58 protein-coding genes (1 of these 58 only partly in view) are annotated in these 57,671 nt (G+C 36.4%); 39 read left to right on the top strand and 19 right to left on the bottom strand.

Annotation, left to right across the window (positions count from 1 at the left end; genetic code table 11):
- Window positions 1-36: 36 nt before the first annotated feature.
- From O7776_RS03445 to O7776_RS03460, 4 genes are all read right to left on the bottom strand, one after another.
- Window positions 37-843 carry a DsbA family protein gene (locus O7776_RS03445; protein WP_241367726.1) on the bottom strand — a complete coding sequence of 269 codons (807 nt, stop codon included), beginning with the start codon at window positions 841-843 and terminating at the stop codon, window positions 37-39.
- Window positions 840-1,238 (bottom strand): globin domain-containing protein, encoded by a 399-nt coding sequence (locus tag O7776_RS03450; RefSeq protein ID WP_274309256.1) that lies wholly within the window; start codon window positions 1,236-1,238, stop codon window positions 840-842. Before O7776_RS03450 ends, O7776_RS03445 begins: the two co-directional genes overlap by 4 nt.
- 154 nt (window positions 1,239-1,392) lie before the next feature.
- Window positions 1,393-2,160, bottom strand: a complete 768-nt coding sequence (locus O7776_RS03455) for a lytic transglycosylase domain-containing protein (protein ID WP_274309257.1) — start codon at window positions 2,158-2,160, stop codon at window positions 1,393-1,395.
- A gap of 23 nt (window positions 2,161-2,183) precedes the next feature.
- Window positions 2,184-2,771, bottom strand: a complete 588-nt coding sequence (locus O7776_RS03460; RefSeq protein WP_274309258.1) for a CYTH domain-containing protein — start codon at window positions 2,769-2,771, stop codon at window positions 2,184-2,186.
- A 749-nt stretch (window positions 2,772-3,520) separates the two neighbouring features.
- Between O7776_RS03460 and O7776_RS03465 the strand changes: the two genes are divergently transcribed.
- The 6 genes from O7776_RS03465 to O7776_RS03490 all read left to right on the top strand — a co-directional run bounded on the left by O7776_RS03465 (window position 3,521) and on the right by O7776_RS03490 (window position 8,327).
- Window positions 3,521-3,907 (top strand): UPF0738 family protein, encoded by a 387-nt coding sequence (locus tag O7776_RS03465; RefSeq protein WP_274309259.1) that lies wholly within the window; start codon window positions 3,521-3,523, stop codon window positions 3,905-3,907.
- 75 nt (window positions 3,908-3,982) lie between these two features.
- Window positions 3,983-4,663, top strand: coding sequence for a GTP pyrophosphokinase (locus tag O7776_RS03470; RefSeq protein WP_274309260.1), 681 nt, complete (start codon window positions 3,983-3,985; stop codon window positions 4,661-4,663).
- Window positions 4,660-5,454: an NAD kinase gene (locus O7776_RS03475; protein WP_274309261.1), complete on the top strand. Its 795-nt coding sequence runs from the start codon at window positions 4,660-4,662 to the stop codon at window positions 5,452-5,454. The genes O7776_RS03470 and O7776_RS03475 overlap by 4 nt, the downstream gene beginning before the upstream one ends.
- A 10-nt stretch (window positions 5,455-5,464) precedes the next feature.
- Window positions 5,465-6,349 carry an RluA family pseudouridine synthase gene (locus tag O7776_RS03480; protein ID WP_337999462.1) on the top strand — a complete coding sequence of 295 codons (885 nt, stop codon included), beginning with the start codon at window positions 5,465-5,467 and terminating at the stop codon, window positions 6,347-6,349.
- 232 nt (window positions 6,350-6,581) lie between these two features.
- A complete protein-coding gene (gene mgtE, locus O7776_RS03485; protein WP_274309263.1) occupies window positions 6,582-7,952 on the top strand; it encodes a magnesium transporter in 1,371 nt (456 codons plus the stop codon).
- 45 nt (window positions 7,953-7,997) lie between these two features.
- The gene (locus O7776_RS03490) at window positions 7,998-8,327 is read left to right on the top strand and encodes a 4-diphosphocytidyl-2C-methyl-D-erythritol kinase (protein WP_420802146.1); all 330 of its coding nucleotides are present in this window, start codon (window positions 7,998-8,000) and stop codon (window positions 8,325-8,327) included.
- A gap of 148 nt (window positions 8,328-8,475) precedes the next feature.
- Here O7776_RS03490 and O7776_RS03495 read toward each other — a convergent pair whose 3' ends face one another.
- A complete protein-coding gene (locus O7776_RS03495; RefSeq protein ID WP_274309265.1) occupies window positions 8,476-8,997 on the bottom strand; it encodes a CotY/CotZ family spore coat protein in 522 nt (173 codons plus the stop codon).
- A gap of 160 nt (window positions 8,998-9,157) precedes the next feature.
- Between O7776_RS03495 and O7776_RS03500 the strand changes: the two genes are divergently transcribed.
- The 6 genes from O7776_RS03500 to O7776_RS03525 all read left to right on the top strand — a co-directional run bounded on the left by O7776_RS03500 (window position 9,158) and on the right by O7776_RS03525 (window position 11,838).
- On the top strand, window positions 9,158-9,559 hold the full coding sequence (locus O7776_RS03500) for a YhcN/YlaJ family sporulation lipoprotein (RefSeq protein ID WP_274309266.1): 402 nt from the start codon (window positions 9,158-9,160) through the stop codon (window positions 9,557-9,559).
- Window position 9,560: 1 nt separating this feature from the next.
- Window positions 9,561-10,016, top strand: a complete 456-nt coding sequence (spoVAC, locus tag O7776_RS03505; RefSeq protein WP_274309267.1) for a stage V sporulation protein AC — start codon at window positions 9,561-9,563, stop codon at window positions 10,014-10,016.
- Window positions 10,010-11,005: a stage V sporulation protein AD gene (locus tag O7776_RS03510; RefSeq protein ID WP_274309268.1), complete on the top strand. Its 996-nt coding sequence runs from the start codon at window positions 10,010-10,012 to the stop codon at window positions 11,003-11,005. The genes spoVAC and O7776_RS03510 overlap by 7 nt, the downstream gene beginning before the upstream one ends.
- Before the next feature lie 5 nt (window positions 11,006-11,010).
- A complete protein-coding gene (gene spoVAE, locus O7776_RS03515; RefSeq protein WP_241367740.1) occupies window positions 11,011-11,376 on the top strand; it encodes a stage V sporulation protein AE in 366 nt (121 codons plus the stop codon).
- Between the two features lie 63 nt (window positions 11,377-11,439).
- Window positions 11,440-11,577, top strand: coding sequence for a YjcZ family sporulation protein (locus O7776_RS03520; RefSeq protein WP_274309269.1), 138 nt, complete (start codon window positions 11,440-11,442; stop codon window positions 11,575-11,577).
- 12 nt (window positions 11,578-11,589) lie between these two features.
- Window positions 11,590-11,838 carry a stage VI sporulation protein F gene (locus O7776_RS03525; protein ID WP_274309270.1) on the top strand — a complete coding sequence of 83 codons (249 nt, stop codon included), beginning with the start codon at window positions 11,590-11,592 and terminating at the stop codon, window positions 11,836-11,838.
- 57 nt (window positions 11,839-11,895) lie between these two features.
- Here O7776_RS03525 and O7776_RS03530 read toward each other — a convergent pair whose 3' ends face one another.
- The 3 genes from O7776_RS03530 to O7776_RS03540 all read right to left on the bottom strand — a co-directional run bounded on the left by O7776_RS03530 (window position 11,896) and on the right by O7776_RS03540 (window position 13,644).
- The gene (locus tag O7776_RS03530; protein WP_274309271.1) at window positions 11,896-12,324 is read right to left on the bottom strand and encodes a GNAT family N-acetyltransferase; all 429 of its coding nucleotides are present in this window, start codon (window positions 12,322-12,324) and stop codon (window positions 11,896-11,898) included.
- A gap of 3 nt (window positions 12,325-12,327) precedes the next feature.
- Window positions 12,328-12,843, bottom strand: coding sequence for a YjcG family protein (locus O7776_RS03535; RefSeq protein WP_274309272.1), 516 nt, complete (start codon window positions 12,841-12,843; stop codon window positions 12,328-12,330).
- 81 nt (window positions 12,844-12,924) lie between these two features.
- Window positions 12,925-13,644: an alpha/beta hydrolase gene (locus O7776_RS03540; RefSeq protein WP_274309273.1), complete on the bottom strand. Its 720-nt coding sequence runs from the start codon at window positions 13,642-13,644 to the stop codon at window positions 12,925-12,927.
- A gap of 119 nt (window positions 13,645-13,763) precedes the next feature.
- Between O7776_RS03540 and O7776_RS03545 the strand changes: the two genes are divergently transcribed.
- The 5 genes from O7776_RS03545 (at window position 13,764) to O7776_RS03565 (ending at window position 20,447) form a co-directional block, all read left to right on the top strand.
- Window positions 13,764-14,345: a phosphatidylglycerophosphatase A family protein gene (locus tag O7776_RS03545; protein ID WP_274309274.1), complete on the top strand. Its 582-nt coding sequence runs from the start codon at window positions 13,764-13,766 to the stop codon at window positions 14,343-14,345.
- A 465-nt stretch (window positions 14,346-14,810) separates the two neighbouring features.
- A complete protein-coding gene (locus tag O7776_RS03550; protein WP_274309275.1) occupies window positions 14,811-15,626 on the top strand; it encodes a thermonuclease family protein in 816 nt (271 codons plus the stop codon).
- A gap of 635 nt (window positions 15,627-16,261) precedes the next feature.
- Window positions 16,262-17,899 (top strand): ABC-F family ATP-binding cassette domain-containing protein, encoded by a 1,638-nt coding sequence (locus O7776_RS03555; protein WP_337999455.1) that lies wholly within the window; start codon window positions 16,262-16,264, stop codon window positions 17,897-17,899.
- Window positions 17,900-18,015: 116 nt separating this feature from the next.
- A complete protein-coding gene (locus O7776_RS03560; protein ID WP_274309276.1) occupies window positions 18,016-18,774 on the top strand; it encodes an SDR family NAD(P)-dependent oxidoreductase in 759 nt (252 codons plus the stop codon).
- 614 nt (window positions 18,775-19,388) lie between these two features.
- Window positions 19,389-20,447 (top strand): Cfr family 23S rRNA (adenine(2503)-C(8))-methyltransferase, encoded by a 1,059-nt coding sequence (locus tag O7776_RS03565; RefSeq protein WP_274310438.1) that lies wholly within the window; start codon window positions 19,389-19,391, stop codon window positions 20,445-20,447.
- 388 nt (window positions 20,448-20,835) lie between these two features.
- Here O7776_RS03565 and O7776_RS03570 read toward each other — a convergent pair whose 3' ends face one another.
- Together O7776_RS03570 and O7776_RS03575 are read right to left on the bottom strand one after the other, a co-directional pair.
- Window positions 20,836-20,955 carry a DUF418 domain-containing protein gene (locus O7776_RS03570; protein ID WP_337999463.1) on the bottom strand — a complete coding sequence of 40 codons (120 nt, stop codon included), beginning with the start codon at window positions 20,953-20,955 and terminating at the stop codon, window positions 20,836-20,838.
- Between the two features lie 327 nt (window positions 20,956-21,282).
- Entirely contained in the window at window positions 21,283-21,936 is a 654-nt protein-coding gene (locus O7776_RS03575) for a TetR/AcrR family transcriptional regulator (RefSeq protein WP_274309277.1), read from the bottom strand.
- A gap of 194 nt (window positions 21,937-22,130) precedes the next feature.
- Between O7776_RS03575 and O7776_RS03580 the strand changes: the two genes are divergently transcribed.
- Complete coding sequence (locus O7776_RS03580) at window positions 22,131-22,886, top strand: SDR family NAD(P)-dependent oxidoreductase (RefSeq protein WP_274309278.1); 756 nt, start codon at window positions 22,131-22,133, stop codon at window positions 22,884-22,886.
- Window positions 22,887-22,984: 98 nt separating this feature from the next.
- Here O7776_RS03580 and O7776_RS03585 read toward each other — a convergent pair whose 3' ends face one another.
- A complete protein-coding gene (locus O7776_RS03585; protein ID WP_274309279.1) occupies window positions 22,985-23,329 on the bottom strand; it encodes a transposase in 345 nt (114 codons plus the stop codon).
- Window positions 23,330-23,963: 634 nt separating this feature from the next.
- Here O7776_RS03585 and O7776_RS03590 point away from each other — a divergent pair.
- The 8 genes from O7776_RS03590 to O7776_RS03625 all read left to right on the top strand — a co-directional run bounded on the left by O7776_RS03590 (window position 23,964) and on the right by O7776_RS03625 (window position 33,380).
- Window positions 23,964-25,037, top strand: a complete 1,074-nt coding sequence (locus O7776_RS03590; protein WP_274309280.1) for a Fe(3+) ABC transporter substrate-binding protein — start codon at window positions 23,964-23,966, stop codon at window positions 25,035-25,037.
- Between the two features lie 92 nt (window positions 25,038-25,129).
- A complete protein-coding gene (locus tag O7776_RS03595) occupies window positions 25,130-26,734 on the top strand; it encodes an ABC transporter permease (protein WP_420802147.1) in 1,605 nt (534 codons plus the stop codon).
- Window positions 26,735-26,741: 7 nt separating this feature from the next.
- The gene (locus tag O7776_RS03600) at window positions 26,742-27,446 is read left to right on the top strand and encodes an ABC transporter ATP-binding protein (RefSeq protein WP_274309282.1); all 705 of its coding nucleotides are present in this window, start codon (window positions 26,742-26,744) and stop codon (window positions 27,444-27,446) included.
- A 612-nt stretch (window positions 27,447-28,058) separates the two neighbouring features.
- On the top strand, window positions 28,059-28,307 hold the full coding sequence (locus O7776_RS03605; protein ID WP_241367757.1) for an acyl carrier protein: 249 nt from the start codon (window positions 28,059-28,061) through the stop codon (window positions 28,305-28,307).
- Window positions 28,300-29,694, top strand: a complete 1,395-nt coding sequence (locus O7776_RS03610; protein WP_274309283.1) for an AMP-binding protein — start codon at window positions 28,300-28,302, stop codon at window positions 29,692-29,694. Before O7776_RS03605 ends, O7776_RS03610 begins: the two co-directional genes overlap by 8 nt.
- 252 nt (window positions 29,695-29,946) lie before the next feature.
- On the top strand, window positions 29,947-31,398 hold the full coding sequence (locus tag O7776_RS03615) for an MBOAT family O-acyltransferase (RefSeq protein ID WP_274309284.1): 1,452 nt from the start codon (window positions 29,947-29,949) through the stop codon (window positions 31,396-31,398).
- Window positions 31,399-31,493: 95 nt separating this feature from the next.
- Window positions 31,494-32,399 carry a hypothetical protein gene (locus tag O7776_RS03620; protein WP_274309285.1) on the top strand — a complete coding sequence of 302 codons (906 nt, stop codon included), beginning with the start codon at window positions 31,494-31,496 and terminating at the stop codon, window positions 32,397-32,399.
- 456 nt (window positions 32,400-32,855) lie between these two features.
- On the top strand, window positions 32,856-33,380 hold the full coding sequence (locus tag O7776_RS03625; protein WP_274309286.1) for a YceI family protein: 525 nt from the start codon (window positions 32,856-32,858) through the stop codon (window positions 33,378-33,380).
- 245 nt (window positions 33,381-33,625) lie between these two features.
- Here the strand turns inward: O7776_RS03625 and O7776_RS03630 are convergent, their stop codons facing one another.
- Both O7776_RS03630 and O7776_RS03635 read right to left on the bottom strand, forming a co-directional pair.
- A complete protein-coding gene (locus O7776_RS03630) occupies window positions 33,626-34,132 on the bottom strand; it encodes a hypothetical protein (protein ID WP_274309287.1) in 507 nt (168 codons plus the stop codon).
- Between the two features lie 223 nt (window positions 34,133-34,355).
- Entirely contained in the window at window positions 34,356-34,508 is a 153-nt protein-coding gene (locus O7776_RS03635) for a hypothetical protein (RefSeq protein WP_241367771.1), read from the bottom strand.
- Between the two features lie 231 nt (window positions 34,509-34,739).
- Between O7776_RS03635 and O7776_RS03640 the strand changes: the two genes are divergently transcribed.
- Window positions 34,740-36,128 carry an aldehyde dehydrogenase gene (locus O7776_RS03640; RefSeq protein WP_274309288.1) on the top strand — a complete coding sequence of 463 codons (1,389 nt, stop codon included), beginning with the start codon at window positions 34,740-34,742 and terminating at the stop codon, window positions 36,126-36,128.
- 244 nt (window positions 36,129-36,372) lie between these two features.
- On the opposite strand, the gene O7776_RS03645 is transcribed toward O7776_RS03640, so the two are convergent.
- Window positions 36,373-37,455 (bottom strand): two-component system sensor histidine kinase NtrB, encoded by a 1,083-nt coding sequence (locus tag O7776_RS03645; protein WP_274309289.1) that lies wholly within the window; start codon window positions 37,453-37,455, stop codon window positions 36,373-36,375.
- Window positions 37,456-38,201: 746 nt separating this feature from the next.
- Between O7776_RS03645 and O7776_RS03650 the strand changes: the two genes are divergently transcribed.
- The 3 genes from O7776_RS03650 to O7776_RS03660 all read left to right on the top strand — a co-directional run bounded on the left by O7776_RS03650 (window position 38,202) and on the right by O7776_RS03660 (window position 42,130).
- Window positions 38,202-39,671, top strand: a complete 1,470-nt coding sequence (locus tag O7776_RS03650) for a UDP-N-acetylmuramoyl-L-alanyl-D-glutamate--2,6-diaminopimelate ligase (protein ID WP_274309290.1) — start codon at window positions 38,202-38,204, stop codon at window positions 39,669-39,671.
- A 260-nt stretch (window positions 39,672-39,931) separates the two neighbouring features.
- Window positions 39,932-40,492 carry a VanZ family protein gene (locus tag O7776_RS03655; protein WP_274309291.1) on the top strand — a complete coding sequence of 187 codons (561 nt, stop codon included), beginning with the start codon at window positions 39,932-39,934 and terminating at the stop codon, window positions 40,490-40,492.
- Window positions 40,493-40,558: 66 nt separating this feature from the next.
- Window positions 40,559-42,130: a peptide chain release factor 3 gene (locus O7776_RS03660; RefSeq protein WP_274309292.1), complete on the top strand. Its 1,572-nt coding sequence runs from the start codon at window positions 40,559-40,561 to the stop codon at window positions 42,128-42,130.
- Between the two features lie 703 nt (window positions 42,131-42,833).
- On the opposite strand, the gene O7776_RS03665 is transcribed toward O7776_RS03660, so the two are convergent.
- Window positions 42,834-43,592 carry an NRDE family protein gene (locus tag O7776_RS03665; RefSeq protein WP_274309293.1) on the bottom strand — a complete coding sequence of 253 codons (759 nt, stop codon included), beginning with the start codon at window positions 43,590-43,592 and terminating at the stop codon, window positions 42,834-42,836.
- Window positions 43,593-43,733: 141 nt separating this feature from the next.
- Here O7776_RS03665 and O7776_RS03670 point away from each other — a divergent pair, with 141 nt between their 5' ends.
- The 4 genes from O7776_RS03670 to O7776_RS03685 all read left to right on the top strand — a co-directional run bounded on the left by O7776_RS03670 (window position 43,734) and on the right by O7776_RS03685 (window position 50,440).
- Window positions 43,734-46,772: an efflux RND transporter permease subunit gene (locus O7776_RS03670; RefSeq protein WP_274309294.1), complete on the top strand. Its 3,039-nt coding sequence runs from the start codon at window positions 43,734-43,736 to the stop codon at window positions 46,770-46,772.
- Between the two features lie 28 nt (window positions 46,773-46,800).
- Window positions 46,801-47,883, top strand: a complete 1,083-nt coding sequence (locus tag O7776_RS03675) for an SDR family oxidoreductase (protein ID WP_274309295.1) — start codon at window positions 46,801-46,803, stop codon at window positions 47,881-47,883.
- Window positions 47,884-48,224: 341 nt separating this feature from the next.
- The gene (locus O7776_RS03680; RefSeq protein ID WP_274309296.1) at window positions 48,225-48,977 is read left to right on the top strand and encodes a TerC family protein; all 753 of its coding nucleotides are present in this window, start codon (window positions 48,225-48,227) and stop codon (window positions 48,975-48,977) included.
- A 98-nt stretch (window positions 48,978-49,075) separates the two neighbouring features.
- Complete coding sequence (locus O7776_RS03685; RefSeq protein WP_420802148.1) at window positions 49,076-50,440, top strand: TrkH family potassium uptake protein; 1,365 nt, start codon at window positions 49,076-49,078, stop codon at window positions 50,438-50,440.
- Between the two features lie 49 nt (window positions 50,441-50,489).
- Here O7776_RS03685 and O7776_RS03690 read toward each other — a convergent pair whose 3' ends face one another.
- Window positions 50,490-52,226 carry a B12-binding domain-containing radical SAM protein gene (locus O7776_RS03690; RefSeq protein WP_274309298.1) on the bottom strand — a complete coding sequence of 579 codons (1,737 nt, stop codon included), beginning with the start codon at window positions 52,224-52,226 and terminating at the stop codon, window positions 50,490-50,492.
- 162 nt (window positions 52,227-52,388) lie between these two features.
- On the opposite strand from O7776_RS03690, the gene O7776_RS03695 reads away from it, so the two are divergent.
- Window positions 52,389-53,837 (top strand): ATP-binding protein, encoded by a 1,449-nt coding sequence (locus O7776_RS03695; RefSeq protein WP_274309299.1) that lies wholly within the window; start codon window positions 52,389-52,391, stop codon window positions 53,835-53,837.
- 126 nt (window positions 53,838-53,963) lie between these two features.
- Window positions 53,964-54,410: a MarR family winged helix-turn-helix transcriptional regulator gene (locus tag O7776_RS03700; protein ID WP_241367789.1), complete on the top strand. Its 447-nt coding sequence runs from the start codon at window positions 53,964-53,966 to the stop codon at window positions 54,408-54,410.
- A gap of 69 nt (window positions 54,411-54,479) precedes the next feature.
- Here O7776_RS03700 and O7776_RS03705 read toward each other — a convergent pair whose 3' ends face one another.
- From O7776_RS03705 to O7776_RS03715, 3 genes are all read right to left on the bottom strand, one after another.
- On the bottom strand, window positions 54,480-55,190 hold the full coding sequence (locus O7776_RS03705; protein WP_274309300.1) for a chemotaxis protein: 711 nt from the start codon (window positions 55,188-55,190) through the stop codon (window positions 54,480-54,482).
- Window positions 55,191-55,252: 62 nt separating this feature from the next.
- Window positions 55,253-55,864, bottom strand: coding sequence for a CPBP family intramembrane glutamic endopeptidase (locus tag O7776_RS03710; protein ID WP_274309301.1), 612 nt, complete (start codon window positions 55,862-55,864; stop codon window positions 55,253-55,255).
- 314 nt (window positions 55,865-56,178) lie between these two features.
- On the bottom strand, window positions 56,179-56,364 hold the full coding sequence (locus O7776_RS03715; protein WP_241367792.1) for a YkvS family protein: 186 nt from the start codon (window positions 56,362-56,364) through the stop codon (window positions 56,179-56,181).
- Between the two features lie 169 nt (window positions 56,365-56,533).
- Here O7776_RS03715 and O7776_RS03720 point away from each other — a divergent pair, with 169 nt between their 5' ends.
- The 3 genes from O7776_RS03720 to O7776_RS03730 form a co-directional block, all read left to right on the top strand.
- Entirely contained in the window at window positions 56,534-56,722 is a 189-nt protein-coding gene (locus O7776_RS03720; protein WP_241367793.1) for a hypothetical protein, read from the top strand.
- Window positions 56,723-56,813: 91 nt separating this feature from the next.
- Window positions 56,814-57,005 (top strand): aspartyl-phosphate phosphatase Spo0E family protein, encoded by a 192-nt coding sequence (locus O7776_RS03725; protein WP_274309302.1) that lies wholly within the window; start codon window positions 56,814-56,816, stop codon window positions 57,003-57,005.
- A gap of 335 nt (window positions 57,006-57,340) precedes the next feature.
- Window positions 57,341-57,671, top strand: partial view of an NAD(P)-dependent oxidoreductase gene (locus O7776_RS03730; RefSeq protein ID WP_274309303.1) — the start only. It continues 536 nt past the right edge of the window; the window shows 331 of its 867 coding nt (coding positions 1-331); it begins with the start codon at window positions 57,341-57,343; its stop codon lies beyond the right edge, outside the window.

Below are 57,671 nucleotides of genomic sequence, written 5' to 3' on the forward strand. Positions count from 1 at the left end.
CAGGTTGGTAAGAAATATGATGTTATAAGTGCTAGATTATTTTGCGCGCCATAACGTGATATCGTCGGTCATTAGGCGCTCGACTTTTTGCTGTAGCATACGTTTTTTTAGTTCGCGTTCTGCTGCTTGCTCATTAATAGAATAAATTTCAGCTACTTCAGCAGTTGTTAATGTTGTAAAGCGAGTGAATAATTCATCTAATGCGGGTGCTTGTTGGCGAATTAACTCCTCACCAAGTAGTTCAGCTAAAATGTGTTCGTATACCTCGTAGTTATAAGAACCACAAACTTTTAAACCTTCATCCTCGATGCATTCGTTGAAAAAGACAATGCTTGGGATTTCTTCTACTTCCATTTCGCGTGTTAAGTATAAGTCACATTGGAAGGCACGCGCTGCTTCTTTTGAGCCGAAATCCGCCATAAACTCATTCATGTCTAAATCGACGTGCTGTGCAATTTCGATTAACGTTGCATGTGAATTAATATTGCGTGTTTTTAGCGCTGTCACTTCTTGTACTTTATTCAAATAGCGGAACCCGGCACGTTTCCCTTGGAGCTCAGCAGCTTTAATTGCAATGGAAGGAAGTGCTGGATGGGTAATATCCAGTTCTGCTCCGGTAACACAGCCTTTCATACGGTTTGTCATAGAGTTCAGTGATGATAGCTCCGTACTAAGGACGTAACGACATGTAAAGTAGTGACCATATTCGACTTGTAGCTTGCGCAGTGTTAACTGCATCGCAAGAGAACGGTCATCTAATGGGTCAATGAAAATGTAAAGTTCAATTGGCTTATTACATGTAGAAGGTGTTATTGGTTGCTGTAAAACTTGGACATTATTCACTCAAATCCCTCCTCATCATTCGGGGCATTTACCATATGGTGAGCAGTCATAACAAGGCGTTTAAAATATACTTCGCGGAATTTTCCGTCTAAACCAACCTCGTCCATTGCCTCTGCCATACACTCTAGCCAGGCTTGCGCACGATCAGGTGTTATTTTAAAATGCATATGTCGCGCACGCATCATTGGGTGTCCATGTTCTTCTGTGTAGAGGTCAGGACCGCCAAGATACTGCGTTTGGAATTGAATTTGTTTACGAATCGTTTCTGTTAAATCTTCAGGGAAAATAGGAATTAGTAAAGGGTGCTTCGCCACTCGAGAGTAGAACGCATTCATTAATTCAGAAAGCTTATCAGCGCCAATATCCTCATAAGGAACCGTATATTTTCGATTCATTTGTTGTACTCCTTTGTGTCTTACTTCGTCCCTATTGTAAATGGTACCCCCATTTTTGTAATGAAATTTCATTAGGGCGATACAATTATTCTAGCAACGTAAACCGTTTTTAACAAATAAAGTGCCCTGAAAAATATTATGAAGGGCATTTTGATTACGTGTTATAGTAGTTCAAAACTTTCTTTACGTAGTTTTGTGTCTCGTTAAATGGTGGGATTCCATCGTATTTTTTCACGTTTCCAGGGCCAGCATTATAAGCGGCTAATGCTGTTTCAATATTGTTGTCAAATTGGTCTAACATTTGGCGTAAATATTTTGCGCCACCCATAATATTTTGTTCTGGGTCGGAACTATTTGTTACCCCTAAATAACGAGCTGTTGAAGGCATTAACTGCATTAAACCAGATGCTCCAGCTGAGCTAACTGCCGAGGCATTGAAGTTAGATTCTTGTTTCATGACAGCGGCAATTAACTTTTCGGGTAAATTATAAGTTTCCGAAGCTTTTGCAATTTCTGAGCTATATTTTTCTGCCCCAGCAAGTAGGTTTTCGAATGATGATTTGCCCGTATAGTCTTTGACATAATGTTCAATCGAAGTGCCTGTTGTTTGTTCATTTGCCTGATTGATTAGGTTTTGCAATGAACTCCCGCCTGCACCGTTATTTAATAAAAACGAAGAAATGTAATTATTTGCACTAGCCGATGTTGTTGAATCGCCTTGTAAAGAATTTAATACTTGCTGCAATGAACTTACATCACCAAGCTCATCTAATGAACTTGATGTGCCAAGTCCTTGGCCATTTAATAAATCACTCAGTAATTCAGAGAATAATGTAGTGTTTGATGATGACAAAGTGCTTGAATTTGAACTATCTGTTGTGTTTAAATTTTGCAACGCCTGTAACTCTAATAATGTTTTCATTGATGAAATATCCATGAAGGCACCTAGCTTTTCTGATTATTTAATGCCGTCATAAAGCGCACGATTTTTTTCGGTGCGGTTTGCGGCTCGATATTGTATTGTTGTAAAAATTGAAGAAACACAGTTTTTCCATAAGTTTCATCATTTGTTTCATATTCTACCTCATAATCATCACAGTGCAAATAAAAAGAATGGTCAAAAACGAGTAAACCTCCTTCGTATGGAAGCTCTACACGGTCTGTTGTCAAAGTTCCGTAGTGTTGTAAGTCGTTCAATGGAATGTCAAAAAGTACAAGTCTGCCCATTACATCTGGTGCTTCGATGCCGTTACCTGCAAGCATTCGATCGGCTTGTTCACGTGTAAGCATATCGGTCGTTTCTAAATGCTGATGCTCGGAAGCTTTTTCTTTTAATGTGCATTCGATGTGTTTGCCAAACTCACGAATACGTAACGCACTTTTAATTTTTTTTAAATGCTGCGTTGGTGTATCGATATAATGGTTTACCTGACGAATAATTTGCTCTGGTAGTACGTTAAAATCTGCAAGCATTTTCTCGTACTGCGCCTTTGTTAACATGTTTTTAAATTCAATTTCGATATGTTGAGACATAAGTTGACTCCTTTAGTTTCATATTTTGATACGGTTCATATACTATTCGTAAAATTTTACTTGCAATGAGTAATTTTTTATACAATATTTCGAATAAAGTGCATGCAAATAATATATTTCGTTCTGCTACGCTACGGGGCATGCTTTCCTGGGGGCGTGGCTACAACTAACTATATGCTTGCCACTACGGCGGCAAGCATATAGTGGATTTTCCGCGCACGCTTAATCCCCAAGGAGTCCGCCCCTTCACTTCGCGTCACTCTACTATAAAACTAAGTTAGTTTTTATTACAAAGCTTTTAAATGGAGTGTAAGAATGGAACATTGTAATTGAAAATAAAGTCTACTTTTGCCTAAAGATGATTTTATTTTTGAGACACTTCAAATAGCTAATTTTTCTTTACAGAGCTAAACTTTAATCAAAGATATAATATTGTAAACAGCGACATATTTTATTCATCCCTGCCGCCTCGCGAATGTGCAAGCGGCAGCATTGGACTCTTTTAACTAAATTAAGACGCAACATTTTAGTTTGGCGGGCCTTGCATGCGGCATTAAAGACAGTAGTATGGACACGTACCACGTGGCCATAATGCTGTCATGCCGGAGCCCGCAAAAATAAGTAACACTGAATTCGTTAGATTTTAATCAAAGATACATAACACCTTTTACTCAAAACCACTCTGCACCAATTGATTGTCATATGATAAAATAGAAAGTAACAGTTTTTCATAAAGGAGTTCTAATCACTTGCGAAATGTATATTTAATTAATCAATTTGACGTAGTACATAATGAAATCTATTTTATTTTAAATGAAAAAAAACAACTTAGCCAATTTCAGCCAACCGGGCAAGTATTGGCAGATTCAGATAATGGGGCATTTCTTTATTTAATCGACGAAAATGATTCATATAGTTATTTGCGCTTTGATCAATCAATTTGGCCGCAATTAGTGCATATGATTTTATCGGAACAAAAAGCTTTTTTAACAGTAGATGACGGTGCATTTGAGTTAAATGACTTTTCAAATGAACTAAAATCACTGCTTTATAATATTGAGGGCAATGGCAATTACGGAGAAACATTTGTACAAGCAGTTGAAGAGGCTTTTGCTGATTTTTTTGCGCAAAATTAAGTATAATGAATGCAGTGTTGTGTTGTGAAATAGTAGGGAACGAGAGCTACTATTTTCAGTTGGGAGGTTTTGTAAATGGGGCAATGGGAAATATTTTTAAGTCCATATAAACAAGCGGTGGACGAGTTGAAAATTAAGTTAAAAGGGATGCGTTCACAATTTGGCATAATGAGTGCAAACTCGCCAATCGAATTCGTGACAGGTCGTGTGAAGCCACTTGCTAGTATTTATGATAAATCGCTTGCGAAAGGCATCCCATTTGAACCCACTGCGAATTTAGGTAATGAACTACAAGACATCGCGGGCTTACGCATTATGTGTCAATTTGTTGATGATATTGCAACCGTGTCCGAGCTTATTCGCCAACGTAACGATATGAAAATAATTGAGGAAAAAGATTATATCACTCATAGTAAACCGAGTGGATATCGCTCACACCATATGATTGTTGAATATCCAGTTGAAACGATTCAAGGGTGCATTTTAGTAGTTGCTGAAATTCAAATTCGCACATTATCAATGAATTTCTGGGCATCGATTGAACATTCGTTGAACTATAAATATAAGGGTGTTTTCCCAGAAGAAATTAAAAACCGCTTGCAAAGTGCAGCAGAGGCAGCGTTCCGTTTAGATGAGGAAATGTCATCCATTCGCAGTGAGATTCAAGAGGCACAGGCATACTTTAGCGAAATAAAAGAAGCAACGAATCCAGCTATCCATAAGTCAAACGACAAAGAGGAGCGTGAAAGTTCATGAAATTTGCTATTCAATCACGCAGAGACAGCCAATCAAACGAATTGATGGAGCTCGCAAAAGCATATTTAATCGATTTTGGTTTGCAACTAAATGAGGAAGAGCCGGAAATTGTTTTATCTATAGGCGGCGATGGAACGCTTTTACATGCGTTTCACCGTTATGCCAATCGACTCGATAAGACGGCATTTGTTGGTATTCATACAGGGCATTTAGGATTTTATGCCGATTGGAAGCCATCCGAACTTGAAAAGCTTGTATTATCGATTGCAAAAAAAGAATTTAATGTGGTAGAGTACCCGCTATTAGAGGTACAAGTACATCGACATCAATCAGAGTCGAGCACATTTTTAGCACTAAACGAGGCGACGATTAAATCACCAGATGTTACGCTTGTAATGGATGTTGAACTAAACGGCGAGCATTTTGAACGTTTCCGAGGTGACGGATTATGCGTCTCAACGCCATCAGGAAGTACCGCCTATAACAAAGCATTAGGCGGGGCGATTATTCATCCGACATTACAAGCATTTCAAATTACTGAAATGGCCTCAATCAACAATCGTGTTTTCCGTACAGTAGGTGCGTCACTTGTATTACCTGCACATCACAACTGCGTATTAAAGCCAGTCAATGAACAGCAGTTTAATATGACGGTCGACCATGTTAGCATGACGGAAACAGATGTAAAGTCAATTACATTTAACGTTGCAAATGAAAAAGTACGTTTTGCACGCTTCCGACCATTCCCATTTTGGGAGCGTGTACATGATTCATTTATTTCAAATGAGTAGAAAGAGGATTATGGAAAAACGATTTCAATTACAATTTAAAAATCAAATCCCAGGTCAGTTGTTGCGTGAAGCAATCGGCAACTGGGGAATTTCAAAACGTGCGCTAACCGCAATAAAATTTGACGGTGGCGCACTTTATGTCAATGGTGAGGAACAAAATGTGCGACACCCACTTGCAGTTGATGATGAAGTAACGATTATTTTCCCGCTTGAACAAGTGAGTGATGGCTTAGTCCCACAACAGGGTGAGCTTGATATTATTTATGAAGATGATGCGCTGCTAGTTATCAATAAACCTGCTTTTATGAGTTCGATACCTTCACGAGAGCATCCAGACGGTAGCGTAGCCAATATTGTCTGTGGTTATTTTCAACAACAACAGCTGGCTTCAACAGTGCATATTGTAACGCGCTTAGATCGTGATACATCTGGCCTCATGGTAATCGCCAAGCATCGCCATATTCACCATTTAATGAGTGAACAGCAAAAGAAAGGCCTTGTGCATCGCGAATACGAGGCAGTTGTAGAAGGTATAGTAGCTGAAGATAAACAATCAATCATTGCACCAATTGGTCGTAAAGATACGAGCATTATTGAGCGCGAAGTACGTGAAGACGGACAATATGCGCATACAGATGTGATGGTACTAGAGCGAAAGGCGAAAACTACGCATATTCGCTTAAAACTCCATACAGGACGCACGCATCAAATCCGAGTTCATATGAGTTCAATCGGACACCCCTTAGTAGGAGACGAACTATACGGGGGGAGCCACACACAATTGAACCGCCAAGCACTTCATTGTTGCTACGTCTCATTTATGCACCCTTTATCGAAACAGTTCATACAATATAACTGTGAACTACCAAAAGATTTTATCGAGATATTAAACTAGAAGATGCCAAAGTGAAAGTGGCATCTTTTTTTATAGGACAAAATGAATGGATTTAACTATTTAGCGATAGAATTTGCATAATTCTATTTAATTGCTAAAAAAATTTACAACCAAAGCAAGCAAACTTCATAGGAATCCATTAAAATGAAATTAAAGTACGTAAGTGCTTGACTATACTTTAATTTTTGTACTAAAATAGTGCGTCATTAGTAAATGGAAGGAGGGGACAAGCATGATAGAGGAAAAAGATAATGAGGTTCATTACGATGAATCATTTTTGCGAATGCTACTGGAAGAAGAAAAAATAGAAGCATTCCGTGAGCATTTTTTAGAGTTACACCCATATGATCAGGCACAGTTTTATGAAGAGGTGGGCCCTGACATACGACAGGTGATCTATCGATTCTTGTCTCCTAAAGAAATGGCGATGATTTTCCAATCCATTGAACTCGATGATGATGAATATGAAAATTATTTAAATGAAATGGATACATCGTATGGTGCGGCTATGCTTAGTTTTATGTATGCCGATGATGCAGTAGACATTTTAAATGAGTTAGATACGGAACAACGTGAAAATTATTTAGAAATGATGGACGACGAAACTGTCGAAGAAATTAATGAGCTTCTAGCGTATGAAGAATATACTGCCGGGGCCATTATGACGAAGGAATACGTATCGGTGCTAGAACGTGCAACCGTACGTGAAGCGATGCGCGTATTGCGGCAAGAAGCGCAAACAGCCGAAACGATTTACTATATTTTCGTTGTCAATGATGAACATCAGTTGCTTGGAGTGTTATCACTTCGTGAACTGATTGTTGCTGAAGGTGATCTGCTTATTCATGATATTATGAGTGATCGCATCGTTTCAGTAAAAGTAACGGATGATCAAGAAAATGTTGCAAATTTAATGAAAGATTACGACTTTTTAGCGATTCCGGTTATTAATGATGAACGTGAATTACTAGGGATTATTACAGTTGATGATATTATTGACGTTATTGATGAAGAAGCGGAAGATGACTACTCAAAATTAGCCGGGATTTCTGATATGGACGACAATGACGCAGGGCCGTTTAAAGCGGCAAGAAAACGTCTTCCATGGCTTATTATTCTATTATTTTTAGGGATGATTACATCTGGGTTGATGGGGATTTTTGAGGCGACATTAGATAAAGTAGCCCTACTTGCGACGTTTATTCCACTGATTTCAGGGACATCAGGAAACAGTGGGACACAGGCGCTCGCCGTAGCGATTCGTGGTATTGCGACAGGCGATATTGGTGGGAAAGACAAATTCAGACTTGTACTGCGTGAATTGAGTACGGGTTTAATTATGGGACTTGTCAGCGGTGCTCTTGTTGTAGGAATTATTTTTGTTTGGAAAGGGACATTTATGATTGGGCTTTTAGTAGGAGCGGCGATTTGTTGTTCGATTATAGTGGCAACATTAGCGGGTTCGTTTATTCCAATTTTAATGCACAAGCTAGGCGTCGATCCGGCTGTTGCATCGGGACCATTTATTACAACATTAAATGACGTAACGAGTATTGTTATTTACTTAGGTTTAGCGTCGACATTTATCAGCCAAATTATGTAGCATCTCTTCAAATGTATGCATATTGTATGAAAAAGGATGTGTAACGTGGAAGGGCAACCGCTACTATATATTACGAGTCCGAGCTTTATAGTAAATATAGAAACTACTATAGAAACTATACAGCAAGAGGAAAGTACATCGATTTTTGTGCCAACTCAGGTCTTAGAAACAAAAAATGCTTTACTAGAAAAACAATTAAATTTTTTCTCTAAACCAATGAGGGAACCACGCATGTTACTATTTATAATGAATGACGGCGAGCGTATTTATGCATCGATTCAAAAGTTACAAGGAGAAGAAGTACTACTTAATTGTTTAAATAAAGAGCGCTGGATCAATGCGAATAATATCGCCACGATACAGCACACAGTGTAAGGGGAGCCAGCTAGCATGGCTCCTTTTTTTAGATGATAAAATATAATTTTCTTATAGAGATCTACTTAAGTAAAGACATCACTTTACATTATATTGCGTTTTTCTTATGTATCCCATGCTAATAAGCAATAGCATGGGTTCGGCAGTTTTAATTACAAATTCCAAGGTCTACATCATCAATACATTGCACCGCACAGAAGCAATCAAGGTCAACCGTTACACAGCTGTCTGATGCCTCAAATTGAGTTACGCTACATACTTCGCGGAACGATATAGCTGTACCCTCATTATTCAATAAATCTACTGTACAATCATTGTCATTTTTAGGAATTAATACACGTAATGTAGCGCAGCACCCATCAAAAATGTCTTCAACACGGAAATAAATTGATACACATGCTGAGTCATCGTGTGAAGAGCTAAATGTCGCAAAGAATGGTGAACCATCCTTGTTAAGTAGTGTGAAGACACGTGTATCAACAGAATTTCTTGATGGACTAACGATGCCTCCAAGTGGCTCTAGGAAACAGTTTGTCGTACATGATGAACATTCGTCTTGCACAGCCGCATTTTGGATTTCTAAAATTGCACGTACAACTTCACAAACACAGCCTTTTGATGATGCTATTGGTCGGCTTGAAGAATGGCTTTCTTGTCTACCACATCCCATAAATTCACCTCCTCTGAAATCTAAGCTAATACTACAATATGAATACCTAGATTGATGAGTCGGGCGAATGTAACACATAAATAAAGTTCCTAAACTAACTGAATAAAATCCAATTGAAATGGCTAGAATTGGAGCAACTTTTGATGCAAGGTGGGCTGTTATGAAAAAAACTTGGCTAAGTGCGCTCTTACTACTGCTTTTAGCAGGCTGCAATGAGCGTGATCAAGTAGAAACGTATACAAATACAAATGATACGCAGCTACAAAATGAGGTCGCGCAACTGTTCAAGCAAGAGGATAACATTGAGCGAGTCAATATTTTATTGGTTGAAAATGAACTATTTGTTGCAATGCAGTTAAAGCCATTTAGTAAATGGAATAAGCAAAAAATTGAAAAGAAGTGGCAGCAAAAAATTGAGCAGCAATTTGAACAACAAACAGTGCTTGTATCAACAGATTTCAAATTGTACTGGGAAACATCGAAATTATTAGAGGAAAAAAGTCAGCAAAAGGTTCAGCAAAAGCTGCAACATTTGAAAAAGCTATCTAAGGAGGAAACGTAACGTGAATGAGCAACAATACAATACACTCAAAGAGCAGCTAACGCCACAAACTCCTCTTTTTGTTAATGTCTTAAAGGCATTTGGCGTTGGTGGGATTATTTGTTCAATAGGACAGGCCATATCATATTTTTATATGATTTTTTTTGACTTCACAGAAAAAACAGTAGGAAATCCAACTGTTGCGACAATGATTTTTATAGCTATGCTCTTAACCGGTTTTGGTTACTACCGAAAACTTGGGCAATTTGCTGGGGCGGGGAGTGCAGTGCCGGTAACAGGCTTTGGAAATGCTGTTATTTCAGCGGCGATTGAATATAGATCCGAAGGGTTTGTACTTGGTGTTGGTGGCAATATGTTTAAGTTGGCGGGTGCGGTTATTTTATTTGGAGTCGTTTCAGCATTTTTTGTTGGGCTGATTAAACTGATTCTTGTATCGGTAGGTGTTGCTTCATGGTAATTGTTTTTCAATCTAAGCCAGCCTTACTTGCCTCAGCCGCTGTTGTTGGTCCGTTAGAAAAGCGAAGTGTATTTAATACTTATTTTGATAAGGTGTTAACTGATGAACGTGTCGATAAAAAAACGAATGAAAAAGGTGGCGCGAGGCTAATATCAGAGGCTTGTCAGCTCATTTTAAAAAAATCGAACTTAAATAATTTAGATATCGATTATTTATTAGGGGGCGATTTAATAAATCAAATGACGCCGACCAATTTTGCTGCGCGTGAATTGGCCATCTCGTTTATCGGAATGTTTTCAGCTTGTGCTACGTCCGTTTCCTCTATTATCATTGCGGGATTATTAACTGAACTTGGTGCAAGTGACTTTGCGATTGCAGGGGCATCCAGTCAGCATAACTCAGTTGAACGGCAGTTTCGTTACCCGGTTGATTATGGGGGGCAGAAGCCTGCAACAGCACAGTGGACCGTGACGGCAGCAGGTTTTGTATTAGTAGGGAAGCACCAAAAAAAAATGCCCGTTCTTGAAGCAGCAACAGTTGGAAAAGTGATTGATTATGGAGCAACTGACCCATTTCATATGGGGGGAGCAATGGCCCCTGCAGCGTTTGATACCATTCAAGCGCATTTGCAAAAGCGAGGGCAAACGATTCAAGACTATGATGTCATAATGACGGGCGATTTAGGGAAAATCGGCTTAAAAATATTAATAGCCATGTTTGCCCAAAGTGGAGTGAAAAAAGAAGATTTAGCAAGATTTCGTGATGCAGGTGCAGAATTTTATGGAGAAGATTCTGCATTTTTGGCAGGGGCTAGTGGTGCTGGCTGTTCAGCTGCTGTATATAGCAGCTATATGATAGAACAGTTTAAAACAGGGCGCTATCAAAAAGTATTGCTTGTTGCGACAGGTGCACTACTTTCTCCATTATCGTTTCAGCAAGGTGAAACGATTCCGTGTATAGCTCATGCAATTGAAGTCGGGATGGGGTGAATGGTATGGGCTTTTCATTTTTAATGGCATTTGTTGTAGGAGGGCTCATTTGTGTTATTGGGCAATTATTAATCGATATTGGAAAATTAACACCTGGTCATACTTTATCAATACTAGTTGTTTTGGGTGCTGTTTTAGACGGGTTTGGTCTGTATGAAGCGCTCATTGATTTTGCTGGTGCTGGTGCCACGATTCCGATCACATCTTTTGGTAACTCGCTGACTCATGGTGCGATGGCGGAAGCTGAAAAGCATGGTTGGATCGGTGTGTTGACTGGGATGTTTGAAGTGACGAGTTCTGGTATTAGTGCTGCAATATTATTTGGTTTTATCGCGGCGGTAATTTTTAAGTCAAAAGGCAAAGTCGACTAGACGTTTTACCCTCTTTCTTTTCGTAGTGTGCATACACTAAGAATTAGAAAGGGGGTATTTTGAATGTCTGGATATGGCGGCTGGCAACAAGGCTGTAATTACGAGTCTCCTGCATATGATAAATGTAACAATAGCGGAACATTCGTATTAATTGTTGTGCTCTTTATATTGTTAATTATTGTAGGAAGTGTATTTTATTAAAGGAGGCAAGAAATGATGGAACGCTTTTCAAAACAGGTGGAGCGTAAAACCGGCGTAAATTTTGATGAAATAATGGCGCTGGCTAATGCGTTGTCACATGCGAATTTTTCAGATGAAAAGCAAGTGCGTAAAATTGTTAAAAAAGTAAGTCGCCTTGCGAATAAGCCAATTACCCAAGAGCTAGAGGACAAAATCGTAAAATCCATCTTACAAGAAGGTAAATCATTAGACTTTACAAAAATTGAGAAAATGATGAAGTAATTTATATGCATACTAAAACCCCCGTCAAGTACATGTTTGGCGGGGGTTTCTTGTAGGTTACATTTCTTTTTCCATTGCGCGATGTGGAATGTCAGCGTCCATGAATTCTGGCGATGTAACAACATAGCCTAGCTTTTCATAAAATGGCACGGCATAGCTCTGCGCATTAAGTTTTAGTTTTTGAAATTCAATGCTCGAAGCATATTGCTCTACTGTTTCCATAATTAAAATGCCAAGACGCTTACCGCGGTAAGAGCTTAGTACACAAACACGTTCTACTTTGCCGATTTTTGGTTCGATTTCACGTAAACGTGCCGTCGCAATAGTATCATTACCATCATTAACGATGAAATGAATAGCTGTCGAGTCGTGTTCATCCAGTTCTAATGTAATTGGTACGCCTTGTTCTTTTACAAATACCTCTTTACGTAACGTAAAGGCACGTTCGCGGTCTTCGTCAGTTGTTACTAATTTTACATCAAACACGTGTTATTCAGCTCCAGTCAATTTGTATGTTTCGTAGGTTGTCCAAGAGCCATCTTCAAGTTGGTACAGTAAATGAATGCGGTCGATTACGTCTGTTTCATCTACGCCAACCATACGCAATTGACCGAAAATGTCATCGTGCTCTGAAGCATTCAATTTTTGAGCAATTGTAATATGTGGTACAAATACATGCTTAGGTGCACCTAGGTTAATATTTTCTTTTAATGACGTATGCACGCTTTCTAATTGTGGTGTAGGATCTACGCGGAAAAAAATCGCATTCGTCGTAGGATAAAAAGAGCTAATTCGGGAAGCATGAATTTGTAATGGTGCAAATCGGGCTGAAATTTCTTCTAAGCTTTTGGAAATTTCACCAATTTGAGATTCATCTGCATCGAATGCATCCTTTAATGTAATATGTGGCGTAATTAATGCGTAGTGTGGGTCATAGCGTTTTCGATAAGTGTTTGCTAAATCTTGTATTTTTTTTGATGGAAAAGCAACAATACCGTATTTCAAATTCATTACCCCCTAAAAATTTATCAGACTTTATCTGATTATAACAGAAAATTATGTTAATAAACATTTCCTACTCTGCTATTATCCGAAAATTTGGGTTAGTGCACGTTTTAAATCGGGCTTCCAATATGTCCAAGTATGGTTACCGTCGAATTCTTCGTAAAACGTATCAACACCAAGCGTTAAAAACAATTGGTGTAGCTCTCGATTTGGTGTTAAAAAGTCTTTAACCGACTTGTCCTTAAAAATAACCTCTTTTTCAAGTAGGCCAATAATATGGTAAACCGAAAGAATGTCTAAGTTTTTTGCATTTCGAACGGCATTAAGGACATGTTCGTCTACAAAAGGTGATTGTAAAATTGCTTTTCCGAAAATATTAGGGTAATGAATCGCCGTCATAAGTGAAATAGTTGCTGCCATAGAGTCACCAATAAGTGCGCGGCTACCGCCCATATGAGATGTAGAAAACTCTGCATCTAAATAAGGGACTAATTCATGAGCTAAAAAGCGCATATACGCTTCGAATTGATCACCAGTTGGGATGTACTTACGTTTACGGTCTTGATAGTCTTTGTAAGGTACACCAACGATGATCATATTTTCGACAATAAAGTCGTCAATCAATTGATCGGCAAGGCGCGGGATTCCACCTAGCTGGAAGTAATCTTTACCATCCGATGCGATTAAAATGTTATATTCATATAGTGGAGAATAGTTGGCTGGAATATAGATTAATAATTCTAATTCCTCATTTAATGCATTACTAAAAAAAGCAATATTTTCTACCGTGCCCTTATCCAAAGCAGTCACTCCTGTCTTACGTTTGTCTTCAAAATTGTATCATAAAGAAAAATAAAGTTGTAATATAGAGAGAGTTAGGTAAGAGTACGCTAAAATTATTTTGAAGTGAGGAAGTATTTATGCATAATAAAAGAGTACGTGTTCATTCGGATGAAGTGACAAAAGCAACACATGATGCATTATTACGCCGTCATGTGTCAATTGAAGATATTGCAGATATCGTTTATACAATGCAATCGCCTTATAATGAAGGACTAACAATCGAGCACTGTGTTCAATCTGTTGAGCGTGTATTAAATAAGCGCGAAGTTCAGCATGCTGTTTTAGTCGGAATTGAATTAGATGAGTTAGCTGAGAAAAAGTTATTATCCCCAACATTACAAAAAATTATTGAGTCTGATGAAGGCTTATTTGGGGTAGATGAAACGTTAGCGTTAGGTTCGGTATTTACTTACGGAAGTATTGCGGTAACAACATTTGGTCATTTAGATAAACAAAAAATCGGCATTATTGAAAAGCTTGATACAAAAGCGGGCGAATCCGTTAATACGTTCTTAGATGACTTAGTAGGTAGTATTGCAGCATGTGCGGCTTCACGATTAGCGCACCGTATGCGTGATTTAGAGGAAGAGGGCGAAACATTTGCAGCAATTCCTCCACAAGAGCTAGGACCGAAGCCAAAATCGAACAAAGAGATTTAACTTAATTCATCCCCTACTTCTATAAGTGGGGGATGAATAGGGGAACTCAGGCTAAGAACGCCGCATCGTGTGACAACGGCTGACTGACCCACGTCCTGTGGCCCAGAACTTGAAAAAAATCTGGACACAATTACGCTGAGGCGTAATTGATCTTAAATTTTAAAATCATTAAGATCTTCGGTTCTAGCAACTGAAGATTTTTTTGAGTGTGATTTAGCGAATAAATCAAATTCATTGTGCTATTTAGCATATTTATTGATAATAGAAATTAAGCAATGAAGAAGTTAGAAAAGAGGTACTAACATTGAGTGACAAAGATATTAAAACACTAATTACGAGCGGAACAATTATTTTAGCATTTGTGTTGTATTTAATATTTAAATAAGCCTAAAAATCTTCAGTTGATAAAAGAACTGGGGATTTTTACGTTTTCGAAAAAAACATGTAAAAAGGTAGGATATACGTTTGAAAAAGTTTTATTTTGCATTAATATTTTTGACATTGTTATTAACTGCATGCACAGAAGAAACTGGCACAGATAATATTGAAACACAAGATATCCAAGGAATTGTAACATCAACAATCGAAACAGCGGACAAGTATGATGTAAGTGAATTTGAGGAATTCGAATTACAAGAGGTAATTGATGGCGACACGATTCGAATTAAATATAATGGTAGTTCTGAAAAGGTTCGTTTTTTACTTGTAGATACCCCGGAAACTAATCATGAGACACTAGGAGAACAACCTTATGGGCCAGAAGCTAAAGAATTTGCAAAGCAGCTACTAGCTGGTCATGATACGGTTTATTTAGAATTTGACGTTTCATATCGTGATAAATATAAAAGGTTACTAGCATATGTTTATACTAAAGATGGTATTAGTGTTCAAGAGCAACTATTGAAAAATGGATTAGCTCGCGTGGCATATATTTATAATCCAAATACGAAGCATGTAGATTGGTTTAAATCTATTCAAAAAACTGCTCAGAAATCTGCTATTGGTATTTGGTCAGTTGAAGATTATGTAACAAATCGTGGATACGATAAAGATATATACTATGCTGCAATAAAAGAAGTAAATCAGTCTAACATAGATGAGGATAAATCGAATACCAATAACAACAAGGGCAGTTGCGAAATCAAAGGAAATATTAACTCCAAAGGCAACAAAATATATCATATGCAGGGGCAACGTGACTATGAGAATACAGTAGCAGAGGAGATGTTCTGTACTAAAGAAGAAGCAGAAGCTGCTGGGTTTATTCCAGCTAAGCGATAAATAAAAAGACATCATACCTTTTTTATAAAGTAAGGGTAAGCTTAGGAAGGGGTATTGATCCAAGAAGGATTGATGCCCATTTTGTTTAACTAATTCAACTAAAGGTGCAGGATAGTTGAACAATTAAAAGGGTTGTTTTTTTATCAATGTGTATTATAATGGTTAAGATTATTAATTGAGAAAGGAGGCAAAAAGTGATGGAAACTGTTTTTATGAACATGGAAAAAGAAGTAAAGTCGTATAGATTGTTAGGGGATTTGCTTACAACGGGATTAGTCTGCCCTTTTTTAAGCAAACTTCATATAGAAAACAGCTACCGGAAGCTTTTTGCATTCTTATTTTAGGATTTTTAAAAATTTCTTTAAATGACTGACTCTTTGAGTTTTGATTAAATAAATGCATTTATTAGGCGCCGGTTCCGGCGTCTTTTTGTGTTTTTAAGCAAAATTTGTAGGATATTTATAATCAATTTTGTACTTGTTAAAGGTTTACGCAATTCTTAGGCGCCGGTTTATTCGGCGCCTTTTTTTGCGTTCAAAAGGAGAAAAATTGAAATGAATATGTTTTTGTGGCTTCCTGTTTGATGAAATGCATAAAACAGGCTGCTCAATATTTATAAAGAAAGAGTGAAAAAAATGTTACTTCAATTAAACAATATTAGTAAAAGTTATTTAGGTGATCCAATACTTTCAGATATATCAATGAAAATTGAGGCAGGCGACCGGATTGGTCTTATAGGAGTGAATGGCGCTGGAAAATCAACCTTATTACAGATTATTGCTGGGGATATCCCTTACGATAATGGGGAAATTTATACTGCAAAAGAAACAAAGATTGGCTATTTCCGCCAAAATAGTGGACTAGAAATGGAGAATACGATTTGGAATGAAATGTTGAATGTCTTCTCTACTCTTCTTGAGGTTGAAAAAGAACTTCGCGAGTTAGAAAGAACAATGGGTGAACCTGCATTAATAGCTAATCCCATAAAATATGAAAAATTGATGAATCGTTATGCAGCAAAATCAGAATGGTTTATGGAGCACGGTGGTTATGAAATAGAAGCAAAAATTCGTGGTGTTCTGCATGGAATGGGCTTTGGAGAGTTTCCTAAAGATACACTCATTCATACGTTAAGTGGAGGTCAGAAAACGAGACTTGCTTTAGCTAAAGTACTATTGGAACAGCCAGAATTGCTTATCCTTGATGAGCCAACAAATCATTTGGATCTCACTACTTTAGCTTGGTTAGAAGGTTATTTACGCTCATATCCTGGTACTATCCTTGTTGTTTCACATGATCGTTACTTTTTGGATTCGCTAGTAACCATTATTTATGAAATTGAGCGAACAGAAGCACGACGATATGTAGGTAACTATTCGAAATATGTTGAGAACAAAGAGAAAAACCGTGAAATTCTAGCTAAGAAATATTCAAGGCAGCAAGAACAAATTGCGAAGATGGAAGATTACATTCAACGGAACATCACCATGGCAACGTCGTCTAAAAGTGCAAAAAACAAACGAAAGCAGCTTGAGAGAATTGAACGTATAGATACACCTCTCAAAGACTTAAAAAGTGCACAGATGTCGTTTTCAATAGAAAAAACGTCTCATAAAGAGGTGTTACAAGTTCGAGATATTGATATCTGTGTCGGAGTAGGTACTGAACAAAAACCTCTATTAAAGAATATTAGTTTCCAGCTACGACGAGGTGAAAGAGTAGCATTAATTGGTCCAAATGGTGTTGGAAAGTCAACATTACTTAAGACGTTACTCGATGATTATAAACCAAAAAGTGGCGTAATAACTTGGGGAAATGGAGTTACTATTGCTTATTACGATCAAGAGCAATCAACTTTACATCCCAATAATACGATATTGGATGAGGTGTGGAATACATTTCCTCATTTCAAAGAGGCTAGAATTCGTACTGTACTTGGGAATTTCTTGTTTTCCGGTGAAGATGTATTTAAGAAAATATCTACTCTTAGTGGTGGTGAAAAAGCACGTGTTGCGTTAACCAAGCTTATGTTACAAAACGCTAATGTTCTTATTATAGACGAGCCGACAAATCATTTAGATTTATTTAGTAAAGGTGTGTTGGAATCTGCACTTATGAATTATGAGGGTACATTGTTCTTTATTTCTCATGACCGTTATTTTTTGAATAAGCTAGCTGATAAAATTTTGGAACTATCTCCAACAGGAGCCATTGTATATAACGGCAACTATGATGACTATGTTGAAGCTAAATCGCAAAAAGAGAAAGAATAGGTATAAAACAATGATGAAGACGCAAGGCCTAGGTAGGGGGCCACCAACTACTTAAAAATCAAATTATAATAAATCAGGCTCACAATGAAAAATAACATGGAAAAGAGGAAATAAATATGTCTAATGAAAATCAAGTTGCTGTCGTAACAGGAGCAGGTAGTGGGATTGGTAGAGCTACAAGTATAAAATTCGCTGAAAACGGGTATAAAGTGGTTCTAGTTGATTTCAATGAAGTTACAGGTCAAGAAACTCTTAGACTTGTTCAAAATAAAGGTGGAGAAGGTATTTTTATAAAAGCAGATGTCTCGAAAGAGGAAGATGTTCAAAACTATATAAACCAATCTATTGATTATTATGATCGTATTGATGTCTTTTTTAATAATGCGGGTATTATTCAAAAGTTTGCACCATTTACGACTGTGGAAACAAAAGAATACGAACGAATTATGGACATAAATGTAAAGGGTATTTTCCTTGGAATGAAATACGTAATCCAAGTGATGGAGAAGCAAGGTAAAGGATCTATTATCAATACGGCTTCATCAGCAGGCATTCGTCCAGAGCATAGCATTGCTGTTTATTCTGCAAGTAAACATGCCGTAATAGGTATGACTAAAGGGGCTGCCATTGAATACGCTAATAAAGGTATTCGAATCAATGCCGTTTGTCCAGGAGGGATCGTTACACCACTATTTAAAAGTGTCGGGGAAACCATGGAAGAAACAGGATACGTACCAGAAGAAATGTCGCGTGTTAGAATGGGGCGTCATGGTGAACCTGAAGAGGTTGCAGAAGCAGTATTGTTCTTAGCTTCTGATAAATCAAGTTTCATGGCCGGTTCGGTTGTAACGGTTGATGGTAGCTTAACAGTATAAAGAGAATATCTTTTAAGCAATGAAGAAATAAGAGGTTGTCTCGTTTAGACCAGAGACAACCTCTTAATGAAATGTAATCCTTGTTACTTTATTATATAAATATATAGTATAGTAATAAAAATTATTATTGAGTATGAAAGGAGGCAAAAAGTAATGGAAACTATAACTAATGTAGTGTTATCAAAAGAAGTGAAAGCACATTTGCTATTTGGAAGGGTTGCTTGTAACGGGACTAGTCTGTCCTTTTTTAAGCAAACTTCATATAGCAACGGTGGCCAGAGGCTTTTTGCTTCCTTACTTTAGCAAAAAATGTTTAATACAGATTTGTGAATTTGATTAAATAAACTACGTAATGACTAGGCGCCGGCTCTGCTAGGCGTATTTTTGTGTTCCAATACCAAAATACACAGTATAGTCTCGAGTTTTTTAATAAGAGTGCTATACAATTTTTAGGCGCCGATTTGATTCGGTGCCTTTTCTTTTTTTAAAGGAAGAAAATGTAGAGTAATTTTTTAGAGTTAATCGCTTTGTTTTAATACGAATCACTCAATTAATATTTAGAAAAATACGGATATTTGACAGTCTGATAATCGGGGGATCATATAATGAAACATATAAATACGAAGACCAAATATGAAAGTATAAAGCAATTTTTAAAAGAACTAGGACAACCAAATTATAGATACAAGCAAATGACTGATGCTATTTTTAAGCAACATATTAGTGAATTTGAACAAATGACTATATTACCAAAAACAGTTCGTGAAGAATTAATAAAGGTGTTTGGGACAAATATTCTCAATATCAAGCCAGTTTTTGAACAATCATCAGAACAAGTTAGAAAAGTCCTTTTTGAAATCTCAGGTAATGATAAGGTGGAGGCAATAGGGTTGAAATATCGAGCTGGGTGGGAATCATTTTGTATTTCCTCTCAATGCGGATGTGGACTGGGCTGTCAGTTTTGTGCAACTGGGGCAATTGGGCTAAAACGAAACCTTACGGCTGATGAGATAACAGACCAACTTTTATTTTTTCACTTAAATGGTCACTCACTTGATAGTATTGCTTTTATGGGGATGGGCGAAGCACTCGCAAATAAACAGGTATTTAATGCATTAAAAACACTAACTGACTCTAGCTTGTTTGGCTTAAGTCCACGAAGATTAACAGTCTCTACAGTCGGTATTATACCTAATATTAAAAAAATGACGAGCGATTTCCCACAAGTCAACCTCACTTTCTCTTTACATTCGCCGTTTAATGAGCAAAGGAGTGAATTGATGCCTATAAACGATAAGTTTTCTCTTGATGAAGTAATGGCAACGCTAGATGAGCATATTCAAGTAACAGGTAGAAAAGTGTATATAGCGTATATAATGTTACGTGGGGTAAATGATTCTATTGATCATGCGAAGGCTGTAGCTAAATTACTTCAAAATCGAGGTCAATGGGGACACTTGTATCATGTAAACCTTATACGATATAATCCAACCGTTGATGCTCCTGAGCACTATGGTGAAACGGATGAAAAAAAAGTTCAAATGTTTTATAAAGAACTTCAATCGGCAGGCATTCATGTAACGATTAGAAGTCAATTCGGTATAGATATAGATGCGGCTTGTGGCCAATTGTACGGTCAATATGTTACGAAGAAGAGTTCTCAATTTACGTGATCTAAAGTATCTTACTACAGAAAATCTTTTTAATGGGTATTGTTCCAAATGTTGAATTTTACCTCTAATTGTCTAGTTGATGATTGTAATAAGATTAATCAATACAAAAGACTAAGTAGATTTAAACATGTGTTTAAATCTTTATTATTAAGAGAGTCCCTAGCAAGGCACAATGGAGACTGACTAGACGATTTTACTTAGATTAATAACATGGAAGGCACAAAGATATTAATATAGTTCCACTAATTGGAGTAAATCATTATCATACGATACTGTTTATTTATATTTTCTTAAAAAATAATAATGAAGTGACCCCTAAAAGTTAGACAACTATTAGGGGTCACTTCATGTTAACTAAAATAGAACAAATGGATGAATCTTATTTGTTTTATTTTTTATTAGAATATATTCTCATGTATGTTCCACAGCGCCATAACCATTCAATGGGACCATAACGAAACTTTTTTAACCACAAATTAGAGAAGACAATTTGAGTTATATATACGATTCCCTACCCATAGTGTTGTTTAACAATAACCTTTTGTTATTAAACAACAAATGCTAGAGTTAAATAAATACGATCCAGCTTCATCAGCTTTTAATCTTCAACAATCGGGCGCTTTAGTTGAATATTCGGTTTCCGAAATGATCAATCTTTATTACAAAAAGCCCTATACAGATATGAAAAATAGCCCCTATTTTGATCAATATTTGTTCAAAATAGGGGCTATGATTTTCTATAAGAATCATCATTTATAGCTGTATTTTAATCAATCTTTATTCCAATTCAACAAAATGAAGTATCTGTTCTTGGAGGGAGGGGGGCCATTCATACTTATTTAGCTTTTATATATTCCATAAATATACCTTTAATGATTATCATTTGTACATTTGGATCAAGTTCGTCTTCAAAGAAGGGAATTCTTTCAAACAGTGATAACTTTCTTGAAAACAGACCAAATGCATTAATGATGGATAATAAGACATCCTTTGCTGAGATATCTGTCCGAATTGATCCGTCCAGAATACCTTCTTCAATAATTTCAGTAAGTATGTCAGCTACTTTCTTACGAATTAAAATATATTGCTGATAATCTCCAAGCTCATCAAGTGATGTAGAGGCATAGCTCTCAAATGCCTCAAGCAGTTTTGTACAGGCTAAATTCTCTGGTTCAAGATCAGCTATAAAGTGATTGAATAACATTTCCATTTTCTCATAACAAGTAACATCCTTAGCCGCAACATCGGTAAAAAAGCGATAGTATCTCTCTAATACATTAACAGCTACTGCCACAATTAGTTTATCCTTTTTTGGAAAGTAACGAAAAAGCGTTGCAATACCTAAGTTAAGTTCATCTGCAATATCCTGCATTTTCGTCTTTTCAAAGCCCTGAATACTAAATACTTGCTCTGCGGCCTCCACTATAATCTTCATCCGCTTATTCTTTCCTTCTTGGCGCTCTTGCTCCCATCTACTTTGTGGATCCACGTTTACAACTCCTTCATCATTCCTATTCATGATGCTAACAAATTAATATTAGAGCGTCAATTTGTTCAAAGTGGGAGCGCAATCTTGTTATTTGTCATATAAAAAAATTTGGTTTATAATAAAATCACAGGAATGATAGTCAAACTATCATCACTATAGTTTGACTTCTATTATTTAAAAGGGAGAGATGATGAATGACACGATTAGCAAACAAAGTGGCAATTATTACAGGGGCTGCAAGCGGTCAAGGAGCAGAAGAAGCAAGATTATTTGCACGAGAAGGGGCAAAAGTAGTAGCAACAGACGTTCAGTTTGAACTATTAGAAAGCGTAGTAAAAGAAATAAACGAAAATGGAGGAGAAGCTATAGCTATTGCACATAATGTGACATCTGCTGATGATTGGAAAAATGTTGTGGATACAGCAGTAAAAGAGTTCGGAAAAATTGATATCCTTGTTAATAATGCAGGTATCACTGGTTTAATTACTCAGCAAATAGAGGATTTGGACGAGTCTACTTGGGATAAAATCCTTGATATCAATACTAAAGGACCATTCTTAGGCATAAAAGCTGTTCTACCTGAAATGAAAAAAGTAGGTGGAGGTAGTATTGTCAATATTTCTTCTCTAGCCGGTATCAACGGTGTTGGAAACGCTGCTTACAATAGCTCAAAAGGTGGGCTTCGACTTTTAACAAAAAATGTTGCACTCGATTACGGTAAATACAATATCCGTGTCAATTCAGTACATCCAGGCACAATTGAAACTCCGATGATTGAAATGTTTACAAATAACAAAGAAGTAAGAGAAGCGACCGTAGCTGGTATACCATTGAATGTACTTGGGCAACCATCTGATATTGCCTATGGTGTTCTCTACTTAGCTTCAGATGAATCCAAATTTGTTACTGGTATTGAATTAATTATTGACGGCGGTTCTATATTACATTAATAGAAAAAGGCGTATTCTTCATGAATATGCCTTTGCACGTTGTTGAAAAACAACCTTGTCAAAGAAATCCCTATGAATTTTCACAGGGATTTTTTGAATTATTCAAAAGAATCTTCTATTATTTGATATGTGAGATGGAGCCCAACTTGTTTTAGTGAACGGAGCTTGGCCCATTTCTTAAGGTTTTGAATGAGTACGATCATCAAAACTTGAGTTTTTACTTTGGGAATACCACGGTATCTGGCATAACAGAGACCGTGGTATTTTTTGCTATGGGCGAAGTTTAGTTCAATCGTTTGTGGTCGGACAGCCCTTAACACTTTCCCTTTCCATGATAATCTCATTTCTCTTAGGCAATCATAGGTTTTTTGATGAATGGAAATTCTTAAAACACGGTCTTTTTTGTTTAAAGCGAACGGACAGTTTTGGCAGCTTAAACCCACATATTTTGATCAATCTTTGTTCAAAACGCGTGGGTTTCTTCTATATATAATCAACCTTTTCAGACATTTTTTTCTATAATAATTATAGCTGAATTATGTACATGATTTTTATCTGTAAGCTTCCCGTAGGATATTGGGTAAGTAAAATGAGAATTGAATGTAGAACAGTTCGTAGCCCCCATTCAATCAACGCAATATTTAACAAGGCACCTCCGATTCAATGGACATATTAAATGAGGTGGTTACTTTTAAATGATGCTTGTATTGTTCCCGAAAGAGTCGGCATTTTTATTAAATTCAACTACGTTCTGAACCTTTCGTTCCAAATATTTGATTATATGTTTTAAATAACAAATGTAATTATGCAAAGGACAAGGATTTGAATACGACAGAGCCCATCCATCAAGGGATGCAGGAAAAAGCAACGGAATTTAAAAAGGGTGGTAGTCAACTGTATCAGTAATCATGACTCAACTTTCGGCTAACCCTTGGCTTACTTATTTCGATTGTGAAAAAAGAATGAGGAATGCCAAAATAATAAATAATGATTACTATATTGACTTTTCTTCGCATATCCTTATAATTGCTTATGATAATCATTTTCAACAATTTATTTGGATAGGAGAAGTATATCGTGAAAAAATTAATTGCATTTGTAGCATTAAGTGCTCTATTTTTATTAGCAGCATGTAATGATAGCAGTTCTACAACTCAAAAAAATTCAGAAGGAAAAAAAGATAGCTCTCAGGAAGAGTCAAAGGAAGTAAATTTATATACAAGCCGTCATTATGATGTTGATGATACATTATATAAAGAATTTGAAAAAGAAACTGGTATTAAAGTAAATGTCATTAAAGGTGAACCAGATGAACTACTAGAGCGCATTAAGCGTGAAGGTAATGCATCAAAGGCAGATTTATTTTTAACATCTGATGCAGCCCGCCTATTCCGTGCCAAAGAAGACGGACTTTTACAAGCTGTTTCGAGTGACACATTAGATAAGCAAGTACCGGGAAATTTCCAAGATACAGATCAAATGTGGTACGGTTTAACAAAGCGAGCTCGTGTTATCGTTTACAATAAAGAAACAGTAAAACCAGAAGAACTTTCAACTTACGAAGCTTTAACAGAAGCACAATGGAAGAACCGTGTACTTGTTCGCAGTTCTGAAAATGTCTACAACCAATCATTACTTGCTTCAATGATCGAAATTAATGGTGAAGAAAAGGCTAAAGAGTGGGCAAATGGCCTTGTAACAAACTTCGCTCGTAATCCAGAAGGTGGGGATCGAGACCAAGCAAAAGCGATTGCTGCTGGTATTGGTGACGTTGCCATTATGAACACTTATTATTACGGACAAATGTTAAACTCTACTGACCCTGAAGAAGTGAAAGTTGCAGAAAGCTTAGGCGTATTCTTCCCTAACCAAGACACAACAGGAGCACATGTAAACATTAGTGGTGCTGGTGTAATTAAAACTTCAAAAAATAAAGATAATGCAATAAAATTATTAGAGTATTTAACTGCTCCTGAAGCACAGACTGTTTTTGCAGAGACAAACTATGAATACCCAGTAAATCCGGAAGCAACATCCTCAGAGCTACTTAAGTCATGGGGCGAATTCAAAGAGCAAGATATTCCACTTTCTACTTTAGGGGATCACAACTCAAAAGCTGTTATGATCTTCAATGAGGTAGGTTGGAAATAACAAGTAAGATTAAACCCTTGTTGCGTGTTGCAGCAAGGGCTTTCTTGCTCTATATCGAGGTGACAATTAATATGCGGAAGTTCTTTAGCAAAATGAATATCTGGTCATTTTCGGCAATAGGTATCATCCTATTTCTTGTTGGTCCCAATATTACAATTATAGAGGGGCTCTTTACGCCTGAAAATGAAAATTGGGCACATATTAAAGAATATATTTTAGCTGACTTTATACGTGCATCATTTATTCTAGTATTTTTCACAGGTATTTTAACGATTGTATTAGGTACAAGTCTTGCGTGGCTCATCGCTCAGTATGATTTTCCTTTGCGTAGCTTTTATAAATGGGCACTTATTTTACCCTTGTCTATTCCACCATTTATTGCAGCCTATACGTATCATGGCATATTGAATTATACAGGTGTTGTTCAAACAACATTACGAAACAAGCTACATGTAGAAGTTAATGCCACTTACTTTGATATTATGAACATGCCAGGTGCAATTTTTATTTATACGATGTTTTTGTTTCCCTACGTTTATACAATTGTGCGTGTATTTTTATCACAGCAGTCTGCAACTTTAATCGAAAGTGCAAGGATGCTTGGAAAAGGACCCTTCAAAATTTTCTTACAAGTAGTAGTCCCGATATCCCGAGCGGCAATTGTTGGTGGGGTGAGCTTAGTTATTTTAGAGGTATTAAATGACTATGGGGTAGTAAAATATTTCGGTATCCAAACATTTAGTACGGCTATTTTCCAAACTTGGTTTGGTTTAGGTGATATTGATACCTCTTTAAAGCTAGCTGCCTCACTTATGGGATTTGTTATTTTGATCTTAATTATCGAGAAGGTGCTACGTGGGCGAAAGCAGTTTAGCTATGCTACTACTAAAATCAGACCGTTAAAACTTGTGAAATTACGCGGTGGTAAGGCAGTATTCGCAACACTATATTGTTCAATTATTTTCAGTCTGAGTTTTTTAATCCCAGTTATTCAGCTAATAGATTGGTTTATTTTAACATTTGGTCATATCCCATTCCAAGACTTTTATATTTATGTAAAAAATTCGATCATCGTTGCAGGGGTTAGTGCAACCATTATTATTATATTTGCACTAATTATCGGGAACTTTAATCGGCTTTTTCAAGGGCGTATTACAAAAGTATTGACTCGACTATCTGTTTTAGGTTATTCGATTCCTGGGGCTGTTATAGCGGTAGCTGTTGTCACTGCTTTTATTCAACTAGACGAGTGGCTGTCACCTCTTTATTTAAAGTTAGGACTCGATTCCACACTTGTACTTAGTGTCAGCATTGTGATGCTGATTGCTGCCTATATAGTACGTTTCTTTGCAATTGGCTTTAACTCTATTGAGGCTGGCTACGAGAAAATTGGTACGAATTTCCGAGATGCTTCAAGGCTTTTAGGGACGGGCATTACAAAAACCTTTTTTAAGGTAGATGTTCCAATGATGAAAGGTGCGATTATTAGCGGCTTCATTTTAGTGTTTATTGATATTATGAAGGAAATTCCATTAACACTCATTTTACGACCATTTAATTTTGATACCCTTGCTACTAAGGCCTTTCAATATGCAAGTGATGAAAAAATCATGGAAGCCTCTCAAGCATCGTTATTCATTATTGTAATTAGTGCCATTGCAATTTTTATTTTTAATAAGCTACTGGAAAAGGAGTAAAGCTAACATGTACTTATCTATTGAAAATTTATGCTTTTCATATCCTTCAGCAAAGGAAGAGACCATCCAATCATTTACGATATCAATTGAAAAGGGCGATGTCATTTCAATTTTAGGACGAAGTGGAAGTGGTAAAAGTACGATATTGCGCATATTAGCAGGGTTAGAATATGCAAGTAAAGGCTCTTTTTGTATAAACGATGAAGTGATATTTGACAGTAAAACATTTATTCAACCAGAAAAACGTGATATTGGGATGGTGTTTCAAGATTATGCATTATTTCCACATATGACTGTCGGTAAGAATATTTTATTCGGTATTGCACATTTAGCAAAAGAAGATCGACGTAAAAGATTAAAGGAAGTGTTAGAGCTGGTGGAAATGGAGGACTATGAAAATAGGTACCCTCATCAGTTGAGTGGCGGGCAGCAGCAGCGTATTGCGATTGCAAGAGCACTTGCACCAAACCCTCGTTTACTATTATTAGACGAGCCTTTTAGTAACTTAGATACCGAGCTTCAAGTGAAAATTAGAAAAGAATTACGTGACATTTTAAAACGCGCAAATATTACATCAATTTTTGTTACGCATGATGAAGACGATGCCCACGTTATCGCTGATTTTATCGTGAAATTAAAAAACGGAAGAATCGAACAAATGGGAAATCCATGCGATATTTTAAAGGAAGAGACAAAGATCGTCTTCTCCTAGTTTGAGGGCTGTCTAAAAACCTCCATTAAAATTGAGAAGAGCAAACATTCATTTCTAAATCCTCATCACCTATTAAATGGGCGATGAGGATTTATTGTTAAAAGTTCAGAAAGATAAATGATAAATCAAGGCTTTAAAAGAGCTCCTTTTCGAAAACTGTAAATCAGGCAAAAAGCCCTTATTTTAGTTATTGACCTTCTGAAAAGCGTTATGCTAGAATCAAATCTGCAAATGATTCTCGTTATCAAGAAAAGATAATGAAAATGTGCTAATAAGTGCTGTCTCGGTGAAAAATAACAGAATGATTGAATTGGGTAATCCATAATGGTTGCGCATTTTGTCTATTAATTCTTCCAACGATATTCTAAATATTTTTCTTCGAGCTAGAGTGCTTTTTTTAGTACTTAATAAAATCGGGCTAAAGTGTGCATTATCCTCTACAAAAAAGTATAACTTCAGACAGATCTAATATGGGTTAGGTTACCGTCAGGTGCATCATCTTCAAGATGTGGTTGCTGAACCCTAGAAAATTTGTCAGATATAGAAACTATTTGAGCTAACAAGATTTTCACACAGATGCAGGAGAAACTAATTATTGAAAGGGTGTAAAAGATGAGAAATATCGAAAAATATAGAAATGCATTTATCAATGTGCTGGACTTAGAGGAAGATGAGGTATGTGAAGATTTAGCACTTGGAGTAACAAGAGAATGGGATTCAATTGGACACATGACACTCATTTCTGAGATTGAGGATGTTTTTGATGTCTCATTAGATTCTGAATTGATTACAGAGTTCGATTCTTACTTGTCAGGAATGGAGCTATTGAAACGCTTGGGAGTAGACTTTATTAATGAATAGTTTCAAAAAATTTGAGGAGTTTGGGAACCGCACTGCTGTATATGCTGAACGAGAATATTCTTACTCTGAAATGATAGAAATTGCTGACGCTATCTGTGGTAAAGTAGGTGAACGAACGCTCGTTTTTTGTTTATGTTCAAATAATAAAGAGTCTTTATTTGGTTACGTGGGCTTTATTAGAGGTGGTGTTGTACCTGTACTTTTGGATGCATCCATCCATATTGATCGGTTGCGCAGACTGATTAACCTTTATAAGCCTACATACATTTGGGCGAGTAGTGAAAATCAAGACCTTTTAAAAGTAATGGATAGTTCATTTGTGTTTGGAGATTACACATTATATAAGTGTCCGACATTTTTCCAACATGATCTTGATGAACATCTTGCGCTCCTTTTAACAACCTCAGGAAGTACAGGTAGCCCAAAATTTGTTCGCTTGAGTTATGAAAATATTTTCAAAAATGCTGAATCCATAGCGAAGTACCTTGACATCAATGCAGACGATAAACCGATAACAACACTTCCAATGAACTACTCCTATGGTCTTTCTATCATCAATAGTCATTTCATATGTGGGGCGACGATAATTGTAACGGATGCATCTATCATTAAAAAAGAGTTTTGGGACTTATGTAGAGAGCAACGAGTAACAACTTTTGGAGGAGTTCCTTTCATATATGAGATGCTTAATAGGCTGAAGTTTGAAGAGTTTAATCTTCCGAGTTTAAAAAAATTAACTCAAGCAGGTGGAAAATTAAGTTCAACTCTATCGTCCAAGTTTGCTAAAGTATGTAATCAGAAAGGAATTCAATTTTTTACCATGTACGGTCAAACTGAAGCAACGGCGCGGATGACCTATTTACCATGTGAAAAAAATCTCGATAAAGTCGGAAGTATTGGTATTGCCATTCCAGATGGAGAACTGATTCTGCAAGATGATACTGGCAACAAAATTACAGAGCCTAATGTTATTGGCGAATTGATATACAAAGGAGCAAATGTTTCTTTGGGGTATGCTGAGTCGTTTTTCGATCTTTCGAAAAAAGATGAGAACAACGGTATTTTGCAAACAGGTGATTTGGCTTACTTTGATCAGGATGGGTATTATTTTATATCTGGCCGAATCAAAAGAATGATTAAAGTCTACGGAAACCGTATCAGCCTAGATGAAGTTGAAGGACTTTTAAATGAGCATGGTCATGATTGTATCTGCGCTGGGACGGATGACCAAATGTATATTTACACATTAAAAGAAGATCGTGTTCAAATTAAAAAAATAATTAAGGAAAAATTAAACTTAAAGGGCTTTGAAATTATGAGAATTGAGGAAATCCCACGTAATCATTTTGGAAAAATCCTCTATTCTGAGTTACCTAAATATGGATAATTTATAATCACCTGAACCCGTAACAGGAAATGTGATACACGTGACAAAACCTAAAATACTGAGATCTAAAACTGAGTGTGCACCTTCCAGGTGAAACATTGAAATAAAGTGAAGCCTACATTAGTACATGGTTTATTAGTTCTTAAGCGTTTCGTCGAGACATTTCAGGGTTTCACGGAACTTGGACAACTTTAGGATTATTTTGCCTCGTTTTTTGAAAAATCTTAAGTTTATTTTTTATCAGGTGATTGGATGAGTTTTATATCTATTGAGTTTCTTCTATTTCTCGCAATAATCGTTTTTACTTATTATTTAATCCCACATCGATTGAGATGGATTCTTTTATTAGTAGCAAGTTACGTTTTTTACGCTATCTTGAGTATCCAATTTATACCGTTACTACTTGCAAGCACAGCTTTTACTTATTTTACTGGAATTATAATTGAAAAACAGCAGATAAGAAAACAGAAGAAAAAAGTCATGCTAGTTGGTATTTCCGTATTATTATTTTTTCTCGGTTGGTTTAAATATTTTAATTTTGTAAATGAATCACTTCGAGCGATTGCAAAATACATGGATTGGAATTATACCGTACCATACCAAGAAATTGTCCTGCCATTAGCCATTTCTTTTTATACATTTCAGGCAGTAAGTTATCTTGTGGATATCTACTATGGAAAGCAAAAGGCAGAAAGACATTACGGTTATTTTTCGATATATTTTGCATTTTTTCCACAGTTGGTTGCTGGGCCGATTGAACGTGCTAAGAAATTACTTCCGCAATTTAAAGTTGAACAGAAGTTTAATTATGAAAATTTAACCTATGGGATGAAGCGAATAGCTTGGGGTTTTTTTAAGAAGACATTGATTGCAGATCGACTAGCTCCAATTGTATCAAGTGTTTTCGATAATCCTAACCCGACTGGTTCACAAATTGTACTAGCTACTATTCTGTTCTCGATACAATTGTTCGCTGATTTTTCAGCATGCAGTGACATTGCCATCGGTTGTGCAAGAATGCTGGGGATAAATTTGACGGAAAACTTTAAGCAACCGCACTTTGCTGTTTCGATATCAGATTTTTGGAGTAGATGGCATATAACGCTTTCTACATGGCTCAGGGACTATATCTTTGTCCCGTTATGTAAGGGTAAAAAGAAGAGAAGTGAAATTTATTTAGCAATTGTAATTACTTTTTTAGTAAGCGGCATTTGGCACGGAGCCGCTTGGACTTTTGTTTTATGGGGTCTAATTCATGGGTTTTATCGGGTGTTTGGAGATTATACAAAACATTTTCGTGGGAAAATGGCTTCCTTTATTCATTTGGATAGAAGTCCAGTGCTGCATAAATGGATGAAAATTGCTATAACTTTCCTGCTAGTTTGCTTTTCTAGAGTTTTTTTTCGATCGGATTCCGTTACACATGCATTTGAAAATGCACAGCTTTTCTTAACAATTAACTCCTGGAGACCATCGGGAATTGTTAAAGCATTTGAAATATTTTCGCTACTAGATTTAGTAATTTTCATTTTCTTCTTTATTATTGTACAAATATTTCAGTATATCGAAAGAAAAAATGTTTCAACATGGGAATGGCTATCGCAACGCTCGATATTCGCTAGATTTGCATTTTACATTTTTATCATTGTTTCAGTCCTTATATTCGGTGTTTCGGGTGAGGGGTTTGTCTATGGTGGATTTTAATCTAAATGCAAATTATATAGTAATTTTGGTTCCGGTTTATTCGTGAGCCATTCAGTAATTTTAGTAAAAGAAGCACTGTTTTGAAAGGATTTGCTATGGGACGTTTATTCATTAAGTTAACAATTATCATTCCTGTTGTTTTACTACTGTTTATGCCAGTAAATAACTTTGTAAAGAATTCTCATGATTACAACATAAACCATGCAATACTGGCGTTTAAGAAACACCCATATCCAGTTGATATCATCAATCTAGGCGCATCTCATTCAATGTATGGTTATTATTTTAAGCCTACTGGTTTGTCCCATCTGGACTTAGCACTTCCTGCTCAGACGATTCAGTACGACTATAAATTGTTGAGAGAGTATGGCAAGTATCTTAAACCTGATGGTGTAGTCCTCGTTTCAATCTCTCAAATTACTTTCGCAAATTCTGAGACCAATCACGTAGGAAATTATTATGAAGTTTTGGATCGTACCGAAATTGAACCGTTTAATTTAATTGATTATTACAGTTACATGTACTTACCTGGGACAAATAGTGGTAGTTTTAATTCTGCGCTTTCGGGTAAATTGAAAAGCTTTAAATGGGATTCTCATCAACCTTGGGCAAATAACGGTAAAAACTATTCGGAAAGAAAGTATGCGAAAGTAGAAGAACAATATAGAGAAGCGGTTGAAAACGATAACATTGAACGAAATGTGAAGCAGTTAAGCGAAATTGTAGATTATTGTAGCGAGAAAGGCTACCAAGTAATATTAACGATGGAGCCAGTACATCAGTCTTATCAAGAATATTTCAATGAAGAAGTAATGAATAGACTTGTTTTTCAGTACTTAAACGCTCTTGAATTAGATGTCCCTTTTTTAAATTATATGAGTGATCAAAGATTCGAGGACAACAGAGGTTATTTTATCGATCCAGATCATTTAAACAGAGAGGGAAGAAAAAAGTTTTCTTGGATAGTTTACGAGGACCTCAAGAAATTGGGCTATTTATGAGTGATTTATATTACTAGTATTGTGATTAACTTATTTAAATGCGGAAGATTTATTTTCTATTGATGCCCATTTAAACAGGGTGTACCAAAGTTTGTGCTATCATCTCCTGGAAGACAAGAATTGTATTTCAATTCTTGTCTTCCAGGAGATTTTTTAATGTCTACAACGCACTTTTTGGTCCGTTTTTTGGACCAAAGGCGAAAGCGTTTACTAAGGAACTTTTAGCAGATCAGGATATGGTTTATTTAGAGTTTGATGTATCATATCGTGCTCCTGTCGCTTCGCTTTCGTCGCAGTATTTAAAGCCAGCCTATACGGTGCTGACTTTAAATGTGCTGAAGGCAACATTCCTTTAGCACATTTTTGGTTTTGAATATTTTCCCTTAGAGTAAGCATATATTATGAACTGTTAAGAACAACTGATAGACAATTGCAATTTCGGGGAGGAATTTCGTCATGGCAAAATGGACAGTGGATTTATCGCATTCTAGTATAGACTTTCAAGTGAAGCATATGATGGTTACAAAGGTTAAAGGCACATTTGATTCTTTTAGCGCCAATGTAGTAGCTGAGAGTTTAGAAGATTTAACAGACGCATCAATTTCTTTTGACATTGATGCCGCAATGATTAATACAAAAAATGTAGAACGTGATAATCATTTAAAATCGGGGGATTTCTTTGATGTAGATAATTTCCCTTCGATTAAATTTCAATCGACTCATATTACAAAATCAGATGAGGATTATAACCTTACTGGTGATTTAACGATTAAAGACGTGAAAAAGCCTGTAACATTTAAAGTGAGGTACAACGGTAAAGGTACAAATCCTTGGGGCGTTGATGTGTACGGCTTTGAAGGGAAAACGAAAATCAATCGAGAAGAGTTCGGTTTAACATGGAATGCCACACTTGAAACGGGTGGCGTATTAGTTGGGAAGGAAATAAAAATTTCCGTTGCAATTGAAGTAAATAAAGCATAAAGGTTACAAGGCATGCGAGTTATTGGCGTATGCCTTTTAAGCGTTCAGTTATTAAGCTTGCTAATCATGCGTATCGTGATGCAAGATATCAGCCATTTGAAGAAATAATATTGCATCAAGTATTTTAAAAAGCTGTAGGGAATCGTTGACTGGCGAATCCCTACAGCTTTTGCCCCTAAAAGCCCGATTGGTGAAGGGTAATGTTCTGTGGGGGATGAGGAAACCCTATAGAGCAAAGTTTCGCTTTATTTGACTTGTTCAAGCTTGATGTATGTGGTTGCTGATGTTGGTAAGTCTTGATAAGAAAGTTCGTCAATTGAGCGAACTGTTTTTGAGTCGATTGTTAATGTCAGAGCTTCTGTATTTTTACTTTTCACATTCATAAACCATTTTAACGTGACGTCATTAATACTATTCACATGCTGAATTTCTTTTAATAGGTTGTAACTATCTTTTAATAATGTCTTTTCATCGATAAATTCAGATGCTTGTAAGGAAATAGCAATATTTTGTGCATCGTCAATGATGTCAATTTCCATATTTAACATAATATTTTCAACAAATTGATGCAAAATAATTTGAGAAATGGCGTTCATTGTTTCGATTTTTAATTGCTCTGGTGAAATGGCTGCCTGTGTTTCTTCAAACTTTTTTTGATCTCTTGCTTCGTTACTTTTTAATATAAATTGTACCGACACAGCGCCAACAAAAAGAATTAGTACAACGAGTATTATTTTTAAAAATTTGTTCAAATGAAGGATGCCTCCTTTTGCAACGTGTCTAGGTTACACAAACTTTTTAGTCGGGCCCTCCAAAGCTCGAGGTTCACACGATGTGAATCATTGGGAGCTTGCAACATGGACATTACGTGCTGCTTACTCGAAGCTAAACGGGGACTTTAACTATATGCACATAATTAATTATGCCACAAAAAAATACTAAAAGGACTGCCAATTGTGACAGTCCTTAAAAAAGTTAAGTATTTGATTCTTCAGTTGGAAGCGTTGCTGCATATTCGTTGAAGTATAAAAATGATTCGTCCTCTAATTGTTGGATTTTTTGTTCGTTCAAACCAATGGATAATGGGCCAGAAAAAATTTCGCCCCACCAAGTTTCAGTTATCATCATTGTTATATCCCCCTTTGTACGATAGTTATGCAATGCATATTATGTTTGATTAGTAGGTAGTAATAAATTTATCTTCATTTTGTAAATTTATTATTTAGTTAATTCGCTGGATTGTGAAAGCTCCTCCTTTGTTGTGCAGAATTTTTCTTGAAGCTGTAGTAGTTAATACTATAGTTAATATGTGAGAAGCGTTATAATTTATGCATAGATTTTACAGAAAGGGTGAAAAAAATGAATTTTACAGCACAAGATGTGGAACGAATGATTGATGATCAACATAGCTTTTATTTTACAGGTTCAACAAAGGATGTTGAATTTCGTAAGCAACAGCTACTTAATTTAAAGAAAACCATTAAAAAATACGAATCACAAGTAATCGAGGCACTCGCATTGGATTTACGAAAAAGTGAATTTGAGGCGTATTCTACTGAAATCGGCATTGTTTATGATAGTATTTCAAATTTTGTAAAAAATTTATCAGCTTGGATGGTACCAGAGCCTATAAAAACGCCTCTTCACTTCCAACCAGCAAAGAGTTATATAGTACGTGAACCTTATGGGGTAGTATGTATTATTGGGCCCTTTAACTATCCTTTCCAATTAATTATGGAACCATTAATTGGCGCAATAATTGGAGGGAATACAGCAATTGTTAAACCCTCAGAAGCAGCGGTGCATACAGCAGTTATTGTGAGAAAAATTATTGAAGAAACTTTCCCTGCAAACTACGTAAGAGTAGTGGAGGGTGAAAAAGAAGAAGTGACAGCGCTTATTCATGCACCATTTGATTATATTTTCTTTACAGGTAGTGTAGCGGTAGGAAAAATCATTGCAAAAGCAGCGGCGGAACGTTTAACACCAATTGCACTTGAATTAGGCGGGAAAAGTCCTGTAATTATTGACCAAACTGCAAATTTAGAAGTTGCAGCACAGCGTATCGTTTGGGGAAAATTTAATAATACAGGCCAAACTTGTGTGGCACCTGATTATGTACTCGTGCATGAAACGGTTGCAAAAAAGTTTGTAAAGCTTTTGAAAAAGACTATTCGCGAATTTTATGGAAATGATCCACAGAAAAGTCCAGATTATGGTCGTATTATAAATACACGACAATTTGAACGTTTGGAAAATTTACTCAATGAAGAGCGTTCTACAGTAACATTTGGCGGGCGTACGGACCGTGAAGATTTATATATGGAACCGACTATATTAGAAAATATTAAGTGGGATAGCCCATCAATGGAAGATGAACTATTTGGACCGATTTTACCAATTTTAATATTTGAACATTTACCAAAAGCAATTCATGAAATTCGTCAGCTTCCAAAACCGCTAAGTGCCTATCTATTCTCGGAAAATGACAAGGCAATTAACTATTTCTTACAAGAGCTGCCATTCGGTGGAGGCTGTGTTAATGATGTCATTACCCATGTAGGCAATGGTCATTTACCGTTTGGTGGGGTAGGTCCATCAGGCGTGAAGGCTTATCACGGGAAAGCAAGTTTTGAAAACTTTACTCACCCAAAATCGATTATGCATCGCTCAAACAAATTAGCAAACAGCTTACTTTATCCCCCATACAAACAAAAAGTAAAGCTCGTTCGCACGATTATGAAATAATAAAAAGGATTAGTCCGAGAAGTATTTCTGGGACAAATCCTTGCGCCGAGGATGGAGGCTAGCACGAAGCTGGTCATGAATGTGTTGTCACAGGACGTGACGCTTTTAGCATTCGCTCTTTCCTTCTGACCACCGCAGAAGCACCGCTCTCAAGCGGTTAATTAACACATGAACGAGGGGCTGCTCGAAAAGTATATACTTTTCGGGCAGCCCCTTTTTCAAAAGAAGTGACTATGGAAAAATTCTATGATTGAACAACAGGGAAAGATAGCAATATTTCTGTCCCGACCTCTTCTTGACTTTTAATTTTTATCGTACCGTGATGGTCTTGAATAATTTTGTTAATGACCATCATACCTAACCCAGTACCTTTTGTTTTCGTCGTATAAAACGGTTCAAAAATACGCTCCAAAACATAAGGAGGGATCCCACAACCTGTATCTTTTAAACGAATAAAGATTTCGTTATTATCCTTGCTGGGGAACACTTCTAAAGTAATTGTTCCTCCGTCTTTAATAGCTTCCATTGCGTTTTTAAATAGGTTAATAAATACTTGCTTAATTTCATTTGCATTCCCTAAAATGATGATATCAGGATAATTATTTTGAAGAATGATATCGATGGATTTCTGCTGAAATTCATATTGGAAAAATTGAATAATGTCGTCAAATATTTTAGCTAAGTGAATGTTAACGAATTGATTTACCTGTGGGCGTGATAATACAAGGAATTCAGACAAAATTAATTCAATACGCTCCGTTTCTTTTTGAATAAGCCTTGTATGTTCATAATATGGCGAATTCGAATCTTCATTCATCATTTGCACAAAACCTGAAATTACGGTCATAGGATTGCGAATTTCATGTGCTACGCCGGCTGCGATTTCCCCCACAACCTTTAATTTTTCAGATTGTAAAATAAGATTTTCGTTTTCTTTAACGTGGGAAATATCCCGTGAAATAATTGAGGATGCAATAATTTCGCCATAGGTATTATAAATAGGCGATAAGGAAATTTGCACATCAAAAATAGTCCCATCTTTTCGCATATCTGTCGTTTCAAAAAGATAATAGTGACTGCCCTTTCGAAGCTCTTTCGCGCGACTTCTCGCATCCTCCAAATTTCCAGGTGGAATAAGAGGCAGTGAACGGCCGATAGCCTCTGTTTTGGACCAACCATATAATTTTTCAAATGCAGGGTTGACAGTAATGACGCGATCTTCTAAATCGAATACAGCAATTGAATCCTCAGCCTGTTCAAAAAATAAATTTAAATAAGCCTGCTTAGAATTTAAATGATACTCACGTGCGTCGACTTGTTTTTCCAACCTTGCCCACGTCTTTATAATGTAATAGCTTTGCAAACTACTAACAATGCAAACTATTAATAAAAAGAAGAAAAGTAAGTAGTTCTCTTCTATTTGGAAAATTTTAATTGAGTAAACATTAAATTTAAAAAGTATAATAATCTCAACTAAAATTAAAATAATGTTGGTGAAGGTAATTAAAAAAGAACGATAAATGGTTAAAACACCTATTAAATACACGAAACTGTAAATTGTAATCGGGCTATCACTTTGAAAATTATAAAGTAAAAGTAAAATATGCCAATTCGCCACTAAAAAAATTTGAAAAATTTTCGGATTTATTTTAACTAAATAAAGCGTGACAAGTAAAAAAGTGCTAAATCCACAAAAAAGTAAATAGCTGTAGTGATGATGAAATTGCTGGGAAACTATTACTAAAATTACGACAAAATTAGAAAATAAATAGGTGATAAGTGTAAGTAAATTTCGTTTATTTAATATTTCTTGTTGCTGCATGGTACACCTCAACTAGTAAACTGTTAACTTCTATCATACACGAAATCACTATGTCGATAAATGACGAATTTTGATATGATAGAGATGGTTAGAAATGAGGGAATTTATTTCATAGTTATTTTTGCTAGAGAGATGTTTAAAAGCATAGAAATTTCGTTGAAACAGCAGTATGATGTTTATTACTAATAATAAAATAATCGTAAATGGAATTTTTCATACGCAAATAGATTGTAATTGTGGGGGAACAAATAATGTACGCAGAAGAACTTCTAAGCACACTGATGCAAAAAAGAATAGTCGGGCAATTACCGAGAGTAATTAAAGATATCGCAATTGATTCACGTAGTGTACAGCCGAGCAGCCTATTCATTTGTATTAAGGGCTATACTGTAGATGGACACGACTTTGCTCAAAAAGCTGTTGACGCTGGTGCAACTGTAATTGTAACGGAACGTCTATTACAATTAGAGGGCAATGTAGCGCAAGTGATAGTTAATAGCACCGATCGTACGCTTGGCATATTAGCGGCGAAATTTTTTGATTACCCATCAAAGGATTTAACAATGATTGGGGTAACGGGTACGAATGGGAAGACAAGTGTAGCGGGTATTATTCATAATATTTTAGTAGGTCTTGGTGAGAAATCGGCTCTATCGGGAACAATTGGTTTTAATTTAAATGGTGTGCTTTATGAGTCAGCGAATACAACGAGCGACGCTTTAAATACCCAGCAAATGATTTTCCGTGCAAAAATGGAAGGCTGCCGCGCAATGGTAATGGAAGTATCTTCACATGGTTTACAGCTTGGTCGTTTAGCAGGTGTGGATTATGATGTAGCAGTGTTTACAAACCTAACGCATGACCATCTCGATTTCCACGGAACAATGGAGAACTACGGGAATGCAAAAGGCTTATTGTTCTCACAATTAGGGCAAGACTTAGAAAAAAATAAGCATGTGGTATTAAATGCAGATGATGCTTGGTCAGCACGATATGCAGAGATGACACCGTTCCCAATTTGGACATACGGTTTAAATAATGATGCAATCTTCAAGGCGGAAAACTGTCGCTATGAAAATGGTATGACGTACTTTGATATGATTACTCCAGAGGGAACATTCCCGATTGCGATGCATTTATTAGGTGAATTTAATGTGTACAATGTATTAGCAGCAACGGCTGTCTTTTATGCACGTCAATTCCCGATTGAGGCGATTATTGAGGAAATTGAAAAGTTACCACCTGTAAAAGGGCGTATGGAAAAAGTAGATACAGAATTACCAATTCAAATTTTCATCGACTACGCACATACACCAGACGCAATTGAAAAAGCAATCAATGCGGCATTACCATACAAAAAGCGAGAAAATAAATTAATTTTCTTAGTAGGTACAGGCGGAGGCCGTGATAAAACGAAGCGTCCAACGATGGCGGAAAAAGCATCGGTAGCTGATTATGTTATTTTAACAACAGACGACCCTCGTTATGAAGAGTTCGATAGCATTACTGGTGATTTAGCAAAAGGAATGCAGCATGACAACTTTTCTTGTATTGGTGACCGTGCAGAGGCAGTCAAACATGCAATCAATATAGCGGAACCTGGAGATATTATTATCTTTGCTGGTAAGGGGCATGAAGACTATCAAATTATTGAAAATACAAAATATCCGCATAGTGATGCAAAAATTGCGATTGAAGCTGGAAAATTAAAATTTGTTTAACTGGATTCAGCAGGGGTTCAAACCCCTGCTGAATCTAGTTAATGCCCCGGCGGATGTCACAGATTTTTTAGGGGAGTTTTAAAGAGGAAGTCAGCCTAAAGACGTCACATCGTGTGAAAACGGCTGACTGACCCACGTCCTGTGGCCCCGAGCTCAAAAAAATCTGGACCGCCGAGGCGTAATTATCGAATAAATGATTACTCCATCGTTTTGGACGTGAAAGCGTAAACGATGGATTTTTTTTGAGGTGAAGAGGCAATATGATTCGTTCGTTTTTATTGGATATGGTAGGCTATTGTCTCATTAGCCTGCCGTTTTATATGGTGATAAGAATGTTATATATGCGAAAGCAAAATAAAAATTGGCCGCGTGAAATTGTAATGATGCTCTTTTTCCTATATTGTGTCAGTATTTTTTCACAAACAATTATTCCGAATTTCTATATAGATGAAGGGCGAATTATTTTCGATACGTCGAATGCATTTATCCGCAGTAATTTCACCCCCTTAACAACGATTCATCTTTATTATGATCAATTAGATGGTCCGATTGCACAAATTGCCTTTTATAACTTAGTTGGCAATATTGTGCTATTCATTCCATTTGGCTTTTTTATTCCACTGCTTTGGAAAAAATTGCGAAGCTGGCGGAAAATGCATATTATTGCGTTTGGGATTCCGTTATTTATTGAATGTACACAATATTTTATTGGTCGTAGTATCGATGTGGATGATGTTTTACTAAATGCAATTGCGATTGTTTTGGGTTTTGTAATGTACAAGGTGTTGCACCGTCTTCGTAAATTCGTGATTGACAAGTAAAAAAGGTTGTAACGAGTGTACAATGTCTTTTAAAATAAGAAAGTATGAAAAAAGGAGACGAAAACAATGACTTTAGAACAAGATATATTATCTCGTCGTACGTTTGCTATCATTTCCCACCCGGATGCTGGTAAAACGACGATTACAGAAAAATTATTATTATTCGGTGGTGCCATCCGTGACGCTGGTACAGTAAAAGGGAAGAAATCAGGAAAATTTGCAACATCTGACTGGATGGAAATTGAAAAGCAACGTGGTATCTCTGTAACTTCTTCTGTTATGCAATTTGATTATTCTGGTTGTCGTGTCAACATTTTAGATACACCTGGTCACCAAGATTTCTCGGAAGATACGTATCGTACACTGATGGCAGTAGACTCTGCTGTCATGGTAGTTGATGCTGCAAAGGGAATCGAGGCACAAACGTTAAAGCTATTTAAAGTATGTAAAATGCGCGGTATTCCAATTTTCACATTCATCAACAAATTAGACCGTCAAGGGAAAGAGCCGCTTGAGCTAATTGAAGAATTAGAAGAGGTACTTGGCATTTCAGCTTATCCAATGAACTGGCCAATCGGTATGGGGAAAGAATTCCTAGGGATTTATGACCGTTACAACAACCGTATTGAACAATTCCGTACAGAAGAAGCAGATCGTTATTTACCGATAAATGAAGAAGGTGCTTTAGCCGTAGAGCATCCAATGAAAGTAACGTCATATTATACGCAAGCACTAGACGATATCGAACTATTAAACGAAGCCGGTAACCAATATTCTGAGGAAAAAATTCGTCGTGGGGAATTAACGCCAGTATTCTTTGGTTCGGCATTAACAAACTTCGGGGTACAAACATTCCTTGACACGTATTTAAAATTTGCACCAGTGCCACAGCCTCGTATTACAGAGGATGAGCAATTTATCGATCCAGTAGAGCATTCAGAGTTCTCAGGCTTCATTTTTAAAATACAAGCAAACATGAACCCTGCTCACCGTGACCGTATTGCATTTGTGCGTATCGTTTCTGGTAAATTTGAGCGCGGAATGAACATGACGTTAGCGCGTACAAGTAAATCATTCAAAGTTACGCAATCGACACAGTTTTTAGCGGATGACCGTGAAACAGTTGATGAGGCTGTTGCAGGTGATATTATTGGTCTTTATGATACAGGTACGTACCAAATTGGTGATACCGTTGTGGGCGGAAAGAAAACATTCAACTTCGAAAAATTACCACAGTTCACACCGGAAATTTTCATGCGCGTTTCGGCGAAAAACGTAATGAAAGGGAAGCAATTCCAAAAGGGTGTACTCCAATTAGTACAAGAAGGCGCGATCCAATACTTCAAAACATTACACACAGAAGAAGTCATTCTAGGTGCGGTTGGTCAACTTCAATTTGAGGTATTCCAACACCGTATGAATAATGAGTATAATGTTGAAGTAACAATGGAACCAATTGGTAGCAAAATTGCACGCTGGATTGAAAATGAGGAAGACGTAAAGGATTCAATGCACTCTCAACGTTCGATGCTAGTGCGTGACCGTTTTGACAACAAAGTATTCTTATTCGAAAATGAATTCGCTATGCGTTGGTTCTCAGAGAAAAACGAAAACATTCAATTATATAGCTTATTATAAGAAAAAGCCGGCAACACTTGGTCAAAGTGTTACCGGCTTTTTTTGATTCAAAATTTGGAATCAAGAGCATTTATCTAATAGAATCCGTTCTGCTACGTTACGGGGGACGCTTTTCTGGGGGCGTGGCTTCAAAGCGTTGACAAACGCTTTGCGACGAGTAACCGCAGGAGCAACTTTGTTTTTTTCCGCACACGCTTGATCCCCTAGAAGTCGCCCCAAAGAGATGTGCTCCTGTCGCTACGCTTTCGTCGCAAAGTAAGGCTCAAATCATACGGCATTTGAGCCTTACTTCACTTCGCGACACTCTACAATCAAACTAAAATTGGTTTCTATTACAAAGATTTAGAATAAAGTTTGTTGGGTCAAGCGCTGTTATTGAAATAAAGTAAAAATTAGTCTAAAAATACTTTTATTTTGACGCAATAAAAGTAGCTAGTTTTATTGCCATGGCTAACTTTTAATCAAAGATGCAATATTGTATACAGCGTGATATTTTATTCATCACCGCCGCCTCGCGATAGCGCAAACGGCAGTATTTTACTCCCTACAGAAGCAGTCATGCGCCTGTCGCTTCGCTTTCGTCGCAGAAGTTAAAACCAACTTAGACGGTGGTTGGTTTTAGCTTTGCCATAGCCCGCAAAAAAAGTAACATTGAACTCAATCTATTTTTTGCTGAAAAATTTGCCTAATGTTAGTAATAAGCTCAATTATTTATTTCAAACAACTTATCAAACGCAAATTCGCCTTGTTCGTATGTGCGTTCTTGTAATTGGATGTGGCCGTTTTTGTTGATAGTAATGGCTGTTGAACATCTTGTGCCGTAATTTGCTAACTTGACGAATGCTGCGGATAGAGCGCGTTCTAGGTAGATGCCAACGCCTGTATCGGGTAGTGAAACGTCTGGAGCTGTTTCTTCATTTGCGAGTAATGAAATGAGATGATTTGTTTCGAGTGTTTCGTCATCAACCGCTTGTTGCAGTACCTTTGCTGCGAAAGTTACTTTTGGCCATGGTGAGTTGAGTGTTGCATTACTGACGCTATGAACACCAGGAGGAACAACTGTATGCTCGTCAAACACGTTATTGTAATGCTGCATTTGTTCGCCATCATATAGTAGTACATTAAACCCCCCGTATAAATCCTTATTGCCCCGTAATTCCTCAACAAAATCTGCGCTTGTTTGTTCAGTAGTTAAAAAAGACTTTACGATTGCGCCACGCGATAAATGACCAGTTTCAGGTCGATTAGGGTCACGATAATTTGTTATTGCAGCAAAGCGGCCAGTTTTCGACACTCCAAGCCAACTACCATTCATTCGCAAATCCCTTCCTGCCAAAATATTTGGTGAATCGTCCCAAAAGTGAACCACTTCAGTAGGGCGCTCATAAAATTCATCACGGTTGGCAATAATGATTATTGGAAAATCTGGGTGTGTTTGATAAGCAAATGCGATTAAACACATAAAATCGCCTCCTAAATCTTGTTTTATAATTTGTAATATTTTACCATACGGCTTGTGATTTTTGTTTTGTTATAAAGGGAATTTTTATAGAATACTCGAATGTTAAATAAAATACGCGCAAAATGAAAGGGTTTCACATCTATGAATATAAGCAAATTTTCGATAAATCGACCTGTATTTACAATAGTCACCATGCTATTTGTATTATTACTAGGTGCGGTGTCGTTATTTAAAATCCCGATTACTCTCATTCCAGATTTAAATCCACCAATAGGGGTAGTTGTAACAAGCTATCCTGGCGCAAGCCCTATAGAAGTAAATGAAAAGGTGACAAAGCCTTTAGAGCAATCACTCGCGACATTGCCAGGAATTAAAAAAGTTCAATCAACTTCTATGGAAAGCTCCAATTTAATTGTTTTAGAGTTTAACTGGTCGACGGATATGGACAAGGTGCAGACAGAAATTTTACAGCGCATTGATTTAGTACCGCTACCAGACGATGCAGGAAAGCCAAGCTTTTTGAAATTTGATCCATCTCAATTTCCGGTAATTCAGCTCGCATTAGCTGCGAAAAATAAGGATATCGATGTCCGTCAAATTGCTGAGTCATTAGAACAAGAATTGAAACGAACTGACGGGGTAGCAAGTGTAACTGTATCTGGAAAAATTATTGAAGAAATTCAAATTGAATTAGATCCAGCGAAACTAGAACAACAAAACCTAACCCAAACGGATGTCATGCAAATGGTGCAGGCAAGTAATATTTCATTGCCTGGTGCGGAGCTGAACACGCAAGAAGGACAATTATTAACGACGCGTGTCATCAGTTTGTTTACATCTGCTGATCAAATTGCGGATTTAACATTATCGGTTAATCCATTAACTGGAGAAGCATTAAAGGTAAGTGATGTCGGAACAGTGAAGCGTCAAGAGCCGCAAGCAACGACGATTACACGAGCGAATGATCAGCCAGCTGTGCTTATTTCTGTGTTACAGGAATCGGGTGCAAATACAGCCAGTGTATCGGAAACATTTCAAGCTGAACTAAATCGTTTGTTAGATGAGCCGCAATATGAAGGGGTCGAGGCAACGATTTTATTTGACCAAGGTGATTATGTTCGAATTGCCATTAACAATATTAGTTCTTCATTAATTTTCGGTGGGCTATTTGCAATGCTCGTATTATTTGTTTTTTTACGAGGATTAAAAAGCCCTCTAATTATCGGTATTGCTATCCCGTATTCCGTTATTGTGACGTTTGTGCTCATGTATTTTGCCGACTTTTCGCTAAATATAATGACACTTGGTGCACTGGCACTTGGAATTGGAATGCTCGTTGACAATGCGATTGTAGTGATTGAAAATATTGAGCGGCATTTGGAACAAGGCAATTCACCAACTGAAGCTGCTATTAATGGAACAAAGGAAATCGCGTTAGCCATTACAGCTTCAACCATAACAACAATAGCTGTATTTGTTCCTGTTATGTTTATTAGTGGCTTAATAGGAAAAATTTTTACGGAGTTTGCATTAACGATTTCATTTAGTTTAATTGCGTCGCTTATAGTCTCATTAACGGTTGTTCCTATGTTCGCTAGCAAATTTTTGACGACAAAATCTGCGAAGCTAACCGAAAAGCGACAAACTTCGTGGTTATATCGAAATTATAAAAAGGCACTGTATTGGGTATTGAAAAAAAAGGCTGTTGTACTATCGGTAACGGTTCTATTACTCGCAGTTTCAGGTTTTTCACTTTATAAAACAGGTACAGAATTTTTACCTGCAACCGATGAAGGCTTTGTCACATTATCGGTGAAATTACCTAATAGTGTATCAATCGAAAAAACAGAAGAAGTTGTATCCGAATTAGAAACGATAGCCAAAGAATACGATGAAGTAGATGTTGTAGTCAGTTTAATAGGTGGAAATCAGCAATCACTTTCACGCGGCACAAGTAATCAAAATGAGGCGGAAATTTCAATAAAATTAGTTGATTTATCGGCCCGTTCGAAATCAATTTTTGAGATTGTTGAGCAATTAGAACAGCAAGTGAAAAGTCAAATAGGTGAGCGAGCAGAAGTGGCGTTTTCATTATCCTCGTCAACAGGTTCTACGCCAAATACGTTATCATTCCGTGCGACTGACAGTGATGAGGCGCGTTTAAATGAGTCGGTAACAAAAATTCAGCAACAGCTCTCTCAAGTTGATTCGATTACGGAAGTAACAACGGATTTAGATGAGACAAAAGAGGAAATTCAAATTGAAGTAAAACGTGATGAAGCTTTGAAGTACGGTGTATTACCAGCGCAAATTGCTCAAATCGTTAATACAATGATGCGTGGTGCATTTACGACACAAATCATTGCTGAAGATGGTGAGGTACTTGGCGTGTATACAGGGTTTGGAAAAGCCTATCGTGAAAATATCGAAGCTTTAAAGACGATGAAATTAAGGACAAATGCTGGAGTATTTGTGGAATTACAGGAGCTTGCCCATATCGAAATTATGCAAATGCAAACGGCTATTCGTCGGTCAGATCAAGCATCTGCAGTGGCTATATTCGTGAAATATAAAACAACTGAGTCACTTAGCGGTATTTCAACTCAAGTGGATAAGGCAATCGAGCAAGCGAACATCCCTAATACTACAAAAATAATATTCGGTGGAGATCGTGAATTATTTGATAGCGCAAAACACGATATGATTTTGGCAATAATTTTAGCCGTCATACTCATTTATTTAGTGATGGGTGCACAATTTGAATCGTTTAAATTGCCATTTGTTATGATTTTTAGTGTCCCATTAATGGTAATAGGTGTTGCCATATCATTGTGGTTTACGAATACATTACTTGGGGTAACCGCTATTATTGGCATTTTAATATTAGTTGGTATTGTCGTGAATAACGGGATTGTGCTTGTCGATTATATTAACCAAAAGCGTCAGCAAGGATTCGATGTTCAAGAAGCTATTGTGATAGGGGCACAAGACCGGATGCGACCTATTTTAATGACCGCTTTAACAACGATTTTAGGACTAGTACCCCTGGCATTAGGAATTGGGGAAGGAACGGAAATGAATCAACCAATGGCGATCGTTGTGATCGGAGGATTAATAAGTTCAACAATTTTAACATTATTTATCGTACCAATTATTTATCGTTTAATAGAAAGAGACTAATCATGTTGCTAGCAAAGGGGGGAAATCAGTGGGTAGTCACTTTGTTACAGGCTTTCCGGGATTTGTTGCAACCCATTTAATTAACGAGCTATTTAAACAAAAGGTAACGTCTGAAGTAATTGCCATTGTACAATCCGATGAATTAGCATGCGCAAAAGTTGTTGCGAAAGAAATAGAGCAGCATTTTGAACAGTGCCAAATCATACTGTTTGAAGGAGATATTACATTACCGAATCTCGATTTGGCTGATGCAGATGTTCAGCTAATTGCACCAAAAATCTCGATAATCTGGCATTTAGCCGCTGAGCATAATTTGATGATTAAGCGTGAAAAAGCATGGAAAGTAAATGTTCATGGAACTGCAAACGTCAATGATTTTACTGGCAAATTGCCGAATTTAAAACGCTATATGTATTTTAGTACGGCATTTATCGCAGGGAAGCGACAAGGTGAAATTTTGGAAATGGAGTTAATTCGCCCACCTGCATTTCATAACTTTATAGAGGAATCAAAATTTGAGGCAGAGCTACTAGTAGATGATTTAAAGTTAGAGCTACCGGTAACGATTATTCGGCCAACAATGATTTATGGGCATTCGCAAACAGGGAGAACCCAGCGTTTTGATGGCATCTATTTTTTGATGAATATGATTGGTTATTTGAAAAACCAAATGTTGTTTCCTCAAGTCGGCAGTAAAAATACCGATTTTCAAGTTGTCGCATTAGATTATGTAGTCAATGCGAGTATCGCGCTTTGTTTAAATAACCAAGCTGAAGGTGAGACGGTACATTTAACAGATATAAATCCATATAAAGTAATAGATGTCTATCAAAAGCTCGTACAATTAATGACAAAGCGCAAAACTTTTAGTACATTACCGTTAGGCATTGCTAAAGTAATGTTAGAGCAATCAAGTATTCGAACTGCCTGGCATGTACCGCCGCAAATGATCGATTATTTAGACCATGCGGCATGCTTTGACACAAAGGACTGTGAGCGATTATTGGAACATGCGAATATGGAGTGGGTTGATTTACTCGAAGTGTTACCAAACTTAGTGGATTTTTATGAAAATAACAAGCATTTAACGACCTATCAGGTAAAAATTTGATATCTTACAAAAGATTTAATTGATTTTTTTTCGCTTTATCGTATAATAAATATATTAGTTGAATATCCATTTGACATTTGTCAAAGGGGAGTAGCTATAAGGGATTTTTTCTTACATGTCGAATTAAAGCGCGTAAGATTATTAAAATGAACTTATTTCACATTCGTCATTACATGGTTAGGAACCATCGGGTGTGATAGCATCAGTTTGCTTAGCAAGACCTTTGCCTATACTAATAGGCAGAGGTCTTTTCTTTTTTGGCCTTTTGGGTGTTTTTTCAACTTACAATATGAAGCCCATTTAAAATGGGTACACATCTTTATTAAGGAGGAGAACTTTTCATGGAAACTATTTTATTGGAATATGCATGGGTCTTACTTGTATTAGTATTCCTTGAAGGATTATTAGCGGCAGATAACGCAGTAGTTATGGCGGTAATGGTAAAACATTTACCGAAAGAGCAGCAGAAAAAAGCATTATTTTATGGATTATTTGGGGCGTTTTTATTCCGTTTCATTGCACTATTCTTAATCACATTCCTAGCAAAATATTGGGAAATTCAAGCGATTGGTGCAGCATATTTACTGTTTATTTCGATAAAGCATTTATATGATAATCACTACAAAAAAGAAGAAGAGCACGAGGATGCTGTTGAGAAAAAAGGTTCTGGCTTCTGGATGACTGTTTTAAAGGTAGAGTTAGCAGATATTGCCTTTGCGATTGACTCAATGTTAGCGGCAGTTGCCATTGCAATGACATTACCACATATTAGTGATATTGATATCGGTGGAATTAACGCTGGACCATTCTCAGTTATGTTCTTAGGTGGATTCATTGGTCTTGTTATTATGCGATTTGCGGCACAAATGTTCGTTAAATTATTAAACGATTACCCAACATTAGAAACTGCAGCCTTCTTAATCGTTGGTTGGGTAGGGGTAAAATTAGCGGTATTAGCGTTAGCTCACGAAAACCTTGCAATTATTGATCCACACTTCCCACACTCAACAACATGGCAAGTTATATTCTGGGTTGTCTTACTTGGTATAGCAATCGGTGGCTATGTTGCAGGTGTAATGAAAAATAAAAAATAAAAAGTACAATAAATCAGCTGAATAATGGGGATACTTCTATAATCGAAGTATCTCCTTTTCATTTTCAGCGTAATTCATTATACTAGAAAAAATGAATGATGGAGGCGACTATTTTGCCTTTAAAGCAATTTGAAAAAAGAAGTATTACCCCGTTTCGACTATTAATCACATATTACTTTTTCGCCATATTAATATCGTATTTACTGTTGCGAATTCCAGGCGTGCATATAGAAGGTGTACAAGTCTCACATTTGGATAGCCTTTTTATGGCAGTGAGTGCGGTGAGTGTAACGGGTTTGACAACAGTGACGGTTGCAGAAACATATAGTAGCTTTGGTTTAGCAATGATTTTAATCATTTTACAGTTTGGTGCCATTGGTATTATGTCAATAGGTACTTTTTTATGGCTATTATTCGGCAAGAAAATTGGCATGCGTGAACGTCAACTAATCATGATTGACCACAATCAGTACAATTTATCAGGTGTTGTGGCGCTGATTAAGCAAATTACAAAATTATTGTTTTTAATTGAATCAATCGGAGCAATCATTTTAATGGTTCATTTTAAACGCTATTTTGACACGTGGGAAGAAGCTGCCATCAATGGGATATTTGCCTCAATATCAGCGACTACTAATGGTGGTTTTGATATTACGGGCATGAGTTTGGTACCGTTTCATAATGATTATTTCGTGCAATTTGTTTGTATGATCTTAATTTTTTTAGGGGCAATTGGCTTTCCGGTGCTAGTAGAAGTAAAAATGTTTTTATTAAAAAAAGACCCGACATTCCGCTTTAGTTTATTTACGAAAATCACAACGGCAACATACGGTATACTGTTTGTTGGAGGAACGGTCATAATATTAATACTAGAAAGCTTTTATTCCTTTAAAGGGATGCAATGGCATGAGGCGATTTTTACGGCCATGTTTCATTCCGTTTCGACACGTTCGGCAGGATTGACTACGTTTGATATCACAACATTTAATGAGGCGACACAGCTCTTTATGAGTGGATTGATGTTTATCGGGGCTTCACCAAGTTCAGTTGGTGGAGGAATTCGAACGACGACATTTGCTATTATCATTTTATTTGTCATTGCCTATTCGCGCGGTCACTCTGATATTCAAATTTTTAAACGTGAAATTCATTTAATAGATGTTTTTCGTTCGTTTGCAGTATTAATTTTTGCAATTTTCATGGTCATGGTCGCGATGATGATTTTACTCATTACTGAGCAACATGCATCTATGAATCAAATTTTATTTGAAATTACGTCGGCGTTCGGAACATGTGGAATGTCTTTAGGCATTACACAGGATTTATCGACGATAGGGAAAGTTGTCATTATGACATTAATGTTCATCGGCCGTGTTGGCTTAATTTCGTTTCTGTATTCCCTAGGTGGTACATCGAAAAGGAAAAAGTATCACTATCCGAAAGAAAGAATTATTATTGGATGAAAAAAGCTACGATTACTCAATTATTGAGCGAATCGTAGCTTCTTTTATTTTAGTTAAAAGAATAGAAATAAGGTGCTTCGCTGTTGCGGAAGTATGTGAACAAGTAGCCGGTTTGCTTTGTTACAGTGCCTGTTTCATCATAGTTTTGGAAGTCTATGTGGAATGGAATAATTAACGAATGCTTAAATAGGTCACGTTCGCTAATATTCATCGCTGCAAATTCATCTCCGACAATAGCAGGCTTTTCTTTAATACGTGCATAAATATCACGCATTTCATTTTCGGAAAGTCGGTCATTCCACCATAATTTACGTGGTTGGAAATGTTGACCACTTAAGAAGTCGTATTTCATTAAGCTTGTGATAATATCGATATTTGCATTTTCTACAGTTTGTAAAAATTCAAGTAAACGACGGAATAAGTCTTCTAGCTGATGACCGATGCGGCTCCAACCTTTTGTTTCCCAATACGTACCGAAGTTTTGGAAGAAATCGAACGGTGTTTCGAATACCTGAGTTACTAAATACTCGATTGTATGATCCATACGGTGCGCATTCCAATATTTTTCAAGTACATCCTCTGCATGTTTAATCCTTACGATATCATCAAATGTTAGCACGTTGTTTGAGAAAATTTCATACGGTGAGATGTCAACGTATGTATAGCCATATTTTTCGGCCTCTAAACGTAAGCCTGTACCACGTAACAGTTTTAAGAAACCAAGCTGTAGTTCTTCTGGACGCATTGCGAATACATCATTGAATGTTTTGCGGAATGAACTGTAGTCTTCTTCTGGTAAGCCTGCAATTAAGTCTAAGTGCTGATCGATTTTACCGCCTTCTTTTACCATTGTGACAGTACGTGTAAGCTTTTCAAAGTTTTGACGGCGCTTTACTAAGTCATTTGTTAAATCATTTGTTGATTGGACACCGATCTCAAAGCGGAATAGACCACGTGGTGCATTGTCATTTAAAAATTGAATAACTTCAGGACGCATAATATCGGCCGTGATTTCGAATTGGAATACAACGCCGGGCTTGTGTTCATCGATTAAAAATTGGAACATTTCCATCGCATAGCTACGGCTAATATTAAATGTACGGTCAACGAATTTAATTGTTTTGGCACCATTGTCCATTAAATAACGAATGTCCTCTTTAATTTTTTCGCGATTAAAGTAGCGTACACCGACTTCAATAGAAGAAAGGCAGAACTGGCAGCTAAACGGACAGCCACGACTTGTTTCAATATATTGGATACGCTTTCCTAAATGCGGTAAATCTTCTTCAAAGCGGAATGGTGTCGCAATTTCACGTAAATCGACTTTTGGTGGTTGTGCGTGAATTTTTAGTTTTCCATCTTGTAAATAGCAAATTCCGGGTACTTTTTCAAGTTCAATTTCACCATTAAAGTGGCGCAACATTTCTTTAAATGAAACTTCGCCCTCGCCCATAATAATGTAGTCAATTTCATCATGCTTGCGTAACCAGTCATGTACGTCGTAAGAAACTTCAGGACCACCTAGTACGATTTTGACATTAGGTAAAACTGTTTTTAACATGCGAATAACGGCGATTGTTTCGTTAATGTTCCAAATATAGCAACTGAAACCGACTATATCAGGTTTCTTTTGAAATAGATCAGAAACGATGTTAAACGCGGGATCTTTAATAGTGTATTCAGCTAGTTCACATACAAATTCTGGTTGAATGGCTGCTTTTAAATAACGAATAGCTAAATTCGTGTGAATATATTTTGCATTTAATGTACTTAAAACAATGTTCATAGTTTAATTCTCCTCTACATACATACTATTGTAGCAGTGTGAGACACAGCAAACAATATAGGATATTATACCCATTTTATTCCAAGTAATAGTATGGAATAATGTTGAGTATGTATAATTTTCTGAAAATTTTAAAATAAGAATTAGGAGGCTCGGATATTAGTGGAAGGCGAATTGAGTCACGTGGTAGATAATCTATTTCAACAGGCAAATGAACATATGGTTATTTTTGATTGTGCTGGAAAAATAAAGTATATGAATGGTAAAGTTGTCGACACGTTTGAACAGTTAAACATTCAGACAAATTTTTTTGAGTTAACAGAAAATAATAATGCTGAATGGAATAAGTTCATTACAAGAGTGACTCGAGACGCCACGGCTAGCTATACTTTAGATTTGTATAAAGACTTTCAACAAAATGTGCTAATAAGTTTTTTAGGTTATTACATTCCTGAACGACAATTAGTTCTTTGTATATTACAATTTAACACAGTGCACAAACCATTAAATGAAACGCAACATAATTACCATTTGATAAATGGCCTGCTAAATGGGGTAGTGCTTACTTCTAAAAATGGTAAAATTATTATGACTAATCCAATCGCACTACAGTTATTAGGCTTTGATAATGGACAACTTGAAAGAAGAAGTTATGATTTATTATTTGAAAATTGTTATGTTGATCCAAAAGCGATTATTCAATATTATCGTATGATATCGAACAATGAGCTTGCGACGATTTTAGTTAAGCGTATTAGTAGCGATGATCAAGTTTGCTATTTAAATATTTCAAGCAAAATCGATGAAACACTTGATATGTTGGTAACTACTATTACGGATCAAACAGAAAAAATGATATTATTAGAAACAATAAACCATCAAAAGTCATTAGCAACAGTTGGGCAAAGTGTAGCGACTATTATCCATGAAATTCGTAATCCAATGACCACTATTCAAGGCTTTATTCAGATGATTAAGAGCAGTATAGAAGAGCAGGTAAATCCTTATTTTCAAATTGTCGAAACCGAGCTTCAGCGAATTGATGATATGTTATTAGAATTACTATCGATTTCGAAGCCGAAAAAATATGATTTTCATTTACTTGATTTCAAAGGAGTAATAGAACAAGCGATTACATTACTTCAATTGAAGGCCTTAGAATCAAATGTAAATATTATTTTTGAATATGATGACAATGCTTCTTTTTTAATAAAAGGGAATTACAATCGATTAAAGCAAATGCTTATTAACTTACTGAAAAATGCAATTGAAGCAGTTGAAACGAATGGTTCGATAATTGTTCGTTTGCTATATACAAATGCATCGACACTTCGTTTAATTGTAGAAGATACAGGAAAAGGAATGTCGACAGAGCAATTAGCAAATGCATTTCAATCATTTTATTCAACAAAATCTACTGGGACAGGCTTAGGGCTTGTGTTAGTTCAAACAGTTGTAGAAGAGCACAATGGTACTATTTTTGTGGAAAGTAGTGAAGGTGTAGGTTCAAGGTTTAAAATTGATATAAACTTATTAGAGAATGAAGGGAATCCGTCCATTTCATTTTCATCTTATCCTTCTATGCAAAAATCAGCAAACATATATATGTAATGACTATTCATAAAGGGAAACACTCCTAGCTCACTTCAACTTTTATATGAAATAATGCGTATTTTGACAAAGCTTTCGATTAATCGCTATAATAACCTTATTACTCAAAAATAGAGGATGGTTTTTATGGCTTCAAATGAAGTAAAACAATCGTTAAAATTATTTATCGTCTTATCAAGAGCAACGAAAGCGATTAATGAAGCGACGAATCAGTTTATCCAACAAAATGGTTTGAATCCAACCGAATTTGCAGTTTTAGAACTTTTATATCATAAAGGTCGCCAACCGTTACAACAAATTGGCAACAAAATATTATTAGCAAGCGGTTCGATTACGTATGTAGTAGATAAATTAGAAAAGCGCCAATTTTTAGCACGTGTTTCTTGTCCAGAGGATCGTCGTGTAACCTTTGCAGAAATTACTGAACAAGGTTCTGAATTTATGGACAAGCTGTTTCCGGAGCACGAGCAAAAATTACATGAGCTCTTAAGTGCTCTATCATCAGAAGAAAAGCAAACGACTATTGAGTTAGTAAAAAAATTAGGTATATCGATTAAAGATTTATCTTATTAAAAAAACGCCTCTCCAACTCATCATGAATTGGGGAGGCGTTTTTTTATTTTTTGGATGAAAAAATAGAAATTATTGAATTGTTAAGCCCATTTGTAAAAATGCGTCTTGTAAGTCTGCTGCTACCGTATCATAAATTGTCAGTGTTACAAACATATTGTCTCGTTCAAATGCAAGTTTAATAACTTTATCAGTATTTTCAAACGTTGTTTCGTAACCGACAATTTGAATAATGTCAGTATGATGCTCTAAAATAGCGCTGAAATCATGTTCTTTCACATCTGATGAAATCGCACTCATTGATTCAGTTACAGAAGACTTTATATCATCAAATGTTACCTCACCCTTTTCAGTAACTTCAATTTGCATTGAGAAATTGTCATCAGCATTGTAGAGTAAATGATCGATACCAGGTTCCTCTGCCTCTAATGTGTAGTTTTCAAAATGTTCAATAGAATAATTCATCTCTGCACTTTTTGAAGTAATAACCGCCTCTTTAAACGTTTGACCGTTAGAACTATAAGTTAATGTTGCTTGTTCATCAGTTTGTTGAGGCTTTGCTTGTGCTGGTTCATTCGTTTCTCCAGCATCTTTAGCGGGTTCTGTTGTTGTCTGAGTTGTTGTAGTCGTTTCTTCGGTACTTGTTTCTGTTTGAGTTTGCTCTGTTTGAGGTTTTTCGTTATCAGCCGTATTCGTGTCAGGCTCGCTTGTATCAGTATTACAAGCAGCTAATGTAGTTGATAGTAATAGCAATGCACTCAATGTTGCGAATGGTTTTTTCATAATGTGCCCCCTCTTACTTTAATAGACGGAAACTAGGGAAGTAAGTTTCTGATTTTATTGTATCAAAATAACGGTAAAACTAAAAATAATAATAAAACAAAGACGATATGTGCAACGATAATGAGTGGTAAGCTTTTTTTCCATTCATAAAGTGCACCCCATAAAAGACCTGCGACAATGGCAGCCATTGCCCCTGGGATAAATCCGCTAATTGCTAGCGATAATGAAAACAACATTGCAGTAATAAAAACAGCCCAAGCAGGTGATGTATAGCGTTTTAGTTGTTGCTGCACATAGCCACGCCAAAACATTTCCTCACCAACTGCGATAATAAAAATAAGCATGATGTAATGGAATATATTTTGTGGACCGTAAACATTTAAAAATTTTGGGATTTCAGTTGTTACATTAGAATCGATATAAGGTAGCAGAGTATAGCCTAATTTAACAAAACCGTACGTAATTGTCCCATAACCAATTCCATAAATTAAATATTGCCAAGTTGGAATGCGGTCTTCGAATTTACCTGTGACTAAAGCAATCGCTATCCCCACTAGTAAAGTGAAAGCATATAGATACCAAAAGATTGATTTTTCATGAAAAGTGAAAAACATCATACTATAAATAAAAATCAATGACAGGAGGAGTGTAATCGTTTGTTTATCCGTTTTCATTCATTGTGTACCCCCTTTTACGTATCGTATCAAAAAATACCCTTTTTAGCATCTTTTGAATGTTAAAAAGGGTATTTTGAATTAATTGTTTCAGCGAAAGTCCCTACACTGGGAATGAATTTCAAGTATGTCCTTAATTCAGTGGAGGTTTAAACCCTGGCCGAATTGGGAAACGAAGGTTAAAAGCGTCACGTCCTGTGACAATACCTTCGTGATCAATTTCCTGTTGACCGAATGCCCCGATGGATCTCACAGATTTTTTTCAAGTTTACTCAAAAAAAATTGGGACGCAATTAGGCCGAGACGTAATTGATTTATTCGTGATTTGCTAAAATCTTGTAGCGTTTATGATTAACAACTGTTTTTTCTTCCATTTCTAATTCGTGAAAATTATCCATGATTGTAATATTCACAATAACCGAATTTTCATTGACCTTTTCAACAATACCTCTTAATCCATCTTTGAACTCGATAATATTTCCAACTTCAGCAATTTTCACACGCAGTCAGCCCCTTCATCGACTAATAATTAACAGTTTGCATGCAATTATACTATAAAGTTTATCTTTTTTAAATATTTATATTATTTTAATCGATTTTCAATCTCTTTTCATTCATATAGTAGTTCTGTTATATTGGAAAAAATAATAAGACTAGAGGTAATTTTAGATGGCAGACTATAAAGACATGTTAGACCAATTACGCAATGGTGAAGTGAAATCAGTTGTCATAAAAAAAGAGGAATTTTTACAATTTCGTGAACAAATTGTGAAGGATGAGCAATTTAAACATTTTCGTGGTGAAGCAAAACAAGGAGGAGACGTTGTTTTTACCTATTCACAAATTCCTAGATCATAATAACTGTCGAATTTTGTTTTACGATTATTTTGTATCTGTTATGTAAAGAAAGTATAATAATGGTAACAATTGGTCGTAAGGAGGGATAAAATTGGACGAAGTCAGGTTTGATGAATCGTTATTACATCAAATTGAAATTAAAAGACAACTCATGATTCAATCTGGTATTGAAAATGGATTACAAAGTAAACAAACGCTTTGTTTAAGCAAGCAAGTTGATCATTTAATGAACAAATTCAATCAAATTTATCATAGAAAATTGGGCATTTCAGGACAAAAGTAACATTTGAAATAATTTTAGAGAATGAAGTTTTAATGTTGTTTTATTAGGGCATATTATTATTGAACACAGCAACATTCTCATTTCCCCCTTTAGAGTAGAAGCGATTCAAAGCTACTGCTCTCTTTTTTTGTTTTTAAATTGAATTCAACTTGATTCAGTGGGGGCTCAAACCCCGACTGAATAGGGGACTCAGGCTAAGAATGCCGCGTCGTGCGGCAACGCCTTAGTGACCAACATCCGCCGAGGCGCAATTGATTACGTACATCATAACGCTCGTTGCAGTTTATTTGAATTTTGATAAAATGAAAGAAAATATCAAAAAGGGGGTTTTTGTAATGGATATGAAAAAAATTGGCTTTATCGGAACAGGTGTTATGGGAGCGAGTATTGTAAAGCATTTACTTCATGCAGGACACGAGGTAACGGTTTATACACGTACGAAAACTAAGGCGGATGCTTTAGTTGCGCTTGGTGCAAAATGGGCAGAGACGCCAGCAAAGGCTACAGAAGAACAGCAAATAGTATTTACAATGGTTGGCTATCCGAAAGATGTAGAAGAAGTATATAGCGGTGACGAAGGGATTTTTTCTTCTGCAAAACAAGGGACAATTGTTGTTGATATGACAACGAGTGAACCAACGTTAGCGAAAAAATTATACGAACAAG

It is taken from the genome of Solibacillus daqui, from assembly GCF_028747805.1.
Classification (GTDB): domain Bacteria; phylum Bacillota; class Bacilli; order Bacillales_A; family Planococcaceae; genus Solibacillus; species Solibacillus daqui.

What these genes read in the sequence shown, in the direction of transcription:
- O7776_RS03710 (WP_274309301.1), bottom strand. Translation starts at nt 55,864, where the DNA reads ATGAAAACGGATAAACAAACGATTACACTCCTCCTGTCATTGATTTTT.
- O7776_RS03555 (WP_337999455.1), top strand. Translation starts at nt 16,262, where the DNA reads ATGTTACTTCAATTAAACAATATTAGTAAAAGTTATTTAGGTGATCCA.
- O7776_RS03610 (WP_274309283.1), top strand. Translation starts at nt 28,300, where the DNA reads ATGAATAGTTTCAAAAAATTTGAGGAGTTTGGGAACCGCACTGCTGTA.
- O7776_RS03665 (WP_274309293.1), bottom strand. Translation starts at nt 43,592, where the DNA reads ATGTGTTTAATCGCATTTGCTTATCAAACACACCCAGATTTTCCAATA.
- O7776_RS03680 (WP_274309296.1), top strand. Translation starts at nt 48,225, where the DNA reads ATGGAAACTATTTTATTGGAATATGCATGGGTCTTACTTGTATTAGTA.
- O7776_RS03600 (WP_274309282.1), top strand. Translation starts at nt 26,742, where the DNA reads ATGTACTTATCTATTGAAAATTTATGCTTTTCATATCCTTCAGCAAAG.
- O7776_RS03700 (WP_241367789.1), top strand. Translation starts at nt 53,964, where the DNA reads ATGGCTTCAAATGAAGTAAAACAATCGTTAAAATTATTTATCGTCTTA.
- O7776_RS03455 (WP_274309257.1), bottom strand. Translation starts at nt 2,160, where the DNA reads ATGAAAACATTATTAGAGTTACAGGCGTTGCAAAATTTAAACACAACA.
- O7776_RS03560 (WP_274309276.1), top strand. Translation starts at nt 18,016, where the DNA reads ATGTCTAATGAAAATCAAGTTGCTGTCGTAACAGGAGCAGGTAGTGGG.
- O7776_RS03605 (WP_241367757.1), top strand. Translation starts at nt 28,059, where the DNA reads ATGAGAAATATCGAAAAATATAGAAATGCATTTATCAATGTGCTGGAC.
- O7776_RS03480 (WP_337999462.1), top strand. Translation starts at nt 5,465, where the DNA reads ATGGAAAAACGATTTCAATTACAATTTAAAAATCAAATCCCAGGTCAG.
- O7776_RS03655 (WP_274309291.1), top strand. Translation starts at nt 39,932, where the DNA reads ATGATTCGTTCGTTTTTATTGGATATGGTAGGCTATTGTCTCATTAGC.
- O7776_RS03660 (WP_274309292.1), top strand. Translation starts at nt 40,559, where the DNA reads ATGACTTTAGAACAAGATATATTATCTCGTCGTACGTTTGCTATCATT.
- O7776_RS03620 (WP_274309285.1), top strand. Translation starts at nt 31,494, where the DNA reads ATGGGACGTTTATTCATTAAGTTAACAATTATCATTCCTGTTGTTTTA.
- mgtE (WP_274309263.1), top strand. Translation starts at nt 6,582, where the DNA reads ATGATAGAGGAAAAAGATAATGAGGTTCATTACGATGAATCATTTTTG.
- O7776_RS03640 (WP_274309288.1), top strand. Translation starts at nt 34,740, where the DNA reads ATGAATTTTACAGCACAAGATGTGGAACGAATGATTGATGATCAACAT.
- O7776_RS03635 (WP_241367771.1), bottom strand. Translation starts at nt 34,508, where the DNA reads ATGATGATAACTGAAACTTGGTGGGGCGAAATTTTTTCTGGCCCATTA.
- O7776_RS03470 (WP_274309260.1), top strand. Translation starts at nt 3,983, where the DNA reads ATGGGGCAATGGGAAATATTTTTAAGTCCATATAAACAAGCGGTGGAC.
- O7776_RS03690 (WP_274309298.1), bottom strand. Translation starts at nt 52,226, where the DNA reads ATGAACATTGTTTTAAGTACATTAAATGCAAAATATATTCACACGAAT.
- O7776_RS03625 (WP_274309286.1), top strand. Translation starts at nt 32,856, where the DNA reads ATGGCAAAATGGACAGTGGATTTATCGCATTCTAGTATAGACTTTCAA.
- O7776_RS03450 (WP_274309256.1), bottom strand. Translation starts at nt 1,238, where the DNA reads ATGAATCGAAAATATACGGTTCCTTATGAGGATATTGGCGCTGATAAG.
- O7776_RS03500 (WP_274309266.1), top strand. Translation starts at nt 9,158, where the DNA reads ATGAAAAAAACTTGGCTAAGTGCGCTCTTACTACTGCTTTTAGCAGGC.
- O7776_RS03720 (WP_241367793.1), top strand. Translation starts at nt 56,534, where the DNA reads ATGGCAGACTATAAAGACATGTTAGACCAATTACGCAATGGTGAAGTG.
- O7776_RS03650 (WP_274309290.1), top strand. Translation starts at nt 38,202, where the DNA reads ATGTACGCAGAAGAACTTCTAAGCACACTGATGCAAAAAAGAATAGTC.
- O7776_RS03520 (WP_274309269.1), top strand. Translation starts at nt 11,440, where the DNA reads ATGTCTGGATATGGCGGCTGGCAACAAGGCTGTAATTACGAGTCTCCT.
- O7776_RS03525 (WP_274309270.1), top strand. Translation starts at nt 11,590, where the DNA reads ATGATGGAACGCTTTTCAAAACAGGTGGAGCGTAAAACCGGCGTAAAT.
- spoVAE (WP_241367740.1), top strand. Translation starts at nt 11,011, where the DNA reads ATGGGCTTTTCATTTTTAATGGCATTTGTTGTAGGAGGGCTCATTTGT.
- O7776_RS03615 (WP_274309284.1), top strand. Translation starts at nt 29,947, where the DNA reads ATGAGTTTTATATCTATTGAGTTTCTTCTATTTCTCGCAATAATCGTT.
- O7776_RS03670 (WP_274309294.1), top strand. Translation starts at nt 43,734, where the DNA reads ATGAATATAAGCAAATTTTCGATAAATCGACCTGTATTTACAATAGTC.
- O7776_RS03685 (WP_420802148.1), top strand. Translation starts at nt 49,076, where the DNA reads ATGGAGGCGACTATTTTGCCTTTAAAGCAATTTGAAAAAAGAAGTATT.
- O7776_RS03460 (WP_274309258.1), bottom strand. Translation starts at nt 2,771, where the DNA reads ATGTCTCAACATATCGAAATTGAATTTAAAAACATGTTAACAAAGGCG.
- O7776_RS03595 (WP_420802147.1), top strand. Translation starts at nt 25,130, where the DNA reads ATGAATATCTGGTCATTTTCGGCAATAGGTATCATCCTATTTCTTGTT.
- O7776_RS03495 (WP_274309265.1), bottom strand. Translation starts at nt 8,997, where the DNA reads ATGGGATGTGGTAGACAAGAAAGCCATTCTTCAAGCCGACCAATAGCA.
- O7776_RS03705 (WP_274309300.1), bottom strand. Translation starts at nt 55,190, where the DNA reads ATGAAAAAACCATTCGCAACATTGAGTGCATTGCTATTACTATCAACT.
- O7776_RS03510 (WP_274309268.1), top strand. Translation starts at nt 10,010, where the DNA reads ATGGTAATTGTTTTTCAATCTAAGCCAGCCTTACTTGCCTCAGCCGCT.
- O7776_RS03545 (WP_274309274.1), top strand. Translation starts at nt 13,764, where the DNA reads ATGCATAATAAAAGAGTACGTGTTCATTCGGATGAAGTGACAAAAGCA.
- O7776_RS03475 (WP_274309261.1), top strand. Translation starts at nt 4,660, where the DNA reads ATGAAATTTGCTATTCAATCACGCAGAGACAGCCAATCAAACGAATTG.
- O7776_RS03580 (WP_274309278.1), top strand. Translation starts at nt 22,131, where the DNA reads ATGACACGATTAGCAAACAAAGTGGCAATTATTACAGGGGCTGCAAGC.